Origin of the sequence: Butyrivibrio proteoclasticus P6B7 (assembly GCF_000622085.1) — a bacterium.
Taxonomy (GTDB): Bacteria; Bacillota; Clostridia; order Lachnospirales; family Lachnospiraceae; genus Butyrivibrio; species Butyrivibrio proteoclasticus_A.
On sequence record NZ_JHWL01000028.1, the window covers coordinates 1 to 57,671 of the forward strand.

Below are 57,671 nucleotides of genomic sequence, written 5' to 3' on the forward strand. Positions count from 1 at the left end.
CGATAGAGACTATAGCCTCGAGTATAACTATGTAGTTGATTAAATATTTATTAGTTGATGTGTATTCTAACCAGGCGGAGTTATGCTCCGCCTAAAATTTCCTTTAGGGTATATGGATTTCCTTCCATCAGTCTGGTAAGAGCCTGAAATGGCGGAACATTGTTTCTGCTGCAGGTATCGATATAGCTTTTTACATCAGCAAAGAAACCTGCATTTTTGATATCTTGATATTGCCCGGATACTTTCTGCTTTACCTTAATACCGCGAAGGCTTCTTTCTGCAAGGTTATTTGTGGGTGGCACTGAAAAGTCCTTTATCCAGAGGAAGTTACTTTTCTTGAACTTCCTAAGGCGATTTATCAGTTTCCTTTCATCAGACTCATAATATTTGCCCTTTGATGTAGCGAACTGCTCGTCGGCTCTTTTCAGGATTCTATCGATTTCTCCCATGATTGTATAATACCTGGTTCCGAAGGATTCTACGCCATTTTCCACAAGTATGTTCCGTTCATGAAGTATGCCTGCAAGGTAATCCTTCAACTCCTTTGCCCAGGGATGGTCAGAATAATCGACTATCTTCTGCATATCCCTAGAGAGATGACCGGAGCATTCTGCATTTTTGAAATGAAAGTCCTTGTTATAATTGACAGTCACATGGTCATGAACCACAGTGGTGTCTGAACCTAGCGCAGCAAGGATACCATCTTCATCAAGGCTCTTTCGGTCTTTCTTTTTATGTGCGACAAACATAGCGATATGCTCGTTGCCATAAAAACGAACGCAGCATCTTTTGGTATCCACAAAGATCACGGTGTCATCCCAGTGAAGGATTTTCTGTTTGATGCATTCCAACTTGAGATCAATCATGAACTGTCTAAGACCACGGGATGCCCGTTTTTGAAGCTTACTGATATATCCTTCACTAATGGAAATCCTATTTTCAAGGAAACCATCAACTATCTTTTTAACCCTGTTTATACTGACATAGCCAAGATCCAAAAGCGCAAGACACATAGCCTGCAGCACGTTTCCGTATTGAACAGGTTCCTTAATTGAGAGCGGAATCGGAGAGTGGACTACATGCCCACAAGAGTTGCATTTATAGACGTAGATATAATGGCGCTTTTTGACGAGCTTTACCTCGTAGTCGATAACATCTTTTGTGCGTTTCTCTATAAGTGTAAGGTCATCGCTCCCGCAGTCAGGACAATTTTTAAATGTGTGCTTTTCGCGGTCAGTAATTTCGCTTTCTGAAAGAGGAGTAAGGGTGTGCTTTTTGTGCCCCGGCTGTCCGCCGCGCTTCTTTTCGGATTTTACCCGAGAGTTGGGAATTACTTTTTTCTTGCCTATGGGAGTCTGGCTGGTGGGAAGAGAGCTGTTGGTGCCATCAGTATTATTCTTTGCTTTTTCTTTTGCCAGAGCATCCTTTAGTGCTTCTACCTGAGCTCTTAATTCATCGCTTTCAGAATCTGATGCATCGTTATTTGTCCCAAGTATGGCATCCATACGAGACTGGAGTTCGGCGCATTTTTTCTTATACTCAACAAGCTCTTTGGCCATATCTTCCTGATCAAAGACGGAATCCATTGCTTTTGCATCAAAGTTTTCCGTAATGATAACCTGCCTGTGATATAAATCCTTATATCTTTCCAATTGGTTTTTCAAATGTTGGTTTTCCTGTGTCAGCCTATTGATAGTTCTGATATTTTGAGCTTTTTCTTCATTGGTGTAAGTTCCTACAGCAAGCTGGTCGAGTTTTTTCTGCAGTTTTCTGTTTTCGTTTTGGAGTTGTAAGTTTTCTTTGCGTCTATACTCGTAAGCCTGCTCTAAAGTCATTTTTTAGCCCTGTTTTGTCCTTTTTGATTTTAATTCTTTTAGTTCCTGCTTCAGCATTGCGTTTTCTTCAAGCAGCCGCCTGACTTCATCTTTAAGCCCCTTCATAGTCTTGGGCATTTCATAGTCATCGGGGGATGGAACATAATTAGGACTTCGTTTTTTTCCGCGACCGTCGGTTGGAATAATTTCCCCTGTTTCTTCGTTTAGCCTGCCTATAAGAGTTCTTTTTGACCGGGATTGTTTCTTTTCTTTGTCCCAAAAAGATTTGCATTCATAGACATACGTGATTCCGGATCTTTTATCTTTTTGATGAATTATAGACATGATTTCACATCCTATATCGTCATGTATATAGCATAACACATGACGATATTTAATACAATAGAAAAATGCCAAAAAACATAGAAAAAATCTAGGTTTTTGGCATTTGATGCTGCGGTGAATTAATGGTTATGTATTTCTCTTGTGGTGAAAAAATGAGTCAGGGATGCGGATAGGCTGTGAATAGTAACTGATAGGAATAATAGACTAAAAAGCTGTCATTTTTATCGGACTCTTGGTGTGTCATTAATAGAGTGTAACCTAAAAACTGAAACAGATTTACTGTTTTTCTGTTTTTTTCTAAGGGAGCTACATCATGGGAAGACTACTTTACTGGATTAAAAAATGCATGCATAGGAACAACAAGTTCTGTAAACACTTCTGTGTCACCTGTGAGTTCTACGAGATCTGCAGGAGAGACGGAGAACTGGATTGAAAGAGAGGTAGCGTTATGTTTTTTGGAAAGAAAGATAAAGATGTCAGACTGACAGATAAGCAGTACAAGGATCTTGTGGGTGGAATGAGTAAGAAAGAACGCAAGGAATTTGACCGCCGCCAGGAACAGCTTCGTAGGGATAGGGAAGACGATAGGCTTGATGCGTGGCTGGATTTTGAAGATGAGATGGATGATATGTAAAGGGGAGGTACCTATTCTGTGGAGAATAGGTATCTTTTTTGAATTCGATTATAAAGAGGTCGATTATAAAGAATTAATGAAAAATTCACTCTCACGAACGTGTGAATTGTGCGACATGCGAGTGACTATTGTGGTATACTAATAAAGTGTGAAACTGTGCATTTTATGCGGAATAGGAGTGAAATTATGGCAGTATCTTACAAGAAATTATTTAAGCTTATGATCGACCGTGATATCAAGAAAAAGGACTTGAAAGATATGACTGGACTCAGCTATGGAACGATTGCCAAATTGGAAAAGGGAAATAATGTTGAGATTAGTGTGCTTGATAAAATCTGCGTTGAATTAAAATGTCAGCTTAGTGATATTGCGGAAATTTCATTTGATAGATAAAAGCAGTTTATACATATAAGTCTATTTTGATGGAGGAATAATTGTGGCAGCGATTCATGATCTATTATCTCAAATACAGGACGAAGCTCTTAGAGAGCGAATTGAAAAAGAAGTAGATAAACTGGCCAAAACAAAGAAGTTTGGTCTTGTATTCGAACAGCATTTGCCAGAGTGTACACCTTTATATGATATGCCAATAAAAGCTGGCGTAAAAGTCATGGCGAAAAATACAAGCGAAGATAAAGCCTTTTATGTTGTGCTTAAAATTGACGGGGAAAAAGCTATATGTTGCAGAATCGACAATTCAGAAGAATGTGTAGAAAAAGATATTAAAGATTTAGTTCGTGTTGCTGAGTTCGGAGAGGTAATTTATCCATATCTTAAACCAATTGATTCTGTGTGTAACGCACCGGATAAAGATGTGTGGCACACATTAATAGAGGCTGATAATTATCATGCGCTGCAATTATTAGAATATATGTATTCAGGGAAGATTGACTGTATATATATTGACCCGCCATATAATACTGGCGCAAAAGATTGGAAGTATAACAATGATTATGTTGATGGTAATGATAATTATAGGCATAGTAAATGGTTATCCTTTATGGAAAGGCGTTTATTGTTAGCTAAGAGACTGCTTAACCCTAAAGATTCGGTTTTGATTATCACTATTGATGAAAAAGAGTACTTGCACCTAGGATGTCTTTTAGAAGAGCTGTTCCCGGAAGCTAAGATGCAGATGATTAGTACAATTACCAACCCCAAAGGAGCGCCAAGAGTTAACCAGTTCATGCGTCTAGATGAGTATATATTTGTTTTACAATTTGGAAGTGCGTCCCCTCAGAAGTTATCTCTATCTGATGATTTTAGATTGAATGCCAAAGATAATAGAGTAAATAAACTAAGGTGGTCAGGGCTGGCAAAAACTCAGTACACAAGGGAAGGACATCCAAATACATTTTATCCCATATATTTAAGTGATGATATGAGTCACATAGTGGAAATAGGAGATCCTATTGGTGTTGGTGTGGATAGAAATTCAATACCTTCAAAGCCAGGATGTATAACGGTTTGGCCAATCAATAAGACATCAGGTGCTGAAGCACAGTGGAGTTTATCTGCACCAAAATTGAGAGATGCTTTGGCAAAGGGATATGTCAGAGTATCTCAGACAGGATCAGGAGGAATATATTACCTTACATCTGGAGTGATAAAACAGGTTGAAAATGGAGAATTCGTTGTTACTGGGCATGCTAGTGATGGTTCAATAATTGTTGATGAATCTGGCTTTGAATATAAGTTTGTTCCAGGAACGGCGTGGCGTGTGACATCGCATGATGCAACACGATATGGTTCTGATCTGTTGAAATTGCTCATGCCTGATAGAAACTTCCCTTTTCCTAAGTCTCTTTACGCTGTAGAGGATTGCATAAGATTTTTTGTTTCGGATAAGCCGAATGCTAAAATTTTAGATTTCTTTGCAGGCTCTGGCACAACAGCTCATGCAGTTATGTTATTAAATCATTTTGATAATGGGCACAGGATGTGTATTTCTGTAACAAATAACGAAGTTGGAGCTACTGATGAACAAGCATTTATAGAACGAGGCTTAACACCACTTGATAAAGAATGGAATGATTATGGAATAGCGAAATATTGTACGTGGCCAAGAATAAAAGCAGCAATTACCGGGAAAAATACAGAAAATAAGCCCATAGAGAACGGAAATTATAAGTTTTTGGAAGAATTTTCAATGTCAGAAGGGCTTCAAGAAAATGCAGTGTTCTTTAAACTGGGGTTTCTTGATAAGACATCCGTAGCGTTAGGAATGAGTTTGAAAGAATTAGTTCCATTGTTATGGATGAAAGCAGGGGCAAAAGGAAAGCTTCCGGATGTTGAAACCTGCAATGGTAAGGATATGCTTGTATTTCATGAAAGCGGATTCGCTATTTTGGCTAATGAAAATCTTTTTGCTAATTTTGCAAAAGAGATAGAGGGGTTTCCAGAGATAGGAGTTGTATATTTAGTTACTGATTATGAAGTTAACTATCGTATGATGGCTAATAATTTGAGAGGAAGGACGACATTCCAACTTTATAGGGATTACCTAGATAATTTTAGGATTAATCATGGAAGGTAATAAGAGATGATAAATGAATTATTTCCGTTTCAAAAGATAGCAGTCGAGGACTTAAGAAAGAAAACTGCCATTGCTTTAAATAGTTATAGATCATATAAAGTGCCTCAAGTAGTGTCTTTACAAGCACCAACAGGGTCAGGGAAGACAATTATTATGTCAGCGCTTATAGAAGATATCTATTTTGGGTCGGAGTATTATACAGAGCAGCCGGATGCAATATTTGTTTGGCTATCAGATTCACCTCAGCTTAATGAACAGTCGAAACAGAAGATAGATCAAAAAGCAGATAAAATTAGATTTGAACAATGCGTAGTCATATCGGATGATTCCTTTGACCAAGAAGTATTGGATGACGGACATATTTATTTCCTAAATACTCAAAAACTTGGTAAAGGTGCAAATCTTAGTTATCACTCTGATACTAGGCAATATACTATTTGGGAAACAATCGAAAATACAGCCAAAGAAAAGTCAGACAGATTGTATTTTATCATAGATGAAGCGCACCGTGGAATGCAAGGACGACAAGCGGGAACAGCGACAACGATAATGCAGCGTTTTATAAAGGGAAGTGTGGACTTTAATCTTTCGCCTGTCCCGGTAGTGATTGGAATGAGCGCAACAGCGGATAGATTCAACAATTTGGTTGGAGAGACAACATCTACTCTTCAAAAAACAATAGTTAGTCCTGCGCAAGTTAGGGCGTCAGGATTATTGAAGGATCGAATAGTTATTACATATCCAGAAGATCCGTCAAAGTATAATGATATGTCTGTTTTACAGGCAGCAACTGATGAGTGGATAGATAAATGTAAACATTGGTATCAGTATACATATGAGCAGCATTATGCAAATGTAAATCCTGTATTAGTAGTGCAGGTATTGGCTGGAAGTGGATCGAAAGTATCGGATACGGATTTGGATGATGTAATTGCTAAAATTGAAGAGCGGATGAGAGATCACTTTGAAGAAGGAGAGGTGGTACATACTTTTGGCTCTGTTGGAAATCTTGAGATTAATGGGTTAAATGTTCCTCATATTGAAGCTGCCGATATCGCAGATAACAGAAAAGTTAAAGTTGTGCTTTTTAAAGAAAACCTTTCAACTGGCTGGGATTGCCCTAGAGCAGAAACTATGATGTCCTTCAGAAAGGCTGAGGATGCTACATATATTGCACAGCTACTTGGACGTATGGTGAGGACACCATTACAGTGTCATGTTATGGTAGATGATTCGTTGAATGATGTAAGACTCTTTTTACCATACTTCAACAAAGACACTGTTCAAAACGTTATTGATGAGCTTCAAAACTCTGAAGGTGGTGAGATTCCAACTGTAATAGACGGAGAAGCTATGGAGGAACAGGTTTATACTTCATGGACTGTTCATACTAGGAAGAAGAGAGAAGAGAAACAAGTGCCTGGACAGATGAATTTGTTCTTATGGGCAGCTGGCCAGACATCTTCTGATGTAAATGTATTGCGTGAGGAGGAAGTGCCATACAATACACCAAGAAACAGTGGTACGCAAAGTACTGAAACAAGCAGCGAAAAGGAGACTAACAATAGTGGTGTAAATACGGATTATAAAGATGTACATCCGCAGCAAGAACCATTGCCAATAATAAATAATCCTGTACAACCAAATGCTGGAACAGAATCTGAGCTTAATATGACATATGAGCAGATGTCATTTGTTCCAGAGCTCGACAGAGAAGCTGTTATAAAGTTCATAAATGAGCAGGGCTTTCTTACTTACATGGTTAAGGATGTTAGAATTAACAGCTATCTGAAATCTTTACTAAGCTTGGCCGGATTATTAACGCAATACATGATTTATATGAATGCTAATGATGAAGTGAAAAATGAAGTCACAGATATGATTCGTGACTACGTAACTGATCTTCATAAAAATGGCAAGTATGATGAGCTTGCTAAGCAGGTAATGGAATTTAAGCTTTCTATCCAGATATTTGATGTGTTTGGTGAGAGTATAAATAACTATTCGCTTAGCGACTGGTTTATGACTTCAGAGTCTGATCTTGATAGGCAGCTCCGAGCTGCGGATGCGAGATTAGGTGGTTATGGCTTCCCTATGGTATATGGGCGTAGATTTATCGATTTTGATAATCCCAATGCATTCAAAATAGATTGCATTTTATTTGCTGCTGATGATGAGTGTATGGCTAAGCTGAACAAATACGCAGAGAAGAAATTTCATGATTTCAATGATACATATCGTAAGTATGTGGTTTCAAAATCTGAGAAGTGTAAGAAACAATACAGTGATATTGTTGCGGATGGTGACTTGGTAAGTAAACACAATTTCACTTTGCCAGAGACTATAAGCGCAAAGATGGAAGCTGGTGGAAAGAAGTATACAGATCATCTTTTTGCTGATGAAGAAGGTGTCGCAACAATAAAATTAAATGGATGGGAAGAGGGAGTGCTTGAAGAAGAGCGCAAGCGCGTGGATTTTGTATGCTGGCTTAGAAATCCTTCAAGGCAAACATGGTCATTAAGGATTCCTTATGAAATAGATGGGGTAACTAAGCCAACATATCCTGATTTTGTGATTATCAGAAAGGATGATCAGCTGGGATATGTAATGGATATATTGGAACCACATAATCCAGACTTCAAAGATAACTTAAACAAAGCAAAAGCCTTTGCCAAATACGCTGAACTTGAAGCGAGAATTGGAAGGATAGAGCTTATTCGGAAAGGAAAAGATGCTGCCGGGAAAGATCGTTTTAAGCGATTAGATATGGCAAAAGGTGCAATAAGGAATAAGGTCCTTGCTGCTGTAAATAATGATGAATTGGATCATATATTTGACACAGATGGAGTGTTCCAAGACTAATTGTTGTACTTAAAAGGATTGGAGAGAAGATGGCAAAGCATGCTACCAAAAAGAAAAAATACACATTTATAGATTTATTTGCGGGAGCAGGAGGTTTGTCAGAGGGCTTTATGCAAAATGGTTTTCAACCGATTGCCCATGTTGAGATGAATCAGTTTGCAGCCAAAACATTAGAAACGCGTACAGCATATTACTACTTGAAATCAAAAGGAAAACTGGAAGCTTACTATGATTATCTAAAAGGCAATGTTTCGAGAGAAGACTTTCTCAAAAAGATTCCTGAAAAATATCTTAAGACAGTAATGTGTGAAACAATGTCAGATAAGTCATTGCCGTCAATTTTTGGCCGTATTGATGGAATTTTGAAAGAGCAGGATATTAACCAGGTTGATGTGATAATAGGCGGACCTCCATGCCAGGCATATTCATTAGTTGGCAGGGCACAGAGCAATCACATGGAAAGACCTATGTCGGAAGATCCAAGGAATGAATTATACAAACTGTATGCTAAGTTCCTTAAGAAGTATCAGCCAAAGATGTTTGTGTTTGAAAATGTAATGGGAATAGAGTCTGCTAATGGTGGTAAGACTTGGAAAAACGTCCGCGCGCAGTTAAGAAGAGTCGGATATGAGATTGAGTATCAAGAGCAGGTGGCCTCAGATTTTGGAGTGCTTCAGAACAGACATCGTATGATTATCGTAGGATGGCTTAAAGAAACAAATTATCATTATCCGGAGTTTAAGCCTGTTGAAACAAAGGCAATAGTTAATGATTTGTTAGCTGACTTACCGCCTTTGCACCCAGGAGAAAAAAGCGGAACGTATGCAACCACGAAGATGAGTGAATATCTCAGTAAGAACAATATCCGTCGTGAAGAAGATGTTTTGACTTTACACACATGTCGTCCTAATAAGGAAAGAGATATTGAGATATACCGTAAGGCAATTGAAGCTTGGAACGATGGACATAAAAGGCTTAACTATAATGATCTGCCGGATGAATTAAAGACACATAAAAACCGTACAGCGTTTTTAGATCGTTTCAAGATAGTTGAAGGAGATATGCCGTATTGCCACACGTTAGTTGCGCATATATCAAAAGATGGGCATTACTATATTCATCCTGATATTGAGCAGCATAGATCTATAACAGTACGAGAAGCGGCAAGAATACAGTCATTTCCAGATAGTTATTATTTTGAAGGCCCAAGAACAGCACAGTTTGTGCAGATAGGAAATGCAGTGCCTCCAATTATGGCAAAGGGAATTGCAAAAGGAATAAAGAAGGAACTTCAACAAGGAGAGTAATATGGAGAGTAATCTTCTGCTCGAGCAGTATAGCAGATACAAAAAGATATCTCTTGAAGAATCACCGTTCAAATGCTTACTTAATACGGATATAGAACTTAATCCGCATCAGGTAAATGCTTTTTGTGCTGCTATTCATGCGCTTAAAACAGGAGGGATTGTTCTTGCAGATGAGGTTGGTCTTGGAAAAACAATTGAAGCAGGCCTTGTATTAAAGTATGTTATTGATTCTGGTGCGAAAAAAATACTGATTGCTTTGCCTGCAACTTTGAGAAAGCAATGGGAAATAGAGTTAGATGAAAAGTTTGGTTTGAAAGTTGATGTCTTGGACCGTATGACTGTTGAGAAAGACTATTATTCCATGAGGGAATACATGGAAAATGACGGTTTGAGAATAATACTTACATCATATGATTATGCGTCAAAATTCATGAAGCGTTTTCCGTTTGTAAAATGGGATTTTATCATTGTTGATGAGGCTCATAATTTACGAAATGTGTTTCATGGTACAAAACGTGCCAAAAACCTTTATGAATTGACGAAGGGCATTCCCAAAATACTACTTACGGCAACTCCGCTGCAGAATTCTTTATCTGACTTACATGGATTGATTTCATTTATTGATCCTAGGATATTCGGTTCAGAAAAGGTATTTAGCAAAAGGTTTATAGAAGGACAGGATTATTCTGAATTAAAGAATGAGCTTTCACCAGTTTTGTATCGCACGCTTAGAAAAGATGTCGGTAAGTATATGGACTTCAAAAAGCGTAAGTGCATAACTGTTGATTTTCACCTGACAGAGGAGGAGAGCAATTTATATGATCTGGTAAATGGCTTTTTGAAACGTGATTATTTATATTCTATCCCTACAGCTAATCGCAGCCTGATCATATTAGTTATAAGAAAGCTTTTGGCGTCTTCAAGCTATGCACTTATAGAAACTTTTTTGGTTCTCAAGGACAGATTAAACAAGTTATATAAAGGTACAAAATCTTCAAAAGCTATAGAAGGTTTTGATTTATTCTGGGAATTTGTGGAAGACGAAATAGATGAATCTGGTTTTGAAGAAGATGATGATGAAGAAATAGCAATAAAAAAGCAGAATATTCAGGCAGAACTGGAAGTAGTACAGGCGATAATAGATACTGCTCATAGGATTAAAACTAATGCTAAGGTAGAAGCATTGCGTACAGCAATTGCCACAGCACTTGATTACCAGGAAAAAGAAAAGATTCCGCAGAAAGTAGTTGTTTTTACAGAATCAAAAAGAACTCAGAAGTATATTGCGGATGAGCTTAGAAAAAATGGTTATAAAAAGAACGATATAGTCCTTTTTAATGGAGATTTTGACGATCCAATGACAAAGGAGATATATCGAGCTTGGCAAGTTAAAAATTACAAGAAAGTTAACCATGGAAGAAGCGTAGAATATAAGCATGCTATAGTTGATTACTTTAAGAATAATGCGAAGATACTGATAGTTACAGATGCAGGTTCTGAAGGTTTAAATCTTCAATTCTGTAATACAATTATCAATTACGATTTACCCTGGAATCCTCAGAAAATTGAGCAAAGGATTGGCCGTTGTCACAGATATGGTCAGCAGCATGACGTTGTGGCTATGAATCTTTTGAACACTGATAATGAAGCAGATAAACGTGTGTATGAGATACTATCTAGAAAATTTGAGCTTTTTGAAGGTGTGTTCGGTGCTTCTGACATTGCTCTGGGTGCGCTTGAGTCCGGAGTGGGATTTGAAAAGACAATTTTGAATATCTATCAAAAATGTGATTCGGAGAAGGATTTTGACAGGGAGTTTGATAAACTCGATCAGAGGCTAAATGCTGATAGTAATAATCAGATTACTCAATTGAGAAACATTTTACTAACTGAGAATCCGGAGTCAAAAGAGGAGGCGTTAGAAAAGACAAAGTCAGATATAACAAAATATCTAGATGATGTTGATTTCTGGTCTGAAATAAATGAATCCCAAATGAGCCCCGCGCCAAGCTTTTGGCAAATTGATGGATGGGGCGAAGATAATTTTGGATCTCACGGGATGTTGTACATAGGAGCATTTTGCAATAATAATGAGGCACTATTTCCAGTGTTATTACTCTGTGATGAGAATGGTGACTATATTGATTTTAGCGAATCTGACATAGTTTCTGCTATAAGAGGTATTCAAGATACCGATCTAAGCAGATTTGTTCCTAAAGATAAAGAAATGAAATACATGTCAAAAGTCTATGACAGACTTACACATGAAATGATAGATAAATATAAAAGAGACGTAGACCCAATTATGGAGTACAACAGGAGGAAAGTAGAGAATTGGGTACAGTTACAAAAAGAACAGCTAATCTTTCAAACAATGGAAATGAATGCAGATATCGAAAAACTATTTCTTAACGAATCTTTAGCTAGGAATTCATTGGAAAAAAAGGATATTCGAAAAAAAATAGAGACAAAGAAAAAGCAGATCGATAAGATACAAAATTCAATTCCGAAGAAAATAGAAGCTTTTGAGAAGGATGCATCTAAAACTATAAGTAGCTTCAATGCGCAATTTGATATAAATCCTATTTTGTTGATAAATGTGGTGTTGAAGTTCTAAGCTATGGAGGATTATATGGCAGAAGAAAGAGCGAAATATTCAGAGGTACGTCAACTAGTTATTGACATGCTAAGAATGGATCTGTTGGGACCAACCGAAGAAAAGGAAATACTAACTGAAAATCCGCGGCATGCTTATGTCGTGGGAATGCTTGCTCCACAAACCGAGCTAAACGGTAATGGCTCAACTGAGGATGAACAGGAAATAGACGCTGACATGGCGATAGAAGATGATTCTGATTATACGGCAGGTGAGGACGATGAAAATGAGCCGATAACATCCAATCATTTTAAACTTCCGTCATCAATGGGAATAAGCTTTTATATTGAAACGTCTACTCCAAGCATTAGTGTTGATGTCTCTTGGGGAGATTACACAAAAGAATCAGAGAAGATATTAAACAAAGATGGCAAAGAAGTAAGTGCTGCAAGGTATACTCGTCATCCAATGAAAGAAACGGTGGAAGTCGTTTTCTCTGATTTTGAAAAAGGAAGCGACTACAAGCTTCAATCCGATTCTAATGTTTGGCTGCATATATCTAGAATTGGTTTAAAACGCGGATATTCGCTGGTGACAGCTTATGTAATTAATAAAAGGAATACACCAGAAGGTGATGTTGAATCTTTAATGTTCCAGGTTAATATTAAGGCTTATTCTGGCAATGGAGATAACATTTTTATTGCTGAACATATTTGCAGAGAAGTACTGGCATCGGATGAGTTTTACTTTGAGCAAAGGCCTATTCTGGGAAGAGGAAGAGGTTGTGCTGCCACTTGGGGCAAAACCATAAATGGAACTACCTCATATGTTGAATCAGATTTCATTCCACAATATGAGTTTCCGGGAGTCAGCGCATCACTGGAGGGATTTGATCCTTTCTTTTTCTCCATGAGATCCCTTTCCATGTCCAAAAAGAAAGATGAGATAATCGAAAAACTTAATGTATTAGCTAACGCTTATGAAGACTGGATAAATACAAAACTAGTTAATGATTCCAAAATGAGTGATACTGATTTTAAAAATCGTATCGGGGAGGAAGTCGTAGAAAAATGCAAGCATGCTTTAGATAGGATACGAGAAGGAATTAAGCTTCTTGTTGATGATGATATTGCGTTTGATGCATTTTGCTTTATGAACAGCGTAATGATAATGCAGAGAAATATTGCAAATTATTCGAAAGTCCATGGAGCAGGGATAGAGTGTAATTTCAAAGAATTTGTTGATCCAAGAAAACCAGAAAATGATTTTGGCTGGAGGCCATTCCAGATAGCATTTATTCTTATGAACCTGAATGCTATTGTTGATCCTGCCCATGATGACAGGGAAATCGTAGATTTACTATACTTCCCTACAGGTGGAGGAAAAACAGAGGCTTATCTAGGTTTAATGGCTTTTGTAATAGCAAACAGAAGGCTACGTGCAAGTGAAAACGATGAATATAACTGCGATGGTGGAGTTACCGCTATTCTGAGATACACTCTTAGATTACTTACAACTCAGCAGAGAGATCGAATCACTAAGATGGTTGTGGCTGCAGAACTGACAAGAAAAAGGCATTATCCAAAGTATGGCACTGAACCGATAAGTATCGGATTTTGGGTTGGTGGCGGAGTAACACCTAATGATTTTGATTCATTGAAAGAAGATCCCGAGGACAGGGAAAAGACCGCAAAAGCTAGGGCTCAGAAAAGGCTTATTTATAAGCAGATCCTTACATGCCCGTTTTGTGGAAAATCTTTATCAGTCGATGATCATAATGAAGACATAACTGATAGAACGTTTGATATAGATATTCAAAGGAAAGCAGTAGATATTTATTGCCTTGATAAGGATTGCCTTTTTTACAAATACGGCGATAACAGTATAAAAATACCGGTTTATTTGGTTGATGAAGAGATTTATTCCAAGTGCCCTACAATTATTCTCTCAACTGTAGACAAATTTGCAAGATTACCATGGGCGGTAGAAACAAATTCATTATTTGGAAGAGTTGATAGAGTTTGCAGTAGAGATGGTTATGTTGCTATAGGGGCTGAACATGCTAAACACAACAAGACAAGTGAGCTACCTGCCTCAACATTAACGCCTATTAAACCTTTTTTGCCTCCAGAACTTATTATCCAAGATGAGCTGCATTTGATAACCGGCCCATTGGGAACGGTATATGGTGCATATGAAACACTAATTGAAGATTTATGCACATATGAGCTGGATGGAAAGAAAATCAGACCTAAGTATGTTGTTTCAACTGCAACTATAAAGAATGCAGGAGAACAGGCTAAATGCTTGTATGCTCGCAAAGAAACCTCTCAATTTCCACCGAATGGTTTTGAAATAGGGGATAGTTTCTTTATTACTGAGCTTCCTGTCGAAGAGCATCCGTTTAGAAAATATGTTGGAGTTTGTGCGCCTGGACAATCTGTTAAGACGGCATTGTTACGAATATATTCAATAATACTTCAAGAGACATATGACTTATCGCTTAAGGATGAATATAAAGCATATATAGATCCATATTATACATTGGTAGGATACTATAACAGTATTAGAGAACTTGGTGGTGCTGTACGACTGCTACAAGACGATATACCAGATCGTATTCAGCGAATTAAGAAGAAATATGGTATGAGCAAGCAAAGGTTTTTGAGTCGACGTGAAGAAATAACTTCAAGAATGTCTTCATATGAGATACCCAAAAAACTTAAGCAGCTTGAAACAACATATGAATCGAAGGAGTGCTTGGATACGGCGATTGCTACAAATATGATTGCGGTAGGTATGGACGTAGACAGATTGGGACTTATGGTTGTAACTGGTCAGCCTAAGCAGAATTCTGAGTATATTCAGGCAACTAGCCGAATAGGACGAGCTTTTCCTGGACTCGTTGTAACTTTGTACAATCCTTATAGACCCAGAGATCTGTCGCATTATGAGAATTTCACAGGATACCATTCTCAATTGTATCGCTTCGTTGAAGGAACGACTGCGACTCCATTTTCTGCAAGAGCAAGGGATAGGGTTATGCATGCGCTGATTATTGCTGCACTTAGACTAAAATGTCAGCAGATGGCAACAAATGCAGATGCAATAAATATCCTGAATGTTCCTGACGAAGAACTCGACTGCGTAAAAGGCTTGATAATTGGGCGATTAAACATAATCAAACCAGGTGCAAAGGCTGATGCAGAAATAGAGATAGATAGATTTATCGATAAGTGGAAACTATTGGCGTCCCAAGCCAAGAGACTTCGCTATTATGTTTTAAAAACTGATAGATATAATAGGCTGATGAATAGTTATGGTGAAAACTGTACGGACACTGAAATGCCAACACTAAGATCCATGCGCGAAGTAGAAAGCGCTGCAAATATGTATTATTACACGGAGGACTAAAATGCCAGGATTTAACAATAACAAATTAGGCGAACTCCGTCCTAATCAGATTATTACAACTTTTGGACCGGGCTCAATAGTAGATGCAGTTAAAGATTCAGTTACTGTATTAGATTTAAATTATTGGAAGGATAAAGGTAAGAAGATTATTGATGGTAGATTGGCATCATATCTAGGAGTTGACTGTTTTTATATGCCAAGAACTTCTTATGGTGAGGATATTCCTGTAGTTAGCTTTCCCTATATACATGTATGCTCAAATGTAAAGTGTGGAAGATTGTTTGATGTTCGTGATGATTTTGATCTCGATAAATATGTAAGATTTGGGGTGACATGTCCTGAATGTAACAGACAAGCTTATCCTTCTCGTTTTATAACAATTTGTGAAAATGGTCACATGGCAGATTTTCCATGGAGATGGTGGGCACATTATGGTAATACAAACTGCAAAGGGGACCTGAAGATGTATTCAACTGGTAATACATCAACGCTTGCCGATTTATGGGTAGAATGTAAGAAATGTGGCGATAAGAGAAGTATGAGCGGCGCTACGCAGGCGGAAAACTTTGATGGTATGTCGTGTACGGGTTACCACCCTTTTAGGCCAAATCATAAACCCGAAAATTGTGGTAAGAAAATTATTCCATCACAACGAGGCGCTTCCAACGTGTATTTTGCTGTGAGTAGAAGTGCTATTTCTATTCCACCATGGATCAATCCTTTATATAACCTTATTGATGAACATCTTCGACTGATTGAAAGTTATAAAGAAGATTTTGGCGATATGGGTGTTCAAAAAATATATGAAAAGTATTTCTCGGAATATGACCGTGAAGAATTCGATAAAGCTCTTAAGCGAAGGTTAGATAATATTACGGAATTTACCGAGATAAAAAAGATGGAATATGACGCAATCACTCATCACGATGATCCGGTATATGCATCAAATAAGAAACATTTTAAGGCTGAAGAGGATCCATTACCAGAGTACCTTCAAGAGTATTTTAAGAGAATTATTCGTGTTACCCGACTCAGAGAAGTTCGTGTGTTATTAGGATTCACTAGAGTTGACGCGCCAGATCCTGATGCGGATGAACAAGCGAACATTGTTTATCTTAACAAAGGAAAGTCTGAAAAATGGTTGCCTGCGGCAGAAATCCACGGTGAAGGAATATTCATTGAATTTAACAATGAAACGTTAGCTAAGTGGTTGGGTAATAAGGAAATAAGTAACCTTTCAGAGAAGTACTCTGGATGCTATAAGGAATTTTGTGAATCTCGTGGCTGGAAAATAACAGTATTAAGAGATGCAAAATATGTGTTGTTACATACATTTGCACATCTTCTCATAAAGCAGATGTCTATGTCTTCAGGATATTCTTCGTCAGCTATAAGAGAAAGAATATATTTTGGTGATAACATGGCAGGGATATTGCTTTATACCGGCAGTGCAGATAAAGAAGGCTCTTTAGGTGGACTTGTAGAGCTAGGCAATATTAACAAGTTAAATTCCTTGATGAGAGATGCTTTCCAAGAGGCATTGTTATGTACTAATGATCCTGAATGCCTAAATAATATTCCGGCTGGAAACAACTCTAACGGAGCAGCGTGCCATTCATGTTGCATGGTTTCTGAAACGGCTTGTGAAAATGGTAATAGGATGCTGGATAGAGGGCTGGTTGTTCCAATTGCAGGAAGAGAAAAACAGGCTTATTTCAAGAAACTTGTGGAGGATTTATGTCAACTGGAAGCATGAGTTTAGACATTCTTCTGGATCAAATAATGGAAGATGCAGTCGCACTTTCACAGGATGCAGTAAAGGACATCAGAAAGAGATATCCATCACTTTCTGAGAAAGAAGCAATGGAAATACATTCATTAATTATTGGGGCGTCCAAATCTGATGGCGTAGATGCTTCCTTGGTTGTGACTGCACCACCATCTTTTGCAATTAAAGAAAAATCAACAAAAGTGGTAGTGCAGGAATTATTGGAATCTGCAAAAAGTAGCATCTTGATCACAGGATATTCATTATCTGATTATTTCGGGGATCTCGTAGATTGCATTATCAGAAAAAGTCAGCAGGGAGTGCTGGTTAAGTTCTATGTCAATCATATTGAAGATCAAAAAGGGTTTGATAAATTGTGTCGTCACAAAGGGAGATTCCTAAAGATATACAATTATCCCAAGCAGGCTGATAATATGGCTGCACTTCACGCAAAGGTAATTTCAGTTGATGGGAGAGAGACGATAATAACATCGGCCAATCTTTCCTATCACGGACAAGAGGGAAATATTGAATTAGGAACTCATATCATATCCTCAGATATAGCAAAGCAAGTAGATGAAGTATTTACAAGACTTTTGTTTAAAAAAATATTCATAGAAATCTAGTGCTACGGTGCTGTGATAAAAACATGAGGTATTTTGATAATGGCGGTTACGCAGGTTAATCTATTTAGGGATGAAGAAAAACTTAAAGAAAAAGTATATGGGGAATTAGACAGACGCAAAGAGGAAGCGGCTGGAGATGTTAATTCTGCAAAGAAAACATTAGATCATGGAGCGTTTGAAGATCAGGATGCTTTTGTACCAAATTCGCAACTGGCTGGAGCGAGGGAAAAAAGACATAAAACGGAACGCTTGGTGGGAATGCTGTATGATAGGCCTTACTTTGCGCATGTTAAGGTAAAGTATGATGGCGACGGATACGAAGATGATTATTTTTTATCTGATTGTGAGACATTGGATGAATCCGTTCCAATAAAAAATGGTGGAATGTTATTGCCATTTAAACAGGATGATAGAAGGCCTATATCTGGAGCTTTGTTCTCATGTTACCAAGCAAAAAATGGAAAAAGGGCATCATACAAAGTTAACGATGAAGTATTTAGCTTTATTGCTCAATTAATCTGCGATACCGATATTGAGAGCAGAGTACTTAGGAATGTTAATCAGTATTATCCAAAACCAGAGACGACACAGGTTACTGCAGATGAGTTGCTGGAGTCGAGGCTTGATGAGAATCGTAGTGACCCTTCACTTAGAAATATCATATCTACGCTGCAACTTCAACAGTTTGAGATTATTGGATCGGATGTCAGTGAGAGCTTTGTTGTTCAAGGATGTGCTGGATCAGGTAAATCGCAGTGTTTGATTCATAGGCTGTTCTTCTTTAGAGCAGTGTTGGCTAAAGATGGTTGGGACAAAGTTTTGCTTATTACCCCGTCAAAGCTTTTCAGACATTATTCATCAGGACTGATGAAGAGGTATCAGTTAACTAGTATTAATGACTGTTCCATCTCAGATTTGTACATAGAAATGCTGGGAAAATATGATGATCGTTTCATGGATCGTCAATACGTTTTTCAGACGACGGAGGAGTATCTTCCCGATGAATACTTGCATGAAATCTATGATGAGGCAAATGTTAATGGTATTGAAACTGAAATAGATAAAGCTATAAATAGTTATGTCAAGGCTGGGTGTGATGCACTTGGAATCGAGGTTCCAGCAAGAATATCATCAAGTGTAATCAGCGATATTGTAAAAGAGTTAGATGAAGCTATAACTGTATTTGATGAGAGAGAAAAGTCTCTTCAAGAAAACGAGGAGTACCAAAATAAGCGATCAGAGTATGAAAAACTCGTTAAATCATTAGAATCAACGCAAAGAAAACTTCAGAGAAATAAAGATGAACTGGCCAGGAATATAAATAATCAGGAAGAGCTTGCAAAGGCCATCCAGAGTCTTGAAGATATTGAAAAAGAAAAACAAGAGTGGATAGATTTAAGAGAGAAGCAGGTTAGCAATGCTATCGCAGAACTTGAAGCTATAAGCAGGAAAGTTGATAGAGGCACTGACTTACAGGCACCTGCAAAATATGCGAAACAGATTTTTGTTGTAAAAGATCTGACTGAAGGAAATAGTTATTCTGCTTATTTAGAAGAACTTGATTATTATGATGAACTGATTGGCCTTGCCAATAATGAGATTCAGGACATAACAAGAGATAAAAAGCCTAAGAATGTAATCACAAGATATCAAAAGCGCCAAGAAGAGATAAATGAGAATATTAAGAATTTAGGTGTTGAAGTAGAAGAAATCTCTACAAAAATGGAAGAATATGCTGATTGGCTAAGGAATGCTGCTAATGAATATGATGGACAAGAAGCAAAGAGCACATTGTTGCGATCAGAGATGCAGCAGGCAAGATATTTCCTATCACGTATTGAAAGCACTGTCTTTGAGAAAGAGGTTTGGAACGCATTAGCTCCAGTTAAAGAAAAATACAGCATTCAAACTATGGAGATTGAAGAACTGGCAGACGGAAAACGCAAAGAGAGTAGGATTCTGTATAAGGCAGATTTACTGTTCTATATAAGGATATATATGAAGCTTCATCCCAGCTTTAGTTTGCCTCAATTCAATCTGATTTGCATAGATGAAGGTCAAGATCTTCATAGAGCAGATTATGATATTCTACATGGATTATATCCAAAGGCTGTGTTTAATATTTTTGGAGACGTAGATCAGGTTTTACATGCATCATGCGGAATAAGTGATTGGAAGGCTCAAACTGGTATAGAGAAGATCTATCCACTGGAAACAAACTACAGAAATACAGCTGCAATAGTAGACTTCTGCAATAAGCAGTTTGGCGTAAAGATGAATTACCTGGGTAAGGTTAAGAAAAGCCAAAATCCAGTTGTTATTTCTGATTGGAATGAAGCGCGCGACGTTATTGTTAACAAGAATCTGGTTATAATTGTTAAGGACAAGGAAGCCTTTGAAAAGCTTTGCAAGAACACTGGATTAGACCTGGGCAACATCGTATATCTTGATACTACATCTGATAAGCCAGAGGATGATGTAAAAGAATGTTACTCAATATATGCCGCTAAAGGATTGGAGTTCCCAGAAGTATTTGTATATGCAAATGGAATGACAAAGAATCAAAAGGTCGTAGCATGTACTAGAGCGATGGGAGGTTTATATTATTATGAATAATCAAGCAGAAATATTCCGCCAGGAAAACGATGAGATGATAATGCAACTCATTGAAAGCCTTGATGCAATTATAAAGAAATTTGATGAAGGTGTGATTCCTGGAGATCCGGAAAAAGCAGATGCTCTCTACATGCTGAATAAGTATCTGGATTCATTGATTGGCTTTAAGGCGCGGAAAATGCAGGCATTTTCCAAGGTTAAGGATAATTCTGAAAGGAAATTCGATGAAGAAGAAATTATATCTGAGCTATTAGAAAAGAAAGAGTATTTAAAGCAGCTCGTTAGAATAGGCTGGGAAAAAATGATACCAGTTAATGATACTGAATTAAGTGATGGAAAGGATAGTCTTCTTGTTGATGAAGGTTATTTGGATGAGATAGTCACAGGTTCAAAGGAGACGCATTATTATGTTTTAAGTAATAAGGGCGAGAAGACACTAAAAAGCAAAAAGCTATTTTCCAAAATCCGCAAGGATTTGTCGACTTCTGTCATTCCTCAAGCGGTTGTCAATGAATCATTCAAGTGGAGCAATTTATATGTTAGGCGAGTAGAAATGATAAATGAGTATTTTAAAAGGTTAAGGGGGAATGCCGAGCATATAATTTTTTCACTGGATAATTCTAAGGATATGGTGTTTGGGTGTGAAGTAGATGGTTCTGCAGATGTAAATTATGTTTTTGCTGGAATATTTGATGAAAAAATTGATGAACATATTTCCAAGTTAAAAGGAATAGCCAATTCTGGCCTTGTTGATCAAATTATAATTCTAAATAGTTCAGAGGATGGAAGGGCTCTTTTAGAAGGAGAGGGCCTCAATACAAAAGCATTATCAAATATCAGATATGAAATTATTAAATAGGGGTATGGCTATGGCTAAGAAAACACAGTATGACAATATAAAAGAGGATGTAGTAGCTATCAAAGAAAAATTAACAAATAAAGAGCTATTATCAGAGAATGATTGTGTCAATTTAACCCACCAAATAGAAAGGCTTCCTGATGTTGAGGAAAGGATTGATATAAAAGATGGTGGTGTTCTTAATGTTGAGGCTTTTTTGGCAGAGTTTAACAGATTGGCAGAAAATTCAAAGAGCAAGCTTGAAAGTATGCTTGCCTTGATTTCCGAAGGAAAAGTTCCAAGTACAATAGAACGCCAGGAGTTTGATGAAATAATCGATCGCTTGTGCGAAAAATATGAGACTGTATGCGAATTTGCCGAGAAAGAACTGGATGATGAAGAATTACCTGATAGTAACAGTTCTTTTTATGACTATTGTGAAGCACTAAAGAATAGTAAATCTGCAGTTCTAAAGAGTCAGCTCAATGATGTAAAAAAACAATTGAAGAGATATATTTCTGTTCAGTCACTTGTATCTAAGCTTGCTCTGGCTTTGGAGCCATTTCAGAAAGATGCAGAAGCATTACTGGAAAGGATCAATTCTGGAGAAGTTAATTCTGTTGATGAGATAAGCGAAGAAATAGCTGGTCCACAGCTGTTCATGAAAGCTTTGGAGTATGAGGATTTAAATACTGACGAGGGAACTGATATTCTCGATTCACTTGAGGAGCATTATAGCTATCCATCAAGGATTACCCGTGGATTATCAGGAAAGAGTTATTTTATACCGGATAATGTCGATGATAATGAAGATGAGCAGAGTGATGAGCAAGATTTAGCAAAGGAAGTGAAGGATACATCTGCTATTCAACAAGCCTCTGAAGACTCTGGAAAAGATGATTCAATAGATGTTGCTACATTCGAATCAACTGAGAATGATGAAGTGGTTAGTGAAGAGATAGAGCACAAGAAAGATGACATCGCAGAAGAACAAAAGGTAGAATCTGCGTTTACTTTGGCTGCGAAAAATGAAGGAATAGCGCTTGAAGAAAAAGATTTCGGATTATTGTCTTGTGATAAGAGCGATGCTGAATCGAAGAAATTATCAGCAAGTGTATTTACTGGTGATTTAAGAAAGGGTAATGTCAAAGCCCTTAAGAGCATCATTCAGATGGTTGATAAATTTCCATATATATCTCCTGAATTAATGGAAAAGAGATTTAATATTCCTGAGAATATTGCTGAGGCGAGCATGGAGTTCCTTTTACGTAAGGGCTATTTGCGAAAATATAAACTCAATCCGGTTGGTGACTTTTACTGTTCAACAATGCGATTAGAAAAGGCTCTTACTTACAAAGAAGCTAGCAAATTTGTCGAAATCAGGCAGCATCGTGTAGAGGAGTTTGGAGAGACAATTGAAGATCGAGCATCGAGTGCAGCTGCAAGAGTCGCGATGTTAAAACTGTATATGCATGATAATGACGGGTACTATGAGAATGATATTAAATCATTTTCGGCTCAAAACAGGGTATTCACTGAATCATTCGCCTATATGTCATATGATGCTAATTTAAAGGCAAAATGCAACATTATTGTTGGAGCATTCTGGACTGAATATAGTGAATGTGATTTGGTTTTGGAGGCTATAAAAGAATTTGCCGGCCAAGGAATGGAAGTGTCTCGAATAATATTTGCTGCAGCAAATGTAGAAAAAGGCCGTTCAATTGCAAAGATTGTATCTGATCAGAATATAGATGGAATAGATGCCTCTGTTGCATATATTTATGGAGCAGATGAGGAGGTCTTTAAAGCTTTCTCTACAAATGAGGAAATAAGTGCTGAGAGATTATGGAACATTGCAAAGAATCAAGAGGAAGAGAATGATTCAGACGGTTTAACAGAAGAGTCAGATATTGAAAAACATGATACTGCACCTGAGGAAGTGATTAGTGCGGATGATGCAGTAAAGAAGCCTTCTGAAATAAAATCCGAAGTATTATCTGTTGAAAATGATGATAGTAAGGATTCAGACAATGCAGAAAAGATAGTTTATAGATTCATATTGAGCAGAAAGTATTACTGCACAACAGCCTATGCAAAGTCAATTGCAAATAAGGATTCTAAATATAACTATTTATATGAATTACTGGCATTTGCTTTTAATGACCCTATGAGACATTGCGTTTATTCTGCAAATACTGTCTTTGACATGGTTCCGGATGTTCATAACTATTTCTCCGAGTCTCTTATGACTGCTATCGGAATGAGGACATTTTTCTCTAACCAGGTTCGCTACGACTATAATATCAAAGGGGTTTATGATGCAATCAAGGCATATGAAGTAATAGATGAATACCCTGCTCTGAGTAGTGTCTTATATAAATTGGTTGAGTTTAAAGATGAACAGAACAGAGGAATGGATTATTATGCAGACTATCATGCCAAGAGTATTGCACAGCTTGATGGTGAGATTAAAAAAGTTCAGCAAGATGCGAAATTGTTCTATGAGAGCACAATCATAGCAAAAAAGTCAGAGAAGGCAAGTCAGAGACGTTTCCTTGAGACAAAGAAACTTTTGTTGGATAAAGGAAGTGAGATTGGTCAAAACATTAAGATAGTGGTGGATAATGATAAGGAATTGCAGCCACTTGTTGTTGAATTCCTTCAAGAAAAGTTCATCAAAGAGGGAAATACACTATCTGAAAACAATATTGATGCAGACTTATTGTGGGATTTTATAATGGAATATTGGGATAAAGCTGGTGATAAGATGATGTATCGAATCAGAGCTGATCTCATGAGCCATTTGAGAAGCAATATTGTTAATGTAACAACAAAAGCGCTCGAGATAATGATACGCTGGTGCAATCTCGTTGAAATGTCAAATGATCAGACTGAGGATAGTAGTTCTATAGCATACAAGAAAATCAGAAAGCCTCTTCTGGCAGACATTGAAGATGCAATGAATGCTATCACTAAGGATATTGAGAGCAAATCCTTTGAAGAGGATAAGCTTGCAGGTCTTGAAGCAATAAGATCATCGTTAGATGAATTGTCACGCTGCATAAATGGGACATATGAGGAATATGAACATAGATTTTTCTATACGCCTTTTTTGATGACGGATCATATTCTTCTGGATGACAATTTCTGCCCGGATTTGGATACTAGGTTATCAGATATTAAAGAGCTGCAACCAGAGTATCGTATTTTGGAGTTTGCGAAAGCCAAGCCAGTTGAACCAGTTAATCGACTGAAGGAGATTTTGGAAGATGGTGGTGATGACTATGGTAGCGCTAGGCTGATAATTCAGTATCTTAGAGAAACTGCGCCGGATTTCATAGTTGATGGATTTAATCAGAATATAAATGATGGCGAAGAGTATGTGAAAGAAACTGCTGATTTAAGGAAAACGCAGTTCATTGGAGATCTTGAGTTGGCATATGTTTCTGGCCAGATTGATAATTCCAATTCATCTGAGGACAAAAAAGAGAAGATTCTTCAGATTGTGGATGTATGGTATCAGTGGGCATGTGTAAGTTCGAACTATGGTTTCTTTGCCAAAGTTATGAACGCATATTTAGAAGAAATTAAGAGACAGGCCAAGTCAAGGGAAAAGGATTTGCTTGCACAACTTGAGGCATTCAAAGATACTGTGATTTCTGGATTGTCTACAGAAGAGAAAGAAAAGAAAATCACTAAGATACAGATTGCTATCAATAATCAGAATTACACTGTTGCAGAGGATCTTCTTGCTCGTGCATCACAGGTAGATGATGATTATGAAAATATTATTGAAGAGCATTTCTTAAAGGATTTCCTTGAAGACTATTCTGATTATTATAAGCCTGTAACAGGAAATTCAAGTTTTGCAACACTCGTAAGTTATAGAACGCGTAATAAAGGAGAAAGAGGAGGTCGTCGTCTTGCAGACAACTGGCTTCCGGGAGGAAGTAATCTTGGCAAGGAAAGATTGCTCGGATTGTTATCAGGCTTCGGCTTTAATGTAGATGATAGCTCTGTACAGCAGATGTCTCCGATAGGACGTTTTGAAAACTATAATGTAAAGACTATTGCAGCAAAAGGTGGTAAGAGAGAAAACTATACACATCCCATTGCTGCATTTGGATCAGCGGCATCGAGAGATGGCTTCAGGGTAGTCTGCCTTAATGGTAAGTATGAAGCACAGACGCTTATTGATGTTATGAAGCAGATTGGAAATGCTAAGCATACAATGATCCTGCTAGACTTTGCGCTTGATAAGCCTGAGAGACGAATATTGGCTAGAAAGAGTAAGTCAGAATTAGGAGATAAGCTTTTTGTTGTAATAGACCGTACAGTAATGATGTACATGGTAAAGAATTACGATGAGACCAAAGCAACCAGAATGCTGATGTCACTAATTGTTCCGTTTGGATACTACCAGCCATATGTTTGGGAGTCTTCAAATGTTATGCCGCCTGAAATATTCATGGGACGAAAGCATGAGTTGGAGAGCATCGAGTCTCCTACAGGTGCCAACATAGTTTATGGTGGACGTCAGCTTGGTAAATCTGCTTTGTTGAAAAAGGCAAAATCTGATATTGATCAGGATGAAAACGGAAATAGAGCCGTTCTGATTGATGTTAAGTATCTGGACTACAAAGATGCAGCCAAAAAGATAGGCCATGCGCTATATGATGAAGGTGTATTAGAGCAGGACATTGAAACTACAGATTGGGATGAATTATCACGTGCAATTCGTAAAAGATTGCAAAGTGATAAAAACAGGATACCATATCTGCTGCTACTTCTTGATGAGGCAGATGCCTTTATCGAGAGCTGTGAGGCAATCAGCTACAGACCGTTTGATGCTTTAAAAGAAATACAGAGTATAGGTGAAGGCAGGTTTAAATTTGTTATAGCCGGATTAAGAAATATTGTCCGATTTAAGAGGGATGCTGCCCTTGGAAATAATAGTGTTCTTACTCATTTGGAAGCTATGACAGTAAAACCATTCCAGACGAATGAGGCTAGAGAGTTGATGGAGGTGCCACTACATTATTTGGGATTAGAGTTTCCTAAGGATAATGAATCCCTTATTACACTGATACTTGCTTCTACCAACTATTTCCCTGGTTTGATTCAGATGTATTGCGCAAAACTGCTTTCTTCAATGAGAAGCAAGGATTATGCAGGGTATACAGAAGCTGATACACCTATCTATGAAATCAGTGAAGAGCATATAAAGAAGGTTTTAGCTGATCCTGAGTTTATGGAACAGATTAAGGAGAAGTTTATTATTACCCTTAAGCTTGATGAAGATAATTATTATTACTTGATAGCACTTCTTATGGCATATATGTATCACAATAGAGAAAGTGTTGATGGATATTTGGCTGAAGATATCAAGAGTGCAGGTAAGGAACTCGGAATTGCTAAGATAGCTAACTTGGACAATAATAAATTGACAGCTTTCATGGAAGAGCTTAAAGAATTGAACGTCCTTAGAGGAACCGACAGTGATCATTATCTCTTTACCAGATATTCATTCTTCCAGATGATGGGAACAAGTTCTGAAGTTGATGACAAACTTGTTGAGTATATGGAGGAATAAGCCATGATGAACATTTGGTGGAACCAAGTTACCAATGCAGTCCAGTATGTTTCTGAAATAAAGAAAAGTTTGCTTGAGGAGAAGAGTGTTCTCCTCAAGTATTCATCAAGTATGCCGTGGCGAGAGTGTTTTGAAGACAGTGTTAAAGAGGCTGTAAAGCTTCAGAACTCTGAAAAAAAGTTTGTAGAAGTCCCTGCTGTTACAAATCCAGGAGAATACCTTCTTAATGAGTTTTGCAAAAAGGAGAAGCGTGCAGAATATAGACCATCAAAGGGATATTCAAAGTTTTTTGCGGAGAGCGAAGATATAGTCCTTCATGACAGATATCTATGGATTGAGATTGATGGAGAAGAATGTCTGGAAAAATGGATGTCGTTCGCATCAGAATACATAAAAGAACGGGGCAAGAATAGCAATAAGGCCGTGTTCATTTTGGAATGGGCTGATGAAGGACAAGTGCCGGTAAAGAAAGGTATTAAAGTATACTCCTTTGATGACTATATAGGTGAGTACGATAGACTGGCTTTTGCAGTGTTGGCATCTTCCTCAATAAAAGAAGACATTTTTCTAAAGAACTATCTTGTTGAGCTTGTGACCAATACGGCTGGGAATGATATAGAACTTTGCGCTGATTGTGTCATGGGATATAAGGAATTTTTAAAAGATCCGCATGCTTACATAAGAACCGTATTAGAATCAAAAGTTAGGAGCGATGGATCAGAGTATTCTTATGAAATGACGCAGGAAGAGGTTAACCACTTGATATGGTTGGCACAGATAAAAGCGATATATCCTCACTTGGAGGAGTATCGCGAAGAATTTGTTCAAAGACATGCAAATGCTATTTCCAAGCAGCTTCCTATTCAGGCACCATATGGAGAAATATATAGTGATCCTAAAGATGTTGAACTGGGAACATTGATTTATATGGCTGGAAGTGGAACATTAGTATTAAATCAGAGCGAATATGAGAAGTTAAAGAGATTCAAAGAGGCAAGAAATAAGCTTTCACATTTGGCAACGCTGACATTTGAAGAGATAAAACAATTGTTATAAGTCTGGGAGAATGAAGTCGTAGCCAGGATTGTTGCTTTGCTACTACTGTGTTTGTGTGAGTTGTAGAATTATAACAATTTATAGGTTGGTACAACAATGTCTGATGTACTTTCTGAAGAACAACGAAGTAAAAATATGAGGCATATTCATTCGAAGGACACCAAGATTGAGATGCTTCTGAGAAAAGAGTTATGGAGCAAAGGGTATCGATATAGGAAGAACTATAAGATGTTGCCTAGAAATCCTGATATCGCTATCACGAAATATAAAATAGCTATATTTTGTGATGGCGAATTTTTTCATGGGAAGGATTGGGAGGTATTGAGGCCTAAACTTGAAAAAAGCAATAATAGTGAGTTTTGGATAAACAAAATCTCGAAAAATAGGCAAAGGGATGAAGATGTCAACAAGAAGCTCCAATTTGAGGGATGGACTGTAATCAGATTCTGGGGAACTGATATCAGGAAAAATATTGATGAATGTATAAAGGTTATTGAGGAAACTATATTAGACAAACAAATAGCAGAATACAATGAAGAGTAGGTAAAATATATTTTTAGAGGTAATCTACAGTTGTTACGGAGGCAAGCGATAATATGAGCAAAATGACTACAGAGCTTATTGAAGATTTATATTCTCTAGGGAAGAGGGTATATAGCAAAGATCTTACCATGAAAGACGCTGTAGGGAAGATTATGGACCAATATGATACCGCTATTGCAGAATCTTCAGCAGAATTCTATATAGGTCTGGTTAAGGAACTTATAAGTGGAAAGGGGTCTACATGGAATCAGAATAGTGATCTTCTTGTATACTATGTGGATCATATTTCTTCAGAGTATGGAATGGAGGCCGGAAATAACGCTTATAAAGGTGGTATGGCTTTTGCCAAATCAAAATCAAGGAAAGCTTTGATTAGTGAACTGGAGAAGGTTAAAGAAAAACACCATTTGGATGGTGCACCAGCATTTAATAATACAGGCGATTCAGATATGAATGAACTAAATCAACAAGTTAATCACATAATAGAATACATTAAATCTAGTGGATTCATGTATGATGACGGATTGATTGAAAATTTTTATCTTTGTTTAAAATCAAAGCCTTTTGTACTTCTTGCGGGAACAAGTGGTACTGGAAAAACAAAGCTGGTTAAGCTATTCGCTGAAGCAATTGGAGCAGAATATAAACTTGTTTCTGTACGTCCGGACTGGTCGGATTCATCAGATCTCTTTGGACATAAGAATTTAAGAGGGGATTTTGTACCAGGCGCGATAATTGATTACATCGTAGAAGCAAAGAGTCATTTGGATACGCCTTATATTTTATGTCTTGATGAGATGAACCTTGCAAGAGTAGAGCATTATTTTAGTGATTACCTTTCAATAATTGAAACAAGAAGGTTTAACAACGGTGAAATAATAACCAGTCAAATCAGTACTGGCGCCGAAGATGAAAAGTATAAAAACATATACTTGCCAGAGAATTTATACCTCGTTGGGACGGTTAATATGGATGAAACTACTTATCCATTTAGTAAAAAAGTATTAGACAGAGCTAATACTATAGAGTTTTCAGATGTCAATTTGATTCCATCATTTGAAAATAAGATAAGTGATGTTTCTCCAATTAAATTGGGCAATAGCTTTTTGAAAACAAAGTATATAACTCTTCTATCCGACACTGCAGAAAGCCAGGAAGCGTTGGTGACCCAGATATGCACAGAACTTGAGGCGTTTAATTTGAAGTTGAAAAAGGCAAATGCACATGTTGGATACAGAGTGAGAGATGAAATTGTTTTCTACATGCTTAATAATGATGAATTCAAACTTTTAGAGTATGAAGATGCAATGGACTTTGAGATTATGCAGAAAATACTGCCTAGAATACAGGGAAGTAGCGGAGGAATAAAGGATTTACTTGAGGATTTGTTTAAAAAGTGTGCGGGAGATTATTCCTCTTTCAGTCAGGATCAAATATGGATGCAGATGAGAGATTATCTTAATAAAAATGGTGCAATTTACATGCGATCTGCGGAGAAAGTATGCTACATGATGAGGAGATTTGAAGAGGATGGCTTTACTTCCTACTGGCTCTGATAAGCTATTAGAAATTAGTACAGAAGAAGTAAATATTGTCATTAAGTCAAAGAAGAAATGGAAAGATAATGATTTTCCAGAATCTTCTTCTGTTGTCGTGGAAGGGTATGGCATATCCAGCTTATTTTTAAAACCCAATGCTGATAAACTTGTATATGAAAAGAATGAGCATTTAAGGATTGTACAGGCAACTAAACCTTTGTTTTTTGAGCAAACAGATTATGAGCTTGTAATAAGTAGCACAAAAGGAAAGAGAATTTCTTTTTTCAATGAGAATCATTCCATACAAGAAAGCGTGGGAATTGTAAGAGATGGCGATGACACATTGCTTTCAGGGGTAATTAATTTTGGTAATACTGTAGGATACACAGATTTTGTTTTTTTCTCAGATGTTCAGAAGGTATTGTCTCTGCGTATAGAAGTATTCCCTTCAAAGATATCTTATAAAGATGATTATAATCTTATGATTGAAGATATATCTGAAATGGTATGCGAAGTTGCATTGGATTTTATGAGAAAAACATATCGGACTTTTGGATCTGGAGCGACTAATAGCTCGCTGTTATCCGTATACTTTCAGATACTGTCAGCAATTTTTAAGGATTTTTTGAATGCTGTGAATCGTATCACAGCAGCGCCAAATCACAAACTGGTAACAGAACACAGTATTGTTCCGGAACATAAAGCTAAAAGGATAGATAGAGTTTCTGAAAAATGGATCGTTAAGCATTCAGATCAGATATTGGCTGATGCTAATGGCATTTCTTTGGAGTATGTACTTTCAGCCAAAAAGAGAGTTACCTATGATACGAACGAGAATAGATTTGTTAAATTTGTTTTACGGTCAACAGTAAAAAAACTTGAACAATTTAAGAGAAGATATATTGATTCTGCCAAGCAGGCAGAGAAGCACATTATTTCCGAAGCAGACAACATGATACGGGAAGTGAGACGGGCATTGAATTTATCATTTCTCAATGAGGTGGCAGAATATTCTGGGGAGCAAAGTATGTCACTTGTGTTCGGGATGGCTCCTGGATATAGAGAGTTGTATAAGTACTATGTAATTTTACAGAAGAGTTTATCTGTGAATGGAGATGTGTTTAAGATGTCACCTAAAGATACCGCACAACTCTATGAATATTGGTGTTTTATTAAACTGTTTAGTATGTTGAAAAAAGAGTACGACCTTAAGACTCCTGATATTATTAAGATTGATAATAACGGAATAACCGTAACTCTTGTTAAAGGCGAAAAGTCGGAGGCTAGATTTGTTAATCCAGATACAGAAGAGGTGATAACACTTACATATAATCCGGGTGAAACGAAAACTCAGACAGTTAACCAGAAGCCAGATAATGTCTTGGAACTAGAAAAGGCAGGTACAAGCATCCGATATAAATATGTTTTTGATGCGAAGTATCGAATAGAGCAGCAACCTGATGGAATATACTATCCGGATGTGAATCCCGGACCTAAAGTCGATGATATAAATACCATGCATCGCTATAGAGACTCTATTGTTTATGAGAACCCGCAATCAAGGTACATTTTTGAAAAGACCATGTTTGGTGCCTATATCTTATTTCCATATGATGAGGAGGAAAAATATTCAACATACGAGCATTTGGAAAATGGAAAAAAGGTATGCGGACATAAGTTTTATAGAAGCATTGAGTCCGTCAACATTGGTGGACTTCCGTTCCTTCCTGGTGCAACAAAGCTTGTGCAGAAGTTATTAGCGGAGTTAATCAATGATTCTAAGGAGTCCGCATTTGAGCGGTCTTCATTGCCAATAGGAATAGAAGAAAAGTTGGCTAAAGTTGATTGGAGTAGGCGTGATGTTTTGATAGGGACATTCAGATCTACCCAGCAATACGACAAGTGTTTTGAAGGCAAGTTTTATTATGTGCCAGAGAAACGGGTTGGAAGAAATCGACTTCCTATCCATTATGTTGCCTTGTATCAGACCAATTCAAAGTTTGATAATAATGGGGAAATTCGGTATTTTGGTGAAGTTATTGGTTTTTCAAGGGTGAAAAGAAAGAGCATTACAGAGGTTCCTATGACCCGGAATAATCCGGAGGAAATATATTATCGCATTTCTGTAAAAAGCTGGGAAGATATTACTAAAATAAACGAAACCGGCAAGCCAATTTATCCAAAAGAATCAGGTTTTGTAGTTGATTTTACCAATATGTTTTTGTTAGAACATAGTGAAATAGTACCGGAATTACAATTTAGAACCGAAGATGAATATCGGTTTTATCATGAACTAAAAAGATCTGCCAATAAGGCGGAAATAAGTGAAGGAGAGACAAATATAGGATTTGATAGAGGAGACTGTAAGTTCGTATTTGCTGGAGGAGAGATTTTGGCTTTTAAGGATGATAAGATTGTAGAAAGGATACAGTTGACAGATTTCTCAAGAAGGCCGGCACAAATGTTTAGATTGCTGCAATATGCGACTAGAATAAACAAAACAAACAATGAACAATGAAGTTACGTACAGCTACAGTTAACAATGGTATAATGAGGTTACGAAACGAAACTGAAAAGTTACGATTCGTAACCTTTTCTATTGCGTAAATTTATGTGTCTGAATATAATCAGCGTAATCAGAGTCGACACTGATAAGGAGCTAATAACATGGATGAAAAAGATAAGCAGATTTTGAAAATGATCAGAGGAAATGCTCGTATGAGCTATCAGGAAATTGGAGATAAGCTTGAGATATCAAGAGTGGCAGCCAAGAAGAGGGTGAAAAAGCTTGAGGATGAGGGAATCATCCGTCAGTATAATACCTACATTAAGCGCGATGACGAAATCACGATGCTGATTGATATTATCACTACACCTGATGGTTTTGACAGAGTACTTGAATATGTGGCAACCAGAACAGTTTATGTCAGGCAGATTTTTACCACTATGAAAGAGTATCATATTCATCTTGTTGCTGTATCTGATTCATCCGAACAAATCAATTACATGGCCAAGATAATCAAGAAGGCTTGCATAAATGATATTGAAGAATATCATGCCCGCACAGTTCGAGAGGTTATCAAGGATGTGTACGGAGGAATTGAATATGAGCGAAAATCAGAGTCTGGCACTATCACAGATAATTGAGCAGATAACCGGGGATCGTGTACATGAGAAAAAGGGTGGAAAATTCTTTTTCAATATTTACTTGAATTCCAAAATGAGTGAGACACCGATAGAAACATTGGAACTGGGAGTCAGAGCCTATAACAGTTTGAAAAGAGCTGGCTACAGCACCATTGGTGAACTGGCAGAGGCAATTTCTTCTGGAACAGAGATCAGTAAGATCAGAAACTGTGGTGCCAAGAGTTGCAGAGAAATAATGGAAAAACTCTTTTTATACCAGTACAGTGCGCTTCCGCAGGAAAAAAGAGTTGGTTATGTGAAGGAAGTTGTTGAATTGAACGCTGCAAGGAAGAAAACATCATAAGGAGACTGGCATATGACAGAAGAGCAGAAAACCAGAATCAGATTTGTTGATGATAATAGCTGCTGTTCATTTGATGGAATGCCGATGCATCCACATTATAGATATTATCTAATATGCGCAGGATTCAAGAATTTGGAAGAGGTTGAAGATAAAACGGGAGAAGAATTTATAGAATTAGTAAATAGCGGAAAAAGAAGAGATGGATCTCCAATTACTCCGCACATGAAGAACCTTGGAGCCACAATGGCTAGAAATTTAAAGAAATGTGGACTTGTTTTCAGGGATGATAACACGGATACCAGGGATATTACACTGGAACATTCGTTTGTGGTTTCGGGGGGTTTTTGGGACACCTAATCTGTCAGAATAGGATTATCAGAAAGAGCAAAGCGTGTTATCACTGTTTTGGCAAATTACCGGTAGTTTTTTCACCGAAGCGAATATGTATTCCAAAGGGCCTTGGAGGTAAGCTTATAACAGGATAAAACTCTTTTCATACGAAATGGAGGTTGTGAACTATGAAGAGAACATTATTAAGTATTTTAGTAGCAGTAATGATGATGGTAACAGCTGTGGGAATGACATCAGTATCTGTAGAGGCAGCTGGCAAGAATAAAACAACTAGCAGTTATTCATCAAGTACGAGCAAGAGCAGCTCTAAGAAGAAAACCACAAGCTCAAAGTCAAAGAGCAAGAGTTCTTCTAAATCAAAGACATCAAGTAGCAAGAGCTCATCCAAGAAGAGTGGCTCAAAGGCATCAAAGAAGACTTATGATTCTTACGACGTACATAATTACAAGTCAGCACAGGATTTTGCGGATGATAAATACGAAGAGTTCTATGATTACGAAGATGACTACGATGATGAAGACGAAGCTTATGATGCAGCTGAAGATTACTGGAATGATTATAACGACTAATAACTGATATGGATTGAAGCAACTGGGGAATGGCAGGAAAAATAAGCTATTCCCCCTTTACATTTAGGAGGAAACAAATATGGCAGGACCTTTTGATAGATTATTTGGAAATACACCATTTGACTTAAATCGCGACGGCAAGATTGATGCCTGCGAGACCGCATTTATCAATGATACATTTTATGAGGATACTCATGGCATCTCATCAGGAAGCTACGATGATGAAGATGGTGATGTTATAGACGAGCTTGAGATGGCAGGCCTGGATAGAGATGATCTGGAGTTTATGGACGAAGATGAGCGCAGATCTGCTATCGAGGATGCAGGTTTGGATCCAGATGATTTTGATGATGAGTTTTGATTTAGAGAGGGCTTATAGATGGGCATTCTTGATATTGATGAGAACAGAATAAAGGCATTATACAAAAGAGCTTGGTATGACTGCGATAGAGGATATGTAGATTCTCATAATTATCCAGAACTTGATCATGCTTTGGTACAGTTTGCTACAGAGAATAATTGTACTTATGACGAGGCGTATATATTAGCAAAGACCGGGAAGAAAATGTTTTGATGCATTTGGAAAGAGAGGCGTGTTATGGCATATGATAATTTTGAAAACACACCATTTGACCTAAATCACGATGGGCATATTGATTCAAACGAAGCTGCATATATTTACGATACATTTTATAATGAGGATAACAACGCTGTAGATATCGGGCTGGATGATGATATTCCTATTGGCGGAGGTGGTTATTATCCTACAGCAGAGCAGCGCAGGAAACAAAAAGAGGAAATGGACCAGTTACGTAAAAGAGTCCAGGAAAGCGATAGGAATAATAAGCTGATTGCATTTGGTATTATGATTGCTATAGGAATTATTCTTCCTAACAAGCTTGCTGCGTGCGTGTTGATATTTATAGTTTATGTGATTGCATCGATGTTTGATGTTTTTAGATGAGGTGTATCCGGTGAAAAGGTTTAAGCAAAGTTTGGCAGTTATGTTATGTCCAATTCTTTTATCTGCCTGCGCGGGACAGGCTCCAGAGGAATCTGCTAACGATGTGGCGGAAGAAGCGGCATATGTAGAGGAAAAAAGTGATTCAGTTGCTGAGAGCATTTCTGTGGTTGGCGATGCTAGCACCGAGGCAAGTGAGCAAATAACTGAAGAGATTTCTAATGAGTTGACTCCAGATAATATCCCGGAGTGGAGTAAAGCATATGCAGAGTACTTAAGAACCGGGGCGGAGTATATTTCTTTTGCCGATGGTGGAAGTGAGCTTTCTTTTACGCTGATTTATCTAGACGATGATGACATTCCGGAGCTTTTTATTGATACAGGAATAGAAGCCAGTGGTCAGATGGTTATCACCTATCATGATGGCAAGGTGGTTGATGAGTATCTTTCAAGAATAGGATCACAGTATATTGAAAAGAGCGGTCTTATTTACACAGACACAGGCCATATGGATTACTACCCAATAAGCATCACGAAGTTGGAGAATGGAGTCTTTTCAGAAATAGCTTCTGGCATCAGATATGTTTCTGAAGAAGATTTCAAAAAGATGGGAGAAGATGAGAACTACCCATATACATTGACGTATGAATGGGGCGACGAAACTGTAACCGAAGAAGAGTTTAATGCTCATGTAGCTGAGTACTATGATGTAGATAAGGGAAAGCAGCCGGACAACTATTATTCATATGATGAGTTCTTATACTTGCTGGAGAACGGGAAGTGGTATTCTGCAGACCATAATTATGAATTAGTTGTGCAGGATTGTTCCTGGACAGAGGCTCAGAAAATCTGTCTTGAGAAAGGCGGATATCTGGCAACGGTGACATGTACAGATGAGGCAAAGGTTATATCTGAGCTGGTGAAGAAAGAAGGACTTACCGATAAGGCATTCTTCGTTGGTTACAGATCCTGCGAGTGGGTAGGAGATACTTTCTGCAGCTTCAGATGGATAAACCAGGATGGTTCCTATCAGGAAGTAATGCCGAGTATGTATGACTTTTGGGACTATCATTCTCCGGGATATGATTACACCAAGAATGAGTGGTCTTTTGAAGCCGGAGAACAGGAAGTTGGTCTTGCGAAGTATTTTGACGAAACCGGAATGATCTACATTTTTGATGCTCCGGATAGGATACTGAATGTGTCACCGGAATACGCTGGGAAGCTTGGATTTATTTGTGAATACGATTGATGGAAAGGAAACATAATGTTTGATATTGAGGCTGTTATTGAAGATTTGCGAAAAAGAAGGCCTGTATTTGTTTCGGAAGCTGATTTTCAACTAGAGTTTGCATGGTCTATAAAAAGACTTTATCGTGATAACTACGATATAAGGTTAGAATATACTCCATCTGACCAAGCTTTGAATGAACAATCAAAGATGCATATTGATATATTACTTAAGCCTACCGACACGGGAAAGTGGATTCCTATAGAACTTAAGTACAAAACAAAATCATGTGTTTTACAGCATAATGGTGAAATTTTTGATTTGGCAAATCATGGTGCCAAGGACATAGGCTGCTATTTGTATCTAAACGATGTTCAGCGCATAGAGAAGATTAAGACTGTAAAACAAGCTGATTACGAAAAAGGATATGCAGTTATGCTTACAAATGAGTTGTCATATACGAAACCACCTAGAAAAAATGACTGTGTATATGCAGCTTTTTGCATTGATGAAGGTAGGATCAAGCATGGAACGATGGGATGGAGCTCAGCGGCTAGTGCTGGGACAAAAAAAGGAATAGAGTCTGATATAGTATTGGATGGTTCGTATTTAATAAAATGGAAAAACTATTCAGAACTAACAGATGGTAAAGGAAAAAATGTACAGTTTAAATACGTGGTTTGCGAAGTATAACTGTTTATCTCGAAAAAGGTGTTAGTAGATGAAAATGTAATAGAACAATAAGCATACTGGTGAGGGGAATATGCCATTTCAAATTATTAGAAATGATATTACAAAAGTAAAAGCAGATGCCATAGTGAACACCGCCAATCCCGAGGTTTTTATCGGGGGTGGTGTTGATACTGCGATATATAATGCTGCAGGAAGAGAACAACTCCTTGCTGAACGCGAGAAGATAGGAGAACTTCTACCTGGAGAGGCTGCTGTTACTCCGGCATTCAATCTTGATGCGAAATACATAATACATGTCAGCGGCCCCAAGTGGGAAGATGGTGAGCATGGGGAGTTTGATATCCTGAGAAACTGCTATGAGAAGGCTCTGAGTTTGGCGGTGGAAAAAGAATGTGAGAGCATTGCATTTCCGCTTATTGCCACAGGTGCCTACGGATTTCCGAAGGACAAGGCACTGCAGATAGCAACTTCTGTGATTCAGCAGTTTCTTTTTGAAAATGAGATGTCAATTATCCTGGTCGTTTTCGATAGGAAGGCCTTTGAACTATCGGGCAAAGTTTACTCGGATGTTCAGGGGTTTATTGATGAGAACTACGTAAAACGTAGCTACCGCAAGGAATATGGTGAGCGCGGAGAAAGAAATCTTAGGCTCCGAGCAAGCTTTGCGCTGGATGATACCATCATAAATACTATAGAGAGTGATGGATGTGATGATACCGGAGAAGATGGAGCGCTGTCGGATGAAAAGCTGATGGAGCCGGTACTAATGGCCAGGGCTCCTGAAGGAATGAGTCTTGATGAACTTCTGGATACGCCAGCACAGAGCTTCCAGGAAAGGCTCTTTTCTCTGATTGATAAAAGTGGCCTGGATGATGTTACGGTTTACAAAAGAGCTAACATTTCCAAGAAGGTCTTTTCCGATATCAAGACCAAGAAGAACTACAAGCCAAGCAAGAAGACGGCAGTAGCATTTGCTATAGCTCTTGAGCTGACTATGGATGAGACGGCAGATCTTTTGCAAAGAGCGGGGATAGCTCTATCGCCCAGTAGCAAGTTCGACCTGATAGTCGGGTACTACATAAGCCACGGAATGTACAACATAATGGAGATAAACACGGTCCTGTTCAAGAACAATCAGGAGTGCTTAGGAGCCATAAAATAAGGATTTTTCAAGGAGAAGTAAAAGTCACCTGCCAAGTGACCACTTCTCCTTTTTGTTTTTCTATACTTATCTCATAACAAGAGAGAAAGCGAAGAAAAACGCAGATAGGAGGCAGATATGTACGGAGCGATTCTTGGAGATATGGTGGGAGCACCTTATGAATTTGACAGAGGTAATAAGAGTAAGGATTTCGAGATGTGGAACAGAAAGGTTCGTTTCACGGATGATACAGTTATGACAATAGCAGTTGCGGACGCGATCCTGACCGCAGGAATAGATGCAGAGGAAAAAGAGATAAAGAAGGTCTTGGTAGAGAAGATGCAGCAGTGGGGCAATCGCTATCCTAATTCAGGATATGGCGGAAGGTTCATACACTGGCTTGGTTCCAGAAATCCTAAGCCTTATGGCAGTTATGGTAATGGCTCAGCAATGAGAGTATCAAGCGTTGGATGGTTTTACGATACATTGGAAAAGACAAGAAAAGTGGCCAGATGGACTGCTGAAGTAAGCCACAATCATCCTGAAGGGATAAAAGGAGCTGAGGCTACAGCATCCGTGATCTTCATGGCAAGGCACGGAGCTACCAAGGAAGAGATAAAAGAGTACGTGGAAAAAGAGTTTGAATATGACCTTAGCCGCACCTGCGAAGAGATAAGGCCTGGTTACTACCACGATGAGTCCTGTCAAAAGACAGTACCGGAGGCAATCACAGCTTTTCTAGAAGGTGAAGACTTTGAAGATGTTATAAGAACAGCGATTTCTTTGGGCGGTGACTGCGACACACTTACCTGCATTGCAGGAGGAATGGCAGAAGCTTTCTACGGAATTCCTGTAGGAATGATACAGAATACCTGCGACAGACTTGGGGAAGACATGATGAAGGTCCTTAAGGAATTTGATGAGCAGAGAAATGGCTCCAGTGTGGATCCTTTTCTTAAAGGAAATGAAGTTATAGCCGCAGCAATAGAGCAGTTCAGAAAAGAAACAACTAATGAGAACCTAGCGGTTGTTGCCAGCGCTTTCTGCCAGAGAATAAAGGCAGGCGGCAGGTTCATAGTTCCAGTAATTGCACCGGATGCACTGGTAAACATGGTGGATCCGGAAAACGTTAAGGTTGGCGATGAGTTCACATCGGAGGAAGAATTGTCCTTCAAGTTTCAGCATTTAGAAGGCGATGATGGCGAGATCTGGGCTGTGGCCTTTACATCCAGGGAGGAATACTTGAAAGGTGCTTCTTCAGACACGCTGGTTATGGATATAGAGCAGCTTTTGGAAGGATTTGCAGATGATGTTGGAGAAACTGGGATAATAATCAACCCATGGAGCGAGAATTTGTTACTTAGAAAAGATCTGATCAAGGCAATTGTTAAGATGGCGAAGGAGGATAAGTAATTATGGCAAACGAAAGAATAATCAAAGTAACTGGCAAGGGAAATCTTAAGGTAAAACCTGACGTGACAAGAATCACAATTACACTGGAAGGCCAGAACAAGGAATATGACAAGACTCTTGAACAGTCATCAAAGGATACTGAAGCTCTGAAGGATATTCTGGAAAAACAGGGATTTGATAGAACCGACGTTAAGACCCTTATGTTCAATGTGGATACCAGATACGAGAGTTATCAGACAAAGGATAAGAGCTGGAGAGAGCGCTTTGTAGGTTATGAGTTCAAGCATGTGGTTAAGGTTGAGTTTGATTCCGACGATGCAAGACTCGGCAAGATCCTTTACGCCCTGGCCAACGCTAGGGGTATCCATCCTGATTTCAGACTTAGTTACACAGTAAAGGATCCTGAAGCATCCAAGAACGAACTTCTTGGAAAGGCAGTAGCAGATGCTAAAGCTAAAGCGGAGGTTCTTACTAAGGCTGCAGGAGTGAACTTAAAAGAAATCAAGAACATTGATTATTCATGGGGAGAGATTCAGTTTGAGTATTCTCCAATGCATAGGGATATGATTTGCAATGCGGTAATGGCAGAGGGATGTGGTTCTTTTGATATGGATATTGAACCAGATGATATTGATGTTTCTGATACTGTGACTGTTGTGTGGGAAATTGAATAATGCTAATTTAATGCTACAAAATTATGAGAATTAAACTTTAATATGTAGTAAATGAAAATGTGGCAAATATGCGGTTTGCATCGAGGAATAAAAATTTAATAATACATTTTTGTTGACACTATAACGACTGAGTGATATTATCCTCTATACAAAGGAGCGGATATCATGAAGACATATTCTGTAAAAGAAATAGCTCAAATATTAGACACAAATCCTGAGACGGTGCGTAGATGGATAAGGGACGATAAACTAAAAGCAACCAAGAACTCGAATAAAGAAGGAAGCGTTGTTTCTGAGGCAGAACTCAACCGTTTCCTTAAAAAATCGCCTAAGTATTATGGCGCCGCAGCTGGCGCGATGATCGGTGCTGGATTACCTCTTGCTGGCCTGGTAGTAGCCACTGCTGGAGGCATTGTTAGCACGTTGCTCAGGAAAGGGTTAGAGTCTTCATCTGAGCTTACAATAAAGTACGATGATATGATTAAGCTTATGGACGAAGAACTTGCGGAGCATAAAGCCATAATCAGTAAGAAAAGACAAGCAATCAAAGCATTAGAGAAGGAAATTGCTGAAGAAGAAAGCAAGATAAGTCAAATAATTAGCACCAAAGAAATGCTGGCTGTACGTGTAAAAGAGACTCTAGAGGACAAGATATCAGAAGATTAAAAAGCTTTCAGTTGGATTTGCTTTTTCACATGGATTGCTGATGGTTGTAAAAATGGAGGTTAAACCGGTGTTAGGTGAAAAGAGAAACAAAGAGAATAATCAAGACAGCAAGAATACTGAAGCCATGAGACAGGAAATAATGATTCTTGTTTCTGAAGAGGATAAGACTGGTAGCGATGTTATGCGAATGAGTGATTTCTTTTCGTTGGCCTTACAGGGAATGTCAAAAGAGTTAGTGACATCTGAAGCGAGCATTAGCATTAGAGAATTACCAGCGGCTGATTTGAATACTATAAATGATGCTATAAGGATGGTTGGTGCGTTTAGATCACCTGAATTTGATTTGATTCCAGATTTCGCTTCTTTACCAAAGGAAATACGTGATAAGTATAATGCTGGTGAACTGATTCTTGGGGAGTCGAAACAGGTTGAAGGTAATATAAGGGCGGTGCTTGTTGATGCAGAGACTAAAACTCGAGTAAAGGATGTTACATTAAAAAAAGTAGAAAATACTGATGCGACTGCGGATATTACTAGAGATATGATGAATCAAATGCAGCTAAAGCAGATCTCTGCAAAGTTGGACTATATGATTTCTGAACAGTCATATATGATTGATTTTGTACGAAATCAAGCTATAATCCGACCATTTTTAGATGCAAGGGATAATATTCTTAAGGCACAAAATCAGATTGAGTCTAGTGAGCAAAGAACATATTTGCTTAAAGCAGCGGATAGCCTGCAGTCAGCCATAAATGCTGTGTATGTTGACATGAATACAATCGAGGGACATCTTGCTGAGGAGGAAAACAAAAAATGGTTTCAGAGGCTTAATCGAAATAATATTGATAAACAAATCTCAAGATTGACGGCTGATACGATGGCTGTTACTAAGTATGTAGGAATGCAAATGCAGGTTTATCATTATTTGGGAGATGACTCTAGTGCAAGGAATGTCATTGATACTTATCGTGGAAACATAGACAGGTTCTTTGAAAAAGGGATAGTGTCAGCGAACAAGTCTCTTGCATTATTCATACATGAAAATGTTGATTATGGCGAGAATAACATGGACTGTTGGTATTACATGGAGGAACGCATGAAACCTTTATTAGCCTCGGCTTATGATAGGATTGAGCCTAAAGCTGTATATGTTATCTCTGGAGGTGAAGAATATGAGTGCTGAAGTGAAAAGATGTAAACAATGTGGAAAGATAATCGTAGGGGATTCAACTTTGGGGCTTTGCCCTAAATGTGCGGACGAAGACGCAAGAACTGCTGCGGAATTAGGGGTTGGTCTTGTTGTTGTAGGCGGTATTGCAAAAAAGTTGTGGAAGCCTGGAATCAAGCTGGTTAAAGGGATTGCAAAGGTGATAACCAAGGCATGAGACCATATTGTTTGTCTTGCATGGCATTAAGTTTGTTTCAGCAAAAAATGCAAATATCATAAGAGATAAAAGGAGAACGTGCTGATTATGGCATATAACTGCTACGGAGATTTATATAAGAGTGAAGTTGCTAGCCGATTGAGGGACAGGGGATATGATGTTAAAAACGTACATGCCCTTAATGTTATTTTAGAGGAAATGGGGATACAAGTTCATTCGGGTAATAATTGGCTTGTAACCGAAGCAGGTGTTAAGTATACGATATATAAAGGCCCTGTTTTTGATGCTGACGCTTGGCATCCAGAAATTGTTGATGTTGTGAGTGACTATTTAGATAATAGGTGATCGGAAATACAGAATAATCTTTGTAAAGGCGTCTTCCTTTCTGGGAGGCGCTATTTTTCAGCCTTTAAAATATCTTTGAAAATCAGCCATGATTTTTACTGCCATTTGGACATTTATGGATAACAAAGTGGCTATTTGTGCGCCTTTGAACGGGTACTTTTATAGGACACCCTATATGTTCTAATGGTATTAGCAGAAAAAGGCCCTGCGTTTACATGACGTGTGTAGCCCATGGAAGGAGGATTTTTTATGAGGCAGATTGATCCGTACAAAAGGATTTGTTTTATGTGTGAGCAGGCTGAGCTGGATCCCAAAGAAGTGTGCCTGCTGTCGAAGACTCTTTTTACCCTTTATCAAGATTCCAAAATTGCAGGTAATCCCTGGAAAAGTCCTATAAGTAAAGAGAAAGAGGACAAGCAGAAGAGAAGGATGAGAAGAGAGTTCCTGGATATTGCCAGGCATCAGATCAAGGATTCTTTTGAAGAACAGAAGGCATTTGTTTGGGATGCGCTGGCGTGCCCCTGGATTGATGAGAAAATCACCATGATCATGACTAAGATGGAACAGTTCCCGCCGGATGGAGCATTGTATAAGAAGATTCTCGAAGCCAGTTACCTGTCAGAATATAAGACAGAAGTACAGCTTTTTAATGAGTGTAATCTCAGGAAAACAGCTTTTTACAAGAAGCGTGAGGCAGCGCTTACTCTGTTTGGAATAATGATCTGGAATTATGCTGAGAGCAGGGAACAGGAGGACCGTGATAACGGAATTGTTGATTAAGAGTATTGCGCGGACATGATGCGAACAAACCGCGAACAATGTAAGAACAAAACAAGGGCATTCTGCGAAAAAAGTACGGATAAAGAGAGGACTAAGAAGGAACTTTAAGAGAGGATTTATGTGGTAAAATCGTTGTTGTTCGAACGGGAAACAACATTTTGGAAGCAGCCAGTTTCTGCAGAGGGAGCAGGTGATTGGTAAATGTGTACAAAAAATAGGACAGAACAACTGTTCGATTTCTACTTGTGACTTATTATTCAGACTACTATAATTAGAGTATAGCAACCGCGGAGCTATAAAAGAGATCAGCTAACGGTTTTCTTTCCCTAATCCGTTAATTGTAACTATTAACAATTGATTTTGGTTTTGTTCGCTTGGGGGTGAAGAGTTTGAAAAGAGCGAAGTTATCCATGGAGGGAGAACGCTGGGTTAACTGCCCGGTTTGTGGTAATAAGATCATGAAGGCCAGACGTGCCGATGTAGACGAGATATGTGAAGAGTGCGGCAACCTGATAACGATATGTGTGACCAAGAGTTTTGTTACTACTATAGTTAATGATGAAGAGAGTGACGAGCAGTCCTTTACAGAGAGGATGCTTAGGTACCAAGAGGAGTTGGCGTTATTGACCAACTGATACGGCTGGAAGCTTCTGGCCAATATACAACTTAATATGTTAATGCGGCAGATGATGGACTAGTGCAGAGCCACCGAGCCAGGAACAGCATCACCTGCCAAAAGATTTGCCAAGAGCTTAAAGAGTCGTGTAACTAACAACACGTAACATCGAAGGAGTCTGCAAAACGGAAGTATACCGAAAGGTTTTATAACCTTAGGTCTATTAAAGTTTTGCAGGCTCTTTTTCTATGATCTTGGCACGGTTGCTTCCGTTTGAAGACTCCGGATCGGAGGAAAAATGGAAGCAAGAAATAACACAAGAGAGATTGGAGAGAGAATCAGAACATTAAGAGTTCAGAAGGGAATGAGTCAGGAGGAACTTGCAAGGCGCCTTAACCTGGGGAGCAGAAGCATGGTCTCAGAGTATGAGTCAGGTAAAAGATCTCTTTCATCAGTAAATGTGATCGACTATGCATCCTTGTTTGATGTCTCTGCTGACTGGATCCTGTTTGGAGCAGGAGATAAGGAAAAGAGAGAATATACATCAGAGGTAGATGAAATGCTGCAGGCTTTCTACTCCATTAGAAATCCTAGAGCCAGGAAGATTGCAATTGAGCAGATAAGAGCGCTTTCAATACTATGACAGCTCTTTTACCAGCTCGTCGCAAATATCGAACTAAGTTCGCAGATGCCGACGGCTACGGCGCTTTCACTGTTTTATCATTAAAGTGTCTTAAGGCAACACTATGAAAAGGAGGAAAAATGTCAGCTGAAGAAAGTATTGTAAAGATTTATGCAGAGGCGGAGGACAAGGAAAGAATCAATATTATCCTCGAGCATTTTGATAATTTTATCATGCTGATAGATCTGTTTGAGGAAGACCTCCGCAACACACTGAAAGAGGAAAAGCTTTATAACAAGAGAGCTGAAAGAGGAGATCCTGGGGTGAGGGTACAGACTTCAGGTACAGGAGATCCGACAGGAAATGAAGCAACAAATAATGTCCAGCTTGCAAGGGATCTTCAGTCAGGCAATATCGAGCAGGTCATGAGAGGTGCAGATGAAGATATGGAGCACCGGGATGACATAGAGACTTTGAAGATGATGAGAAGTGATTACTCAGACATCATAAAGGCGATTGAGACATTAAAGCCAAAGCCCAGAGCAGAGCTTAAGGATATTTTGAACGGAGTAAAGGACATCAGCAAAGTCGCAGAAGATAGTAACAGTGGCTACGATGCCACAAAGCACCGACTTACACGGAGCCGTGGAAAGGTCAGGAAACGAGCGATCTGTCTGATAAGAGCAAGGAGAGGCATAAAGATAAAAACGGAGGAATGAGAAATGCCAAAGAGAATAAGTGCAATAGAAGATGTATCAAAGGCTGTTACGGGAGGCCAGAAGATTTTTGTTTCATATGCGGAAGGTAAGGATCTCTATTCCATGGGACTTCACACCTTCCAGGACCTTGCCAGGGATGCAGGAGCTGTTTACCACATCAAGAGAAGGGTATTGGTCAATACTCTGAAGGTTAATGAATATCTTGAAAATTTTTGTGATTCAAATAGATAACCGTAGGAATCCAATGCTGTCCAAGGATATCCAAATAGCAGCATTTATGCGGGTTTGAGGCGGTTTGTAAGGATAAAAATGGATTGAAACAGAGGAATGTCGCGGATTATAATTAACATATGAACCGATTATTCCTCTTCTTTATTAATAGAAGGAGGACATGATCATGTACAGAAAAGATGCAAAGGGGTACAGACTTAACACCGGCGAGAGCGTAAGAAAGGACGGTAGATATACATATTCCTATACAGACCGTATGGGCAAAAGACACTACATATACCGTAAGTCTTTGGTAGAGTTGAGGGAGGCTGAGAAGAAGCTTCACAGAGATTACGATGACGGACTTGATCCGGTAAAATCCAAGTACATTGAAGTAAACCATATGGTTGAGAATTATCTCTCTACCAAGCACAATCTGAAGATTACTACAAAGGGTACTTACGTTAAGATGTACAACCAGTATATCAAGAATGACTTCGGCAAGCACAGGATTGTGGATGTGAAGTATTCTGATATCAAGAAGTATTATTACGGCCTCATCGTAGAGCGTGGCCTCAAGGCAACGACAGTAGATCATGTACATACGATCTTAAGGCCTGCATTCCAGATGGCTGTTAGAGATGGACTTATCAGAACCAATCCTACGGATGATGTGATGGCTGAGATCAAGCGAAGCAGATTCTGGGAGAAACCAGACAGAAAAGCTCTGACTGTAAAAGAACAGCAGGTTTTCATGGATATCTTCAGAAATAATCCTGAGTTTCATGGTTGGCTTCCGCTTATGACAGTGCTTCTTGGTACCGGCTTAAGAATTGGCGAGGCATTAGCGCTTTCCTGGACAGACAGCATTGATATGGATAATCGTATCGTTCATGTGAACCGCAGCTTCAGTGACAGACCTGATGAATTCGGAGAATGCAAGAAGCGCATCCAGACTACCAAGACGGATGCCGGTACAAGAGACATACCCATGGTTCAGGAAGTATTCGATGCATTCCTTATGGAATATGAGTTCCAGAAGATTCTGGGATTCTGTAATGAAGAGATTGATGGATTCAAGGATTTTATTTTTATCTCCAGTAATCAGAACGTTCTTCTGCCCGGAGCAGTGAATCGCGCAATACACAGCGCAGTAGACTGGTACAATGAACACGAGGTGGCTGCAGCAGCTGATGAGGGAAGAGAACCATTTCTTTTGCCGGAAGAAATCACCTGCCACATCCTCCGTCATACCTTCTGTACAAGACTTTGCGAAAACGAGAGTAACATCAAGGTGATCCAGTCTCTTATGGGACACAGGGATATCACCACCACCATGAACATCTATGCTGATGCCACCAAGGAAAAGAAGCAGGAGATCATGGCTCACCTGGAGGGTAAGATCATCATTTGAAAAAGTTCTTGAATGGATTAAAATGGAGTATTATAATATGAGTATAAAACATCACTCATAGAATTTATGAGATGTAATGTAGTGAAATGTGTAGTCAAAATGTCCTCATTGGATGACTACTACATACATTTGGCCTTCATTGGTGAGTGTCCACACAGATCCAATAAAAATGAGGCCTGCCACGCAGTTTACAACACTTTCTGGTATTTCGGTGGACTTGTGTGGTATCTCAAAATTGAGATGAAAGATTTCTAGTGGACGTGTATGGACAGTAATGGTCGTGAATGATAGAGACCACTCTAATTATCCCGACCCTCCGCAGCGAGAAATGACACACGTTCTTGAGTAAAATCGCGTTTCTCCGTGGACGACCAAATTTGGACTAGATTGCACTGTTTTTAAAACAATCTCATGGGACAACATGGGACATCAGTGGACGTGTACGTGTAGTTTGACAGTGAAAAACAGGACTTCCATGGACGTCTGTGATGACGAAAAAATAGAAGATATTGACGCAAAAAGCGGGGAAAAGGCTTCAAAAAGTCTTCTCCCCGGGGAAACGTCAAAGAGGAAAACCGGTTCTAAGTATCTTCTAATCCATGAAAATATTATGACTTAATCCACATTTCTCTTAATGAAAAAGAGAAAATGTGGTTTTTTTATTGCTTAAAATCTCAATTCTCTTTTTCTAAATTGCATCTCGTAACACCAAAAAACGGAGGTTACAGATGAATCGAAGTAAATCCCCACCAGTGAATCTGGAAAAATACCTGGAAGGTAAAAGACACCGCTTCTGCACTTACGCTCAGGGTGCAAGACTTTACGCAATGGCGTACTGGTCATTTGTCACCATGGCCAAGCAGGCAGGAGCCAACATCAAGCTCAGGAAAACAGCTCTTGTAGATCTGGATGTGCTTGATGACTACATCGAAAAAGAATGCAACGAAGAAAGAGAGGATGAAGAAATGGGAAGACGCAAATTTGTTGAAAACATGGATGAACTGGTCAAAGAAGGCAAAAAGAAGTATGTGAGGTACGCAGAGGGTGCTGAGCTTTATTCCATGGGGCTTCACACCTTTGAATCACTGGCCAAAGAGGCTAAGGCCACAAGAAAAGTTAAGGGTGTGGTTCTCTGTAACACGGAAAAAATCGATGCTTTTATCGAGTCATTCAGGGAATAAGGGGGTGGAGACATGTCTAAAGTTATAGCAGTAGCAAATCAGAAAGGCGGAGTCGGAAAAACCGTCACATGCGTAAATTTAGGAATCGGCCTGGCAAGAGAAGGGAATAAGGTACTTCTGATCGATTGTGATCCGCAAGGGTCCCTGACAATCAGCCTTGGCTGTGATGAGCCCGACAGACTGGATTATTCCCTGGCAAATGCCCTTATCGGAATCATAAATGACGAGCCTGTGGATGTCTCCAGAGGACTTATCCATCACGAGGAAGGTGTTGATGTGATGCCGGGCAATATTGAGCTTTCAAGTCTGGAGATCACTCTGACAGGAATTATCAGCAGGGAAACTATCCTCAGGCAGTACGTAAACATGGCAAGAGAACTTTATGACTACGTAATCATCGATTGTATGCCGTCTCTTGGGATGATGACCATAAATGCCCTGGCTTGTGCAGACAGTGTACTTATTCCGGTGCAGGCCGCATATCTTCCTGTAAAGGGTCTTCAGCAGCTTATTAAGACCATAGGAAGAGTTAAGCGTCAGCTGAACCAGAAGCTGCAAATAGAGGGAATTCTTATCACTATGGTGGATAACAGAACAAATTATGCAAAAGACATATCGGCTCAGATCTACGAAGCGTATTCATCCACCATAAATGTTTTTGAGACTGAGATCCCGCTTTCTGTGAGGGCCGCTGAGATTAGTGCTTCCGGAAGTAGTCTCTACGTCTATGATCCAAAAGGAAAAGCAGCATCAGCTTATTCATCTTTTATAAGGGAGGTAATAAATAATGGCACAAAGAGTTGGTCAGAAAGTAAAGCTGTCTAGTATAGATGAGCTCCTCGGTGTTCCAAGCACCGAGGGGACTGTAGATCTCGATGTTATGACTATTTATCCCTTTGAGAATCATCCTTTTAAGGTTGTGGATGATGAAAAGATGGATGAACTGGTGGAAAGCATCAAGGAGAGCGGAGTTCTTACTCCTGTTCTTGTAAGACCGGATGATGAAGGAACTTATGAGATGGTCTCCGGCCACAGAAGACTTCATGCGGCCAAAAGAGCCGGGCTTCGTAAGATTCCAGCAATCATCAAGGAAATGACAAATGATGATGCCACGATTGCCATGGTTAATGCGAATATGCAGAGGGAGGAGATCCTTCCGAGTGAAAGAGCATTTGCATATAAAATGAAGCTCAATGCGATTAGAAGTCAGGGTCAGAGGAGAGATTTAACTTCTGTTCAAGTTGAACAGAAGTTGAGTGGGAAGACTTCGAGGGAAAGAATTGCTGAGGAAATGGGTTCTAGCGCAGTACAGGTGTCACGTTTTATCAGACTTACAGAGCTTATTCCAAAATTACTGAATATGGTTGATCAGAAGAAATTAGCATTATCTGTGGCTGTTGAGATTTCTTATCTGAATCACTCGTACCAGGAATGGATTTATGAGTATATCCATGAAAATGGAATGATCAAGCAGGAACAGCTCATAGATCTGAGACCATACAGAGAGGATGATTCGCTAACGCAGGAGATGATGATTGATATTCTCATTCAAAAGCGAGCAACACCGCAGACCCACAAGAAGATCACCTTCAACGAGCGCAAGCTCAACAAGTATTTTCCGGCATATTATTCTCAGACACAGATTGAGAAGATCCTCATTGATTTCTGTGAGGAATGGAAAAGGACCCATGAAAGTGAGGAATAACAACTATGATGGATTATTTCTATAATACCCAGGCTGAGCAATTTGCTTCTGTAGAGATTCCAAAGGAGCTTCTGACAGGGGAGAATTTTTCTTCCCTGTCGGCTTCGGCCAAGATGCTGTACGCAGTTCTTTTAGACCGGATGGGCGAAGCCAAGAGGCACAACTGGTATGACGAAGAGAACAGAGTATATGTGATTTATCCTTTGAGTAAGCTTGAAAAGGATATCAGTTTTTCCAGACATACCATTATCGACTGTATGAATGAGCTTGAGGACTTTGGCCTTATTTCCAGATTCCAGATCAAGGGCAAGCCAAGCAGGATTTACGTCAAGAATTTTAATCGCAGACGCATTTTTCAGCTGATTGGGTAGTGCAATAATTGCACCACCTAAATCCACAGAGCGTCACACTAAGTTACCGAAGGGAGGGAAAAGGATTGAGCGAAAGAATCATATTTGACTATTTCAAAGGTCAAGAATCTGAAATGCTATCCTTTTACAGAATACCAAAGCTGCTGTTCACAAATGCCTATTTTAAGGGCCTTGACGTGCTTGCCAAGACTTTATACGGCCTTATGCTGGATAGAATGTCTTTATCCCTTAAGAATAAGTGGTTTGATGAGGAGCAGAGGGCATATATTTACTTTGCACAGCAGGAAGCCGCAGAAATGCTGGATTGTGGGGAAGACAAGATAAGGATCTTATTCAAGAATCTTGAGGAATATGGCCTTATTGAGCGCAGAAAGCAGGGCCAGGGGAAGCCTTCCATTATCTACCTCAAGAACTTTGTTTCTGAGGGTTCTGAAGAAGTTCAGACCTTGGAAAATCCCGGTTCTGAATCAGAAATAGAAGTTTCAGACCCCGGAAATATCGGGGTCAAGACCACGGAAAAATCGGGTTCTAGACCAAGGGAAATTCGGGTTCTAGACCACGGAAATTCCGGCCCTAATTATAATAATATTAATAATACTAACTTAGTTATAACCAATCATATCTCTTCGAAGCAGACAGATTTGAACGAGGATTACGAAATTTATTCAGAAATGATCAGGGAGAATCTGTCCCTGGATACTTTGCTTGATCGATATCCTCAGGAGAGAGAAGCGATTGAAGGGATGTATGAGATTGTCCTTGAGACTGTTTTGTCTACTCAGGGGAAGATCCATATCGCCAAGAACGATTATCCCAAAAACCTTGTGAAAGCAAAGCTTCTCAAGCTTAACAGCATGCATGTTGAGTATGTGCTGGATTGCATGAAGAATAATACCACCAAGATTAAGAAAATTAGGCCTTATCTTTTGGCGACACTTTTCAATGCACCAAGCACAATGAGCAGCTATTACCAGGCGGAGGTTAACCACGACATGGCATGCGGGCTCATTTAGATCCAGTTTGACATATCTGCGCAACCCTCATATACTTAAAAGTGTAATGAGGTAAACGTAACACTCATAGGAGGGTCGGATATGCCAAGAATCAATTTGTCGATCAGTGATGATTTATACAAGCAACTTCAGAAGGCTGCAGATAAACAGAAGATAACTGTCAACAGTCTTATCCTTGAGACACTTGAGGATAAGTTCAACACCGCAGTAAGGTACGACTACACTGCAGCGCTTAAACTCATGGTCGCTGAGTCCAAGAAGATGGAGAAGGAGTTCACTCTCTCAGATCTTCCGACTTTTGCAGATGTAGAGCAGGTTCTTATCGAGAACAATATTAAAGAGTCTCCTGCATCAGTGAGAGCCAGACTTGGCAAGATGTACAACGAGGCAGTCAAAAAAGGCTCCATCAATGGAGTAGAAAGAGCTGTAACAAATAAAAATGGTGTTGAGGAGCTTAAGTTCTGGTGCCGTGCTGCTGTGTACTGCAACAAATTAAGCAAGGCAACTACCAAGAAGTAGTTGTGTTTTCAGAATTCATAGGAGGCTGAGATGATAGCATTATTACTTGAGATTGTATTAGCGATTATATTTGCTGTTATAGCCATCGTTTGCTTTGGAATATTCAGGGCTATGCCTTTCTTTACAGGACTAATTGGTGCATTTGTACTGACGCTCCAATTTCCTGAGTTAAGCAATATTATCCCAGGGGAACCTAAATCAAGCATGATAGCTCTTATACTGGTGATTGAGCTGGTTATACTGGTTCTTACTTTAAATGAGCAGACTGGCCCAGCTATGGTAAAGTTCTCGTGCTGCATGTTCCTGGGAATCATAATGGCTATTATACATAGCTGCTTTAAGTGCGTATCCTGGCAGAAGGCAGTTTTTGTAACGGTTCTTTATCTTCTCATCATGGGAATTATAATAGTATCCAACCTTGAATCCATAGGAATTGAGAGCTCTGGTTATCGAAACATACTGGCTAGCATAATAGTCTCATTTATGTATGCTGCATCTTTGGGATTTACACTCTTAGTCATTCTCAGTGCAATTTGGGGCCAATACATAAAGCTCCGCTTCTCAGGAGATTTCTATGCTTCATATGATAAAGTTGGTATGGTAGTAGTTATGGTGGTAATGGCCTTGACTGCCATAGGATGCTTTGTGAGAGACAGACTTGAATTGGTCTAAACATAAATGAATTCGAGAGCCATCTGGCGGATAAATACCGTCAGGTGGCTTTTTTTCTTTTATAAAAACAGATATAGTAGAAGATAAGTATTTTAAAAAAAGAGCCAATTTTGGACTAGAGTCAGACAATATGAGTCTTGGAGCTAACAGATGAAAATAATGGTCAGTGCCTGCTTGTTGGGGCAGAATTGCAAATATAATGGTGGCAACAATTACAGTGAAAAAGTTGCGGAGTACATAAAAGGGCATGAGGTCATCCCTGTATGCCCTGAAGTGGAAGGTGGCCTTCCGGTACCAAGGATCCCATGCGAAATAGTAAATGGCATAGTAACTAATAAGCAGGGAGAAAGCAAAGATAAAGAATTCAGATCTGGTGCTGAGAAATGTCTTCAAAAAGCCATTACAGAAAAAGTAGATCTGGTGATTCTCCAGTCAAGGAGCCCTTCCTGTGGGGTGAAGCAGGTATATGATGGTAGTTTTAGCGGTAAACTTATTGAAGGCAAGGGTATCTTTGCAGAACTCTTGGCTGAAAATGGTATTAAAACTATAGATTTGAGTGAATTGTTGGAGGGATAATGCCACACGTTGAAATAAAGTGTTTTACAGGAAGGACTGAAGAGCAGAAAAAAGAATGTGCTGAAAGAGTAGCGGAAGTAATCGCTGAAACACTTGGATGCAAGACCACGAGCATTTCTGTTGCAATTAAAGATATTCCGGAGGAAAACTGGAAAGAGCAAGTATGGGATAAGAGCATTGTTCCGGATGATCAGTATTTATATAAAAGACCAGGATATACATGTGAATAAATATCTATGAGGTATTGAATTAATGATAGAGTATCGAAAGGCAGTAGAGAACGACAGAGCAAGTATTGAAGCTCTTTTCATAGAGATGTTGCAGACAATTTATCATACGGATGACGTAGAGGGTTATGAGGAAGGGTATCTCAACAGATACTTCTCTGATTATGAAGATGAGGTCATAGTCGCAGTGGATAATGGGCAGGTAGTAGCTTTTCTATCAGTTCAGGTTTTCCGCGGAGATAACTATATTTATCTTGACGATCTGTCTGTTACGGCAAGATACAGAGATCAGGGGATTGGGAGTTGTCTAATCAAGAGCGCGGAGGACTATGCAAAAGTAATTGGTATCAGTGCAATTGTTTTCCATGTAGAGACTTCTAATGAAAGAGCACATGCCTTATACAAAAGGCTTGGTTACAAGGATGACCTAAATGATGGCAGTAGAATACGCATGGCTAAAGACGGTCTTAGCGAGGCATTCGAGAAATCCTGTGGTGCTATTGTTTACACAATTGAAGATGGCATAATCAAGTATCTTCTTGTTGAGGAAGCGAGCGGATTTCATAGTTTCCCTAAGGGCCATATGGAAAATGGGGAGACTGAAAAAGAGACAGCTATCCGCGAGATAAAAGAAGAGACAGATCTTGATGCCACGCTGATAAGTGATTTCAGAGTAAGTGAGCAATATCAGTTATCGGAGAAACCAGGTGTGACAAAGCAGGTTGTTTACTATCTGGCTAAATACATAGATGAAAATCCGCGTGTTGTAAGGCCACAAGAGGTAAGAGCACTTCAGAGCTTAAGCCTTGAGGATGCACTGGCTGTTATAGAACATGATAATAAAAAAGAGTTATTGTTACAGGCTGATAAATACATAAAAGCGACTGATAAATAGGGACAGAACAGTGGAGGAGTAATGGTACGTAGAATTGAAACTGATAGACTTATTTTAAGAACAGTTACAGTAGATGATGCAGAAGATATATTTAAATGGGCATCTGATCCGGATGTGAACAAGTTTATGATCTATCCTCTTCACAAGGATATCGAGGTTACAAAAGAATGGCTTAGGTCGCGTGATATTGATGGTAACGATGAATTTGACCTTGGATTTGTATTGAAAGAAACAGGAGAATTGATAGGACAGGGTGGGATTTTCTATAAGGAAGACCTGGATGCCTGGGCTATTGGTTATAACCTTAGAAAAGAATATTGGGGACAGGGGCTCGTACCTGAGGCTATGAAAGCCATAATTGATTATGTTGACAAGGAGAAAGGCATTCACGCTATAGTTGGCGAGTTTGCAAAAGATAATTCAAAGAGCAGGCGGGTTATGGAAAAACTTGGAATGACTTATTGGAAAGATTGCCAGTATTCCAAGTTTGATGGGAGCGCAACCTTTGATGCGTATTTGTATAAGAGGGAGTTTTAAGTAAATGCATGGAGAGGTGTGTATGGGAGCATTGATCATTTGGCTTGTAGTAATGGTTCCTGTCAGTGCACTACTTACAGGACTTGGAATCTTTGCCTGGAGAAGGCAGAAACCTATGTGGTTCTGGTCAGGCCAGACAGTTGGTGAAGATGAGATTGTCGATGTAAAGGCATATAACAGAGCTAACGGCATAATGTGGATTGTTTTCTCTCTGCTTATGTGGTTTAGTACGTTTTTGGCATTCTCGAGCATGAAACTGGCAGGAATGGTAATGCTAGTCGGATGCATCCTCTGCGTGCCTGTGCTGCCATTTGTTTATACCAGAATATATAAGAGGTACAAGAAGCATGAATGATGAAGAACTGCATTTGAATTTAGAAGATAAGGAATGGCCACTTACAACAATTGACCACGACAGAATGATAGCCAGGGCAATAGTGGTGGATGGTGATGATTATTTCTATTTTGTCAGGGCAAATAGAGATGATGATTTTGGAAAAGCAAAACTAATAGAGACAGCTGGAGGTGGGGTTGAGCCTGGTGAGAATCTCGATACAGCGATCAGACGAGAACTTATTGAGGAACTGGGTGCTGAGGTTGAAGTGATATGTAAGATTGGAGTAGTAAGCGATTATTACAATCTGATTCACAGGCATAACATCAATAATTATTATCTTTGCAGAGTTAAATCTTTTGGTGATAAACACCTAACACAGGATGAAATAGAGGATTTTCATCTTTCGACACTGAAGCTTCACTATGATGAAGCACTTGCAGAATATGAAAAGTGCAGTAGTACAAGATTAGGCAGACTGGTAGCTAATAGGGAAATACCTATTCTTAAGCGTGCTAAGGACTTACTTGATGTAAAGGAGTAGAAGCTTCTTTGTGAGTTGGATAAACTATTGTAATACATTAAGAAAGATTGATGAAGGATGAGACTTAAATGAGCAGTGACATGATAATCAGTGAAGCAATAGAGTATGTTAATAAGCTGTTTGCAGGGAATTCCGATGGGCATGGAGCAGATCATACCATGAGGGTATATCACAACGCTCAGATACTTATGGAAGCATACCCTGAGGCAGAAGGTTTTGCAATTTCATTAGCTGCATTATTACATGACGCTGATGATTATAAGCTTTTCAGCACAGAAAACAATGCAAATGCCAGATCATTTATGGAACAAAAAGACCTTCCGTCAGAAATGGTAGAACAGATCTGCAAAATAATTAATTCCGTGTCATTCAGCCATAACAGAGGCAGAAGGCCCGAAACACTGGAGGGAAGGATTGTCCAGGATGCAGACAGACTTGATGCCATTGGAGCGATAGGGATTGCCAGAACATTTGCATATGGCGGGAAGGCTGGAAGGGGCTTGTCAGACTCCATAAAGCATTTTTACGATAAACTTCTTTTGTTAAAAGAAGAAATGAATACTGATGCAGCTAAGGAGATGGCCCAAAAGAGGCATGAGTATATGAAAGATTTTCTTGAAGAATACTATTTGGAAACTGGGTATAGGTACGAAGGATGATGGATTACAGAATAATAGATGGCGCAGAGAATATGAAAATGGAGGATATCCAAAGACTCCTTAAGATGACCTACTGGGCAGATAAGCGTTCACCTGAGACGGTTGAGAAGTCTGTGAAAAATGCTTCCTGTTACGGAATATATATTGATGCAGAAGAAAAGCTTGTTGGATTTGCAAGGATAATCAGTGACTATGCTACCACTTTCTATCTTGCAGATGTAATTATCGATCCTGAATATCAGCATCAGGGACTTGGAACTGCATTGGTTTCATATGCTGTATCCAGACCTGTATATCAGGGACTAAGAGGAATTCTTCTCACCAAGAATGCACATGGCTTGTATAGAAAATTTGGTTTTGAGTTAAACACAGAGCGTGCAATGATTAAGTAGAGGGTAAAAACGATGCTTATAGGAATCCTTTCAGATACACATGGACTATTAAGGCAGGAAGTGATTGATGCTTTTAAAGGTGTTGATCATATCATTCATGCCGGAGACATAGATAATAAAGCAGTCATTGATCGGCTTGAGGAGATTGCTCCCGTTACAGTTGTGAGAGGAAATGCGGATAAAGAGTGGGCTGAAAATCTTCCGGAGACTGCGATAGAAGAATTTCTTGGCAATAAGATCTATGTTATTCACAACAAAGGTAAAATTCACGATGATCTGACGGGGATATCAATTATCATATATGGACACAGCCATAAATACAGCCTGGTAGAGAAAGATGGGCAGGTCTGGTTTAATCCTGGCTGCTGTGGAAAAAGGAAACCGGAGCAGGAAGTGTCTTTTGCCCTTCTTGAGATATCGGGCTCTGGACAGTTTGAGTTTAGAAAAAGAGTCATAGATAACTCGGGTCAGGATTCAAGGCTTCCAAAGGATATAGACAGGATTATTTCCAAGGCAATGGACATGACAGATAAAGGAAAAACGCATAAAGAAATTGCCAAGAAGCTAAAGATATCAGAAGAGCTTGCAGAGAGCATTTGCAGAATGTACCTGACGCATCCGGGAGTTGATGTGACGGGGATTTTACAGCGGATAAGCTGAGAGGTGCCTATAAA

57 protein-coding genes (1 of these 57 running past the window's edge) are annotated in these 57,671 nt (G+C 38.9%); 55 read left to right on the forward strand and 2 right to left on the reverse strand.

What is annotated here, in order from left to right; genetic code table 11:
• Window positions 1–80: 80 nt before the first annotated feature.
• Both tnpC and T541_RS0113965 read right to left on the reverse strand, forming a co-directional pair.
• Entirely contained in the window at window positions 81–1,835 is a 1,755-nt protein-coding gene (gene tnpC, locus T541_RS0113960; protein WP_026653296.1) for an IS66 family transposase, read from the reverse strand.
• Window positions 1,836–1,838: 3 nt separating this feature from the next.
• On the reverse strand, window positions 1,839–2,159 hold the full coding sequence (locus T541_RS0113965) for a hypothetical protein (protein ID WP_022770946.1): 321 nt from the start codon (window positions 2,157–2,159) through the stop codon (window positions 1,839–1,841).
• 448 nt (window positions 2,160–2,607) lie between these two features.
• Here T541_RS0113965 and T541_RS0113970 point away from each other — a divergent pair, with 448 nt between their 5' ends.
• From T541_RS0113970 to T541_RS0114255, 55 genes are all read left to right on the forward strand, one after another.
• Complete coding sequence (locus T541_RS0113970; protein WP_026653297.1) at window positions 2,608–2,793, forward strand: hypothetical protein; 186 nt, start codon at window positions 2,608–2,610, stop codon at window positions 2,791–2,793.
• Between the two features lie 186 nt (window positions 2,794–2,979).
• On the forward strand, window positions 2,980–3,186 hold the full coding sequence (locus T541_RS0113975; protein WP_026653298.1) for a helix-turn-helix domain-containing protein: 207 nt from the start codon (window positions 2,980–2,982) through the stop codon (window positions 3,184–3,186).
• 43 nt (window positions 3,187–3,229) lie between these two features.
• A complete protein-coding gene (locus T541_RS0113980; RefSeq protein WP_026653299.1) occupies window positions 3,230–5,329 on the forward strand; it encodes a site-specific DNA-methyltransferase in 2,100 nt (699 codons plus the stop codon).
• 6 nt (window positions 5,330–5,335) lie between these two features.
• Window positions 5,336–8,191, forward strand: coding sequence for a DEAD/DEAH box helicase (locus T541_RS0113985; RefSeq protein WP_026653300.1), 2,856 nt, complete (start codon window positions 5,336–5,338; stop codon window positions 8,189–8,191).
• A 29-nt stretch (window positions 8,192–8,220) separates the two neighbouring features.
• The gene (locus T541_RS0113990; RefSeq protein WP_026653301.1) at window positions 8,221–9,498 is read left to right on the forward strand and encodes a DNA cytosine methyltransferase; all 1,278 of its coding nucleotides are present in this window, start codon (window positions 8,221–8,223) and stop codon (window positions 9,496–9,498) included.
• A gap of 1 nt (window position 9,499) precedes the next feature.
• Window positions 9,500–12,115, forward strand: a complete 2,616-nt coding sequence (gene drmD / locus T541_RS0113995; RefSeq protein WP_026653302.1) for a DISARM system SNF2-like helicase DrmD — start codon at window positions 9,500–9,502, stop codon at window positions 12,113–12,115.
• A gap of 15 nt (window positions 12,116–12,130) precedes the next feature.
• Window positions 12,131–15,508, forward strand: a complete 3,378-nt coding sequence (gene drmA, locus T541_RS0114000; RefSeq protein ID WP_026653303.1) for a DISARM system helicase DrmA — start codon at window positions 12,131–12,133, stop codon at window positions 15,506–15,508.
• 1 nt (window position 15,509) lies between these two features.
• Window positions 15,510–17,264: a DUF1998 domain-containing protein gene (gene drmB / locus T541_RS0114005; protein WP_026653304.1), complete on the forward strand. Its 1,755-nt coding sequence runs from the start codon at window positions 15,510–15,512 to the stop codon at window positions 17,262–17,264.
• A complete protein-coding gene (locus T541_RS0114010; RefSeq protein WP_026653305.1) occupies window positions 17,246–17,902 on the forward strand; it encodes a phospholipase D-like domain-containing protein in 657 nt (218 codons plus the stop codon). Before drmB ends, T541_RS0114010 begins: the two co-directional genes overlap by 19 nt.
• 39 nt (window positions 17,903–17,941) lie before the next feature.
• Window positions 17,942–20,518 (forward strand): hypothetical protein, encoded by a 2,577-nt coding sequence (locus T541_RS0114015; RefSeq protein WP_026653306.1) that lies wholly within the window; start codon window positions 17,942–17,944, stop codon window positions 20,516–20,518.
• Window positions 20,511–21,377, forward strand: coding sequence for a hypothetical protein (locus tag T541_RS0114020; protein ID WP_026653307.1), 867 nt, complete (start codon window positions 20,511–20,513; stop codon window positions 21,375–21,377). Before T541_RS0114015 ends, T541_RS0114020 begins: the two co-directional genes overlap by 8 nt.
• Window positions 21,378–21,387: 10 nt before the next feature.
• Window positions 21,388–26,952, forward strand: coding sequence for a hypothetical protein (locus tag T541_RS20810; protein WP_155839531.1), 5,565 nt, complete (start codon window positions 21,388–21,390; stop codon window positions 26,950–26,952).
• A 3-nt stretch (window positions 26,953–26,955) separates the two neighbouring features.
• Window positions 26,956–28,008, forward strand: coding sequence for a hypothetical protein (locus tag T541_RS0114030; RefSeq protein WP_026653308.1), 1,053 nt, complete (start codon window positions 26,956–26,958; stop codon window positions 28,006–28,008).
• A 96-nt stretch (window positions 28,009–28,104) separates the two neighbouring features.
• Entirely contained in the window at window positions 28,105–28,551 is a 447-nt protein-coding gene (locus tag T541_RS0114035) for a very short patch repair endonuclease (protein WP_026653309.1), read from the forward strand.
• Window positions 28,552–28,604: 53 nt separating this feature from the next.
• Window positions 28,605–30,107 (forward strand): McrB family protein, encoded by a 1,503-nt coding sequence (locus T541_RS19725; RefSeq protein ID WP_051538267.1) that lies wholly within the window; start codon window positions 28,605–28,607, stop codon window positions 30,105–30,107.
• Window positions 30,082–32,607, forward strand: coding sequence for a restriction endonuclease-like protein (locus T541_RS19730; protein WP_051538268.1), 2,526 nt, complete (start codon window positions 30,082–30,084; stop codon window positions 32,605–32,607). The genes T541_RS19725 and T541_RS19730 overlap by 26 nt, the downstream gene beginning before the upstream one ends.
• A 149-nt stretch (window positions 32,608–32,756) precedes the next feature.
• Complete coding sequence (locus T541_RS19735; RefSeq protein ID WP_051538269.1) at window positions 32,757–33,236, forward strand: Lrp/AsnC family transcriptional regulator; 480 nt, start codon at window positions 32,757–32,759, stop codon at window positions 33,234–33,236.
• Entirely contained in the window at window positions 33,196–33,579 is a 384-nt protein-coding gene (locus T541_RS0114055; RefSeq protein WP_026653310.1) for a DNA-directed RNA polymerase subunit alpha C-terminal domain-containing protein, read from the forward strand. Before T541_RS19735 ends, T541_RS0114055 begins: the two co-directional genes overlap by 41 nt.
• A gap of 12 nt (window positions 33,580–33,591) precedes the next feature.
• The gene (locus T541_RS0114060; protein ID WP_026653311.1) at window positions 33,592–33,936 is read left to right on the forward strand and encodes a hypothetical protein; all 345 of its coding nucleotides are present in this window, start codon (window positions 33,592–33,594) and stop codon (window positions 33,934–33,936) included.
• Between the two features lie 161 nt (window positions 33,937–34,097).
• Window positions 34,098–34,499 (forward strand): hypothetical protein, encoded by a 402-nt coding sequence (locus tag T541_RS0114065; RefSeq protein WP_026653312.1) that lies wholly within the window; start codon window positions 34,098–34,100, stop codon window positions 34,497–34,499.
• Window positions 34,500–34,578: 79 nt separating this feature from the next.
• Entirely contained in the window at window positions 34,579–34,860 is a 282-nt protein-coding gene (locus T541_RS0114070; RefSeq protein ID WP_026653313.1) for a hypothetical protein, read from the forward strand.
• An 18-nt stretch (window positions 34,861–34,878) separates the two neighbouring features.
• Complete coding sequence (locus T541_RS0114075; RefSeq protein ID WP_026653314.1) at window positions 34,879–35,073, forward strand: hypothetical protein; 195 nt, start codon at window positions 34,879–34,881, stop codon at window positions 35,071–35,073.
• Window positions 35,074–35,097: 24 nt separating this feature from the next.
• Complete coding sequence (locus T541_RS0114080) at window positions 35,098–35,463, forward strand: hypothetical protein (RefSeq protein ID WP_026653315.1); 366 nt, start codon at window positions 35,098–35,100, stop codon at window positions 35,461–35,463.
• A 10-nt stretch (window positions 35,464–35,473) separates the two neighbouring features.
• Window positions 35,474–36,712 (forward strand): C-type lectin domain-containing protein, encoded by a 1,239-nt coding sequence (locus T541_RS0114085; RefSeq protein ID WP_197025177.1) that lies wholly within the window; start codon window positions 35,474–35,476, stop codon window positions 36,710–36,712.
• Window positions 36,713–36,727: 15 nt separating this feature from the next.
• Window positions 36,728–37,384 carry a hypothetical protein gene (locus tag T541_RS19740; RefSeq protein WP_051538270.1) on the forward strand — a complete coding sequence of 219 codons (657 nt, stop codon included), beginning with the start codon at window positions 36,728–36,730 and terminating at the stop codon, window positions 37,382–37,384.
• A 70-nt stretch (window positions 37,385–37,454) separates the two neighbouring features.
• Entirely contained in the window at window positions 37,455–38,546 is a 1,092-nt protein-coding gene (locus T541_RS0114095) for a macro domain-containing protein (RefSeq protein WP_026653317.1), read from the forward strand.
• A 117-nt stretch (window positions 38,547–38,663) separates the two neighbouring features.
• Window positions 38,664–39,938, forward strand: a complete 1,275-nt coding sequence (locus T541_RS21680; RefSeq protein ID WP_026653318.1) for an ADP-ribosylglycohydrolase family protein — start codon at window positions 38,664–38,666, stop codon at window positions 39,936–39,938.
• A 2-nt stretch (window positions 39,939–39,940) separates the two neighbouring features.
• A complete protein-coding gene (locus T541_RS0114105; RefSeq protein WP_034467310.1) occupies window positions 39,941–40,612 on the forward strand; it encodes an SIMPL domain-containing protein in 672 nt (223 codons plus the stop codon).
• Between the two features lie 165 nt (window positions 40,613–40,777).
• A complete protein-coding gene (locus tag T541_RS20820) occupies window positions 40,778–41,278 on the forward strand; it encodes a helix-turn-helix domain-containing protein (protein ID WP_051538271.1) in 501 nt (166 codons plus the stop codon).
• A 67-nt stretch (window positions 41,279–41,345) separates the two neighbouring features.
• Window positions 41,346–42,464 (forward strand): hypothetical protein, encoded by a 1,119-nt coding sequence (locus T541_RS0114115; RefSeq protein WP_026653320.1) that lies wholly within the window; start codon window positions 41,346–41,348, stop codon window positions 42,462–42,464.
• Window positions 42,454–42,666, forward strand: a complete 213-nt coding sequence (locus T541_RS0114120; protein WP_026653321.1) for a hypothetical protein — start codon at window positions 42,454–42,456, stop codon at window positions 42,664–42,666. Before T541_RS0114115 ends, T541_RS0114120 begins: the two co-directional genes overlap by 11 nt.
• Before the next feature lie 87 nt (window positions 42,667–42,753).
• On the forward strand, window positions 42,754–43,011 hold the full coding sequence (locus tag T541_RS0114125) for a hypothetical protein (protein ID WP_026653322.1): 258 nt from the start codon (window positions 42,754–42,756) through the stop codon (window positions 43,009–43,011).
• 249 nt (window positions 43,012–43,260) lie between these two features.
• Window positions 43,261–43,791, forward strand: coding sequence for a hypothetical protein (locus T541_RS0114130; RefSeq protein ID WP_026653323.1), 531 nt, complete (start codon window positions 43,261–43,263; stop codon window positions 43,789–43,791).
• A 410-nt stretch (window positions 43,792–44,201) separates the two neighbouring features.
• Window positions 44,202–44,426, forward strand: coding sequence for a hypothetical protein (locus T541_RS0114135; protein ID WP_155839533.1), 225 nt, complete (start codon window positions 44,202–44,204; stop codon window positions 44,424–44,426).
• A 279-nt stretch (window positions 44,427–44,705) separates the two neighbouring features.
• Window positions 44,706–45,050, forward strand: a complete 345-nt coding sequence (locus tag T541_RS20825) for a helix-turn-helix domain-containing protein (protein WP_051538272.1) — start codon at window positions 44,706–44,708, stop codon at window positions 45,048–45,050.
• Window positions 45,051–45,169: 119 nt separating this feature from the next.
• Window positions 45,170–45,748, forward strand: a complete 579-nt coding sequence (locus tag T541_RS0114145; protein WP_026653325.1) for a hypothetical protein — start codon at window positions 45,170–45,172, stop codon at window positions 45,746–45,748.
• Window positions 45,749–45,751: 3 nt separating this feature from the next.
• Window positions 45,752–45,979 (forward strand): DUF6462 family protein, encoded by a 228-nt coding sequence (locus T541_RS0114150; RefSeq protein WP_026653326.1) that lies wholly within the window; start codon window positions 45,752–45,754, stop codon window positions 45,977–45,979.
• A 166-nt stretch (window positions 45,980–46,145) separates the two neighbouring features.
• Window positions 46,146–47,372: a tyrosine-type recombinase/integrase gene (locus tag T541_RS0114155; protein WP_242840792.1), complete on the forward strand. Its 1,227-nt coding sequence runs from the start codon at window positions 46,146–46,148 to the stop codon at window positions 47,370–47,372.
• A 728-nt stretch (window positions 47,373–48,100) separates the two neighbouring features.
• Window positions 48,101–48,553 carry a DUF6462 family protein gene (locus T541_RS22215; protein WP_330375733.1) on the forward strand — a complete coding sequence of 151 codons (453 nt, stop codon included), beginning with the start codon at window positions 48,101–48,103 and terminating at the stop codon, window positions 48,551–48,553.
• A gap of 12 nt (window positions 48,554–48,565) precedes the next feature.
• Window positions 48,566–49,378 (forward strand): ParA family protein, encoded by an 813-nt coding sequence (locus T541_RS0114180; protein ID WP_026653329.1) that lies wholly within the window; start codon window positions 48,566–48,568, stop codon window positions 49,376–49,378.
• The gene (locus tag T541_RS0114185; RefSeq protein ID WP_026653330.1) at window positions 49,341–50,258 is read left to right on the forward strand and encodes a ParB/RepB/Spo0J family partition protein; all 918 of its coding nucleotides are present in this window, start codon (window positions 49,341–49,343) and stop codon (window positions 50,256–50,258) included. The genes T541_RS0114180 and T541_RS0114185 overlap by 38 nt, the downstream gene beginning before the upstream one ends.
• A gap of 5 nt (window positions 50,259–50,263) precedes the next feature.
• Window positions 50,264–50,629: a replication initiator protein A gene (locus T541_RS0114190; RefSeq protein ID WP_026653331.1), complete on the forward strand. Its 366-nt coding sequence runs from the start codon at window positions 50,264–50,266 to the stop codon at window positions 50,627–50,629.
• Between the two features lie 65 nt (window positions 50,630–50,694).
• Entirely contained in the window at window positions 50,695–51,642 is a 948-nt protein-coding gene (locus T541_RS0114195; RefSeq protein ID WP_026653332.1) for a DUF6017 domain-containing protein, read from the forward strand.
• An 81-nt stretch (window positions 51,643–51,723) separates the two neighbouring features.
• The gene (locus T541_RS0114200; protein ID WP_026653333.1) at window positions 51,724–52,161 is read left to right on the forward strand and encodes a hypothetical protein; all 438 of its coding nucleotides are present in this window, start codon (window positions 51,724–51,726) and stop codon (window positions 52,159–52,161) included.
• A gap of 30 nt (window positions 52,162–52,191) precedes the next feature.
• The gene (locus T541_RS0114205; protein WP_026653334.1) at window positions 52,192–52,833 is read left to right on the forward strand and encodes a hypothetical protein; all 642 of its coding nucleotides are present in this window, start codon (window positions 52,192–52,194) and stop codon (window positions 52,831–52,833) included.
• Window positions 52,834–52,983: 150 nt separating this feature from the next.
• Window positions 52,984–53,409: a DUF523 domain-containing protein gene (locus tag T541_RS0114210; RefSeq protein WP_026653335.1), complete on the forward strand. Its 426-nt coding sequence runs from the start codon at window positions 52,984–52,986 to the stop codon at window positions 53,407–53,409.
• Entirely contained in the window at window positions 53,409–53,639 is a 231-nt protein-coding gene (locus tag T541_RS0114215; RefSeq protein ID WP_026653336.1) for a tautomerase family protein, read from the forward strand. The genes T541_RS0114210 and T541_RS0114215 overlap by 1 nt, the downstream gene beginning before the upstream one ends.
• Window positions 53,640–53,661: 22 nt before the next feature.
• Window positions 53,662–54,531 (forward strand): bifunctional GNAT family N-acetyltransferase/NUDIX hydrolase, encoded by an 870-nt coding sequence (locus tag T541_RS20830; RefSeq protein ID WP_051538273.1) that lies wholly within the window; start codon window positions 53,662–53,664, stop codon window positions 54,529–54,531.
• A gap of 21 nt (window positions 54,532–54,552) precedes the next feature.
• Window positions 54,553–55,068, forward strand: a complete 516-nt coding sequence (locus T541_RS19760) for a GNAT family N-acetyltransferase (protein ID WP_051538274.1) — start codon at window positions 54,553–54,555, stop codon at window positions 55,066–55,068.
• A gap of 22 nt (window positions 55,069–55,090) precedes the next feature.
• Window positions 55,091–55,423 (forward strand): hypothetical protein, encoded by a 333-nt coding sequence (locus T541_RS0114230; RefSeq protein ID WP_026653338.1) that lies wholly within the window; start codon window positions 55,091–55,093, stop codon window positions 55,421–55,423.
• Window positions 55,416–55,946 carry an NUDIX domain-containing protein gene (locus T541_RS0114235; RefSeq protein WP_026653339.1) on the forward strand — a complete coding sequence of 177 codons (531 nt, stop codon included), beginning with the start codon at window positions 55,416–55,418 and terminating at the stop codon, window positions 55,944–55,946. The genes T541_RS0114230 and T541_RS0114235 overlap by 8 nt, the downstream gene beginning before the upstream one ends.
• A 68-nt stretch (window positions 55,947–56,014) precedes the next feature.
• Window positions 56,015–56,605 carry an HD domain-containing protein gene (locus T541_RS19765; protein ID WP_197025178.1) on the forward strand — a complete coding sequence of 197 codons (591 nt, stop codon included), beginning with the start codon at window positions 56,015–56,017 and terminating at the stop codon, window positions 56,603–56,605.
• On the forward strand, window positions 56,602–56,997 hold the full coding sequence (locus T541_RS0114245) for a GNAT family N-acetyltransferase (protein WP_081779984.1): 396 nt from the start codon (window positions 56,602–56,604) through the stop codon (window positions 56,995–56,997). The genes T541_RS19765 and T541_RS0114245 overlap by 4 nt, the downstream gene beginning before the upstream one ends.
• A gap of 12 nt (window positions 56,998–57,009) precedes the next feature.
• Window positions 57,010–57,657, forward strand: a complete 648-nt coding sequence (locus T541_RS20835) for a metallophosphoesterase family protein (protein WP_051538275.1) — start codon at window positions 57,010–57,012, stop codon at window positions 57,655–57,657.
• Window positions 57,658–57,670: 13 nt separating this feature from the next.
• Window position 57,671, forward strand: a 1-nt sliver of a protein-coding gene (locus T541_RS0114255; RefSeq protein ID WP_026653340.1) for a GNAT family N-acetyltransferase. Its footprint extends 440 nt past the window's final position; a 1-nt sliver of its 441-nt coding sequence is all that appears in the window; its start codon straddles the right edge of the window (only 1 of its three bases is visible, at window position 57,671); the stop codon falls past the right edge of the window.

Excerpts from the sequence above, each read along its gene's own strand:
- T541_RS0114075 (WP_026653314.1), top strand. The coding sequence starts at position 34,879 with ATGGGCATTCTTGATATTGATGAGAACAGAATAAAGGCATTATACAAA.
- T541_RS0113965 (WP_022770946.1), bottom strand. The coding sequence starts at position 2,159 with ATGTCTATAATTCATCAAAAAGATAAAAGATCCGGAATCACGTATGTC.
- T541_RS0114095 (WP_026653317.1), top strand. The coding sequence starts at position 37,455 with ATGCCATTTCAAATTATTAGAAATGATATTACAAAAGTAAAAGCAGAT.
- T541_RS20830 (WP_051538273.1), top strand. The coding sequence starts at position 53,662 with ATGATAGAGTATCGAAAGGCAGTAGAGAACGACAGAGCAAGTATTGAA.
- T541_RS0114145 (WP_026653325.1), top strand. The coding sequence starts at position 45,170 with ATGTCAGCTGAAGAAAGTATTGTAAAGATTTATGCAGAGGCGGAGGAC.
- drmB (WP_026653304.1), top strand. The coding sequence starts at position 15,510 with ATGCCAGGATTTAACAATAACAAATTAGGCGAACTCCGTCCTAATCAG.
- T541_RS0114065 (WP_026653312.1), top strand. The coding sequence starts at position 34,098 with ATGAAGAGAACATTATTAAGTATTTTAGTAGCAGTAATGATGATGGTA.
- T541_RS0114080 (WP_026653315.1), top strand. The coding sequence starts at position 35,098 with ATGGCATATGATAATTTTGAAAACACACCATTTGACCTAAATCACGAT.
- T541_RS0114235 (WP_026653339.1), top strand. The coding sequence starts at position 55,416 with ATGAATGATGAAGAACTGCATTTGAATTTAGAAGATAAGGAATGGCCA.
- T541_RS0114150 (WP_026653326.1), top strand. The coding sequence starts at position 45,752 with ATGCCAAAGAGAATAAGTGCAATAGAAGATGTATCAAAGGCTGTTACG.
- T541_RS0114120 (WP_026653321.1), top strand. The coding sequence starts at position 42,454 with ATGAGTGCTGAAGTGAAAAGATGTAAACAATGTGGAAAGATAATCGTA.
- T541_RS0114105 (WP_034467310.1), top strand. The coding sequence starts at position 39,941 with ATGGCAAACGAAAGAATAATCAAAGTAACTGGCAAGGGAAATCTTAAG.
- T541_RS0114210 (WP_026653335.1), top strand. The coding sequence starts at position 52,984 with ATGAAAATAATGGTCAGTGCCTGCTTGTTGGGGCAGAATTGCAAATAT.
- T541_RS0114245 (WP_081779984.1), top strand. The coding sequence starts at position 56,602 with ATGATGGATTACAGAATAATAGATGGCGCAGAGAATATGAAAATGGAG.
- T541_RS19740 (WP_051538270.1), top strand. The coding sequence starts at position 36,728 with ATGTTTGATATTGAGGCTGTTATTGAAGATTTGCGAAAAAGAAGGCCT.
- T541_RS21680 (WP_026653318.1), top strand. The coding sequence starts at position 38,664 with ATGTACGGAGCGATTCTTGGAGATATGGTGGGAGCACCTTATGAATTT.
- T541_RS0114230 (WP_026653338.1), top strand. The coding sequence starts at position 55,091 with ATGGGAGCATTGATCATTTGGCTTGTAGTAATGGTTCCTGTCAGTGCA.
- T541_RS0114130 (WP_026653323.1), top strand. The coding sequence starts at position 43,261 with ATGAGGCAGATTGATCCGTACAAAAGGATTTGTTTTATGTGTGAGCAG.
- T541_RS20820 (WP_051538271.1), top strand. The coding sequence starts at position 40,778 with ATGAAGACATATTCTGTAAAAGAAATAGCTCAAATATTAGACACAAAT.
- T541_RS0114035 (WP_026653309.1), top strand. The coding sequence starts at position 28,105 with ATGTCTGATGTACTTTCTGAAGAACAACGAAGTAAAAATATGAGGCAT.
- T541_RS0114190 (WP_026653331.1), top strand. The coding sequence starts at position 50,264 with ATGATGGATTATTTCTATAATACCCAGGCTGAGCAATTTGCTTCTGTA.
- T541_RS0114200 (WP_026653333.1), top strand. The coding sequence starts at position 51,724 with ATGCCAAGAATCAATTTGTCGATCAGTGATGATTTATACAAGCAACTT.
- T541_RS0113975 (WP_026653298.1), top strand. The coding sequence starts at position 2,980 with ATGGCAGTATCTTACAAGAAATTATTTAAGCTTATGATCGACCGTGAT.
- T541_RS0114070 (WP_026653313.1), top strand. The coding sequence starts at position 34,579 with ATGGCAGGACCTTTTGATAGATTATTTGGAAATACACCATTTGACTTA.
- T541_RS22215 (WP_330375733.1), top strand. The coding sequence starts at position 48,101 with ATGAATCGAAGTAAATCCCCACCAGTGAATCTGGAAAAATACCTGGAA.
- T541_RS19725 (WP_051538267.1), top strand. The coding sequence starts at position 28,605 with ATGAGCAAAATGACTACAGAGCTTATTGAAGATTTATATTCTCTAGGG.
- T541_RS0114060 (WP_026653311.1), top strand. The coding sequence starts at position 33,592 with ATGACAGAAGAGCAGAAAACCAGAATCAGATTTGTTGATGATAATAGC.
- T541_RS20810 (WP_155839531.1), top strand. The coding sequence starts at position 21,388 with ATGGCTAAGAAAACACAGTATGACAATATAAAAGAGGATGTAGTAGCT.
- T541_RS0114020 (WP_026653307.1), top strand. The coding sequence starts at position 20,511 with ATGAATAATCAAGCAGAAATATTCCGCCAGGAAAACGATGAGATGATA.
- T541_RS0113970 (WP_026653297.1), top strand. The coding sequence starts at position 2,608 with ATGTTTTTTGGAAAGAAAGATAAAGATGTCAGACTGACAGATAAGCAG.
- T541_RS19735 (WP_051538269.1), top strand. The coding sequence starts at position 32,757 with ATGGATGAAAAAGATAAGCAGATTTTGAAAATGATCAGAGGAAATGCT.
- T541_RS19730 (WP_051538268.1), top strand. The coding sequence starts at position 30,082 with ATGGCTTTACTTCCTACTGGCTCTGATAAGCTATTAGAAATTAGTACA.
- T541_RS0114010 (WP_026653305.1), top strand. The coding sequence starts at position 17,246 with ATGTCAACTGGAAGCATGAGTTTAGACATTCTTCTGGATCAAATAATG.
- T541_RS0114055 (WP_026653310.1), top strand. The coding sequence starts at position 33,196 with ATGAGCGAAAATCAGAGTCTGGCACTATCACAGATAATTGAGCAGATA.
- T541_RS0114180 (WP_026653329.1), top strand. The coding sequence starts at position 48,566 with ATGTCTAAAGTTATAGCAGTAGCAAATCAGAAAGGCGGAGTCGGAAAA.
- T541_RS0113985 (WP_026653300.1), top strand. The coding sequence starts at position 5,336 with ATGATAAATGAATTATTTCCGTTTCAAAAGATAGCAGTCGAGGACTTA.
- T541_RS0114215 (WP_026653336.1), top strand. The coding sequence starts at position 53,409 with ATGCCACACGTTGAAATAAAGTGTTTTACAGGAAGGACTGAAGAGCAG.
- T541_RS0114185 (WP_026653330.1), top strand. The coding sequence starts at position 49,341 with ATGGCACAAAGAGTTGGTCAGAAAGTAAAGCTGTCTAGTATAGATGAG.
- T541_RS0114125 (WP_026653322.1), top strand. The coding sequence starts at position 42,754 with ATGGCATATAACTGCTACGGAGATTTATATAAGAGTGAAGTTGCTAGC.
- T541_RS0114030 (WP_026653308.1), top strand. The coding sequence starts at position 26,956 with ATGATGAACATTTGGTGGAACCAAGTTACCAATGCAGTCCAGTATGTT.
- T541_RS20835 (WP_051538275.1), top strand. The coding sequence starts at position 57,010 with ATGCTTATAGGAATCCTTTCAGATACACATGGACTATTAAGGCAGGAA.
- T541_RS0114135 (WP_155839533.1), top strand. The coding sequence starts at position 44,202 with ATGGAGGGAGAACGCTGGGTTAACTGCCCGGTTTGTGGTAATAAGATC.
- tnpC (WP_026653296.1), bottom strand. The coding sequence starts at position 1,835 with ATGACTTTAGAGCAGGCTTACGAGTATAGACGCAAAGAAAACTTACAA.
- drmD (WP_026653302.1), top strand. The coding sequence starts at position 9,500 with ATGGAGAGTAATCTTCTGCTCGAGCAGTATAGCAGATACAAAAAGATA.
- T541_RS20825 (WP_051538272.1), top strand. The coding sequence starts at position 44,706 with ATGGAAGCAAGAAATAACACAAGAGAGATTGGAGAGAGAATCAGAACA.
- T541_RS19765 (WP_197025178.1), top strand. The coding sequence starts at position 56,015 with ATGAGCAGTGACATGATAATCAGTGAAGCAATAGAGTATGTTAATAAG.
- T541_RS0114205 (WP_026653334.1), top strand. The coding sequence starts at position 52,192 with ATGATAGCATTATTACTTGAGATTGTATTAGCGATTATATTTGCTGTT.
- T541_RS0114015 (WP_026653306.1), top strand. The coding sequence starts at position 17,942 with ATGGCGGTTACGCAGGTTAATCTATTTAGGGATGAAGAAAAACTTAAA.
- T541_RS0114155 (WP_242840792.1), top strand. The coding sequence starts at position 46,146 with ATGTACAGAAAAGATGCAAAGGGGTACAGACTTAACACCGGCGAGAGC.
- drmA (WP_026653303.1), top strand. The coding sequence starts at position 12,131 with ATGGCAGAAGAAAGAGCGAAATATTCAGAGGTACGTCAACTAGTTATT.
- T541_RS19760 (WP_051538274.1), top strand. The coding sequence starts at position 54,553 with ATGGTACGTAGAATTGAAACTGATAGACTTATTTTAAGAACAGTTACA.
- T541_RS0113990 (WP_026653301.1), top strand. The coding sequence starts at position 8,221 with ATGGCAAAGCATGCTACCAAAAAGAAAAAATACACATTTATAGATTTA.